Below are 57,671 nucleotides of genomic sequence, written 5' to 3' on the forward strand. Positions count from 1 at the left end.
TGGTCTCGGCCTCGGTGGACGAGGCGTTGCCGACAGCGCTCATCGAGGCCGGTGCCTGCGGACTACCGGTAGTCGCGGCCGACGCCGGCGGGACACGCGAGATCGTCAAAGACCGCGTCAACGGCAGGTTGGTACCGCTGCGAGACGTCGACGCCCTTGTCGAGGCGTTGGTGAGCACGATCGGAGACACCGAATTCGCCCGAGATTGTGGTGTGCGGGCTCGGGCGATGGCCGAGGAGAACTACTCACTGCCGGCGTGGGTTGCCCGATTGGGTGGTCTCTACAGCGAGGTGATCGACGAATCCCGTTGAGGTAGCCGACTTTCCGGCGCGAGTTCCCGATCCCCTGTCAGGGGGCCGCGGGGGCCGCGGGGGCTGCGGGGGGTGCCGCGCCGTCCCCGGGGGTGCTGGGACGCGATAGGTATTCGGCGCAGTCATCAGCGGAGCGGCCTGTCTGGGCGATGCACAGGGCGACTGACGGGTTGGTGCCGGCTGCCGCCTGATTGGTCACCACTCCCTGATCTGGAACCAGCGACCACAAGTAGGTGTTGGTAGCCCAGAGGTTGACGCAGTACGTGATCGAACCGTCGACGGCGACCGAGTTGCTGCTTTCGGGATGGCAGGGCGTGCCGACCACCGCCACCGGCCACGGGTTGTCCGGTGGTGGGGGCGCGGCGTTGATGTCCGGCGCGGGTGGCTCGACGGCGGCACTGCTGATCGCCGGGGCGGGCGGCTCGACGGCGACACTGCTCATTGCCTGGGCGGCTGTCTGGTCCTGCGCGGTGTCTGGCGCGTAGCGAGTCAGGATCGCGCTGATGGCGCCGACCAACAACACAACCGTCACGACGCCCGCGATCGCACCGATCCATCGGTCGGAGCGGGACATGGTGCGAATAGGTGGTGGATCGACTCCCAGGCTTCCGACGTCGCCGACGTGTGCCGTCCACTTCGAGCCGTCCCAGTACCGATACTGGTGACGGTCGTAGGGGTCCGTGGTCCAACGGCCTGAGGACGACTGTGTCGACCCGGCCAGTGGAGAGGCGGCGGGGGCCCCGCACTGTCCGCAGAACTTCTGTCGCAACGGCACTGTGTGGCCGTTCGGGCAGATTGCCACGGATGTCTGCGTCGACGAGCCGCACTCCCCGCAGAACGGCTGGTTCTCGGGGTTTTGATGCCCGTTGGCGCAAGTCTGCATCGCTCGCTCCCTTTCCGGTGGCACATGCCAGTGCCCGGAGGAGTAGTTGTCACGGCCATCTGGTGGTGGTCGATGGCAAATGAGGGGTCGTCGGTCTGGATCCGCGTAAACGCAAGGTATATCACGTGGTCAGGCACTATATCGTACAGTCGAAGGGTGATCGCTGATTGTCGAGGTGCCAAGGTATCGCGCAGTCAGGAACCTGCGTTCGATCCGTGACGTGGCCGCACGGCGCGCGTAGATTCCTTTGCGCGAGAGCCGATTTCAGCTCAAGGCGGCTCGAGCTGGTTTTCTGCCGACAAACGTCAAGTACGCGGCAAAGCGCGGCCTCTTTAACGCGTAGAACAGAGAGTCAAGCGCCAAGCCCACGATAAATAGTGGCACAAAAAACTGGAAATAATACCAGCTGGAGAAATAGCTTACGTACTCTTCTTCGATGTCGAATCCCGCGTCAATCAGTCCCTGCTTGAACTCGCGATAACTTGCCCGATCGTAAAAGGCCTCGAATCCAAGAGTTCCGGATGAGCCGGGCACTAGGTGGGTGAGGAGCCACTTTGCCGCGCGTCGAGGCAGTATTCGGTTCAAGACCGCAAACGGTGCGTGCTTGTTCGGAAAGGTGATGATGAGGTGGCCGTTCTCGCGAAGAGCGGCATTTGCACCTATCAGGAACGATTCGGTGTCGTGTAGGTGCTCAATGACAGCGCGCCCCATTATCAGGTCCACAGATTGATCGGGAACGCCTAGGCCCTGGCAGGCATCACCCGACACCTTCCGATCAAGGAGGGCGTTGTCCGACATTTCTGCGATGTCGATATCGAACCCGATGAGGTTCATGCCGGGCTTCTTCAATGACGGCGGAAAATGCCACTGCCGACCGGCCCCGACGTCCAGGACGGTCGCGGGCCCGCGCTCGAGCAGTGCAGTTCCGGCGTTCGTGTAGCGCGTGTACGCGTGCGACGTGTGGATGACCTTCGGGGCGAGGCGGTCGCTCAGGGCCACGTTCGCACGTACGAACCGTCGCAAAGTATCTCTCAAGAACTCACTCCCGCGTTGTCAACCTGTGAACCATTTGGCCCCGACTGTATGTTGCCATGCGTCATGGCCGCAACGTTAGCTAGATCTCGATCGGAGCCGGCGAACTGGTTATTGTGACGAGTAGCGGCCACAGGGCAGCTCGACACCCGCATGCGAGGCCGATTCAGCTGCACTTATTCGGCGGTGTGGAGTGCTCGGGCGGCTGTTTCGGGCGGCAGTAGCAAACGCGCAGTCGGTTGTTGCTTAGCCGCAGTTTGTGTCGAATCCTGCGGGCATGAGGTCTGAAAAGTGAAACTGAATGGTCGTATCTTGCCTCCTGGCTAGCGCTAATCGCGGTGAACTCGTCAACATTTGTCATCTTTGGTGAATTATTCGCACTTTGCGAGAACTCCATCTTTAGGTGAAATTGAGCGCCAGTGCGCGCGTGGGGCGCGCTGATGTCTGATCGCCATACCGCGATCAGGTGTCGTTTGTTGTTACCGAAGTGATGTCCAGGGGCTGTTGTTAACGAAGTGGCTTAAGTGAAAGCTGAGTCTCGACTAGAAGGACGCCGCTACTTCGCTGGGGAGTGCCTGTGTTGATTGCCCGATTTCTCGCGCTGCTTTCGCTGACTGTCGCTGTCGTGGTTGCCGTTCAGTACCCCGGCACGGCCACTGCGGCAACCCCTTTGGAGGCCGATACCTTTACGGTGCTACCGGTGAGTAGCGGTTCCGTCGTCACCGATTCGACAGCCACCGGCGGAAGCGCGTTGCGACTAACTCGCAACGGCACCGCCTCGATCGGGCTGGAACCGGACTCCGTGTCGAAGGTGGTGATTCGCGCCAGAGGCACCCAGTGTCTGGGGGCACCGCGAATGACTGTGTACGTCGCAGGGAAGAGCGTCGCCGGCTTCAATGTCACTGCCACCAAGTGGACGGACTACACCGCGAACATCGCCATTCCGAGTGGCCCACAGCAGCTGGGTATCGGATTCGGCAACGATCTTGCGGTGAGCGGCGTGTGCGACCGAAACCTGATGGTGGACACCGTCGAGGCTGTCTCCAGCGTCGTTACCACCACGCCGACGACCACCACGCCGACGACGACCACGCCGACGACGACCACGCCGACGACGACCACGCCGACGACGACCACGCCGACGACCACCACGCCACCCGATGGGTCCGGCGCGACGGCAAGCATTCCTTTCAGCGCTACCAGCCCGTTCCGGACTCCGATTTCCCAGAGTGCTCAAATTGACCCGAAAAGCGCGGCGATGGTCGCCCGGATGTCTCGGGACAACGCCTTGTACGCCAACCTCGTTGCGTTTGGTGTTCCGGTCTACACCGCCAACTCAACGACGCCGAGGTACACCGTGACTTGCACCGTCACCAACTGGGGACCGTGCCCGTTGAAGGGCTTCCAGGTGCCGATCCCGACCGGCGCAAAGCCCAGCCCGGGTTCAGACGGCGCCATGGTTGTGGTCGACGAGGCCGCCCAGCGGACCTACGAGTTCTGGCAGGGTCGGCTCGTCGGTGGGACGTGGACGGCCGGTTGGGGGGCCGTCCACAACCTCGCGGGTTCCGGGTGGGGAGGCACCGGTGCCGGAACCGCATCGGGCGCATCGCGGCTCGGCGGGGTGATCAGAATTGCCGAGATCGCGGCTGGCGAGATCCCGCATGCACTGGCGCTGCAGACCGACAATGCATGTCGGACGGACTTCCGTCCGCCGGCCATCAAGACAGATGGAGACTCCGATCGTGCGGACTGCATACCGGAAGGCGCCCGTGTCCGACTCGATCCTGCTGTCGATCTCGAAGCGCTGAACCTGACACCCGCGGTGCGGGCCGTCGGGCGTGCGCTGCAGACCTACGGTGCTTTCATCGTTGATAAGGGCGGTGCGCCGCTGAGCATCAGCTTCGAAATGAACCCCGGCGCCACGGCAGCGTCGATCGGCAGCACCTACCAACAAGCTGGGTTGCGCTGGGACTACGACAGCCTGCCGGGGCTGCCCTATAACCGGTTGCAGGTCCTCGAATGACCCAGCCGTCAGCCGAGCGGATGGCCGGACACCAAGAGTTTGAATGCCGGCCACGAAAGGTCACTGCCGATCGGTACGCGCGGGAGCGCCAGCGGATCGTCGCCTGCATCGGCGAATCCGTATGACGTAGACAACGCCCATCGCACACCGCAGCGGAGTAGCGCCGACTTGGCTCTGTCGTCGAAGTCCTGCGCGCGACCGTTGGGATAGGCGAAGATTCGAGGTGGACTGCCGACTGCCTGACCGACAGCGGCACAGGACTCGGTGATCTCGACGTCGACCTTGTCGTCGTGGCAGCGTGACAGAATCGGATGGGTCGCAGTGTGCGGGTGCAGACTGATCAACCCATCGTCAGCGAGTGCGTCGGCCTCGTCCCAGGAGAGAAGTTGAAACGGGCCGGGATCGGTGCACTCCGATTGACCCAGTGCCGTGACGAGATCATCGAGCCTTTCCGAACGTTGCGCGTCGGGCAGCTCCTTGAATCGGTGCACCGCCGATGCGTAGCTCGTCTCTCGATCGGCATCAGAACTCAGGGGCATGACTTCCAGCCCGATCGGGCCGAGGTCGACCTGCGTCGCGGTCGTGCGGGCGAAGGCCAACCAGAGCCGATCCGGCCACAGGGTGGTCGGCGTGCCCATCGGCCCGGTGGCCAGGAAAACTGCGGCGGGTAGCGCAAGGTCGCGCAATATCGGTGCGGCGTGCGTCAGCAGATTTCGGGTGCCGTCATCGAACGTCAATGCCGCCGCATTGTCGGGCAGCCGACCGGACTGCATCTGATCCAGGGCCTCGGCGAGGGGCAGTACCGTGAAATGCCCACGAACGTATTCGAGCTGGCGCCGCAAGGTATCGCTGTCCGTCACATGCCAGCAGGCCGGTGTCAGCGGCTTCGGTTCGACGCCGTGGAACATGAGGATGGTCAGCCGCCCGCGGTTGCGGCGCCGAGCCAACGCCGGTGCCCCCGCCGCACACCGCAGTCGATCGAGGGCTTGCCTGGCGAGAGGACGCCAGCGTGTCAGCGCAGCGTTAGATGCCATAACTTGACCCTAGTAGGTGGCTGCGGCCACTCCAATCACACGGAGATTCGGCGATTCTCGCGAGAGTCCACGTGCGCCCACATCTCTGTCATCATTAGCCGGTGATCGGTCGGCAACCCGCATTGGACGATGTCGAGGGCACGCCCTCAGAAGATTCGAGCAAACCCGCGAGAGCTGAGATCAAGCGTGACCTGATTCGGGCACTGTTGCTCGCGTTCGGGGTCACGTGCGCGTACGTGTTGTCCATCTTCACGATCGGGCGGTACTACACCCCGATCTCACAGTTCGACGAATTGGCGCAGGCATTCCTACAGGGACACCTCAACATCGAGAATCCATCGACGACGCATGATCTGACTGGCAGCGGCGGAAAGTGGTACGTCCCCTTCCCTCCGCTGCCCGCGCTGATGCTGCTTCCGGCGGTCGCACTTCTCGGTGTCGAGCACATCTACACCACGGCCTTCGAATGTGCGATCGGTGGCGCCAATGTGGCACTGGCGTACTTGATCGTCCGGGCACTGAGCCGTCGCGGACTGTCGCAGGCGACACAGCTGCACGCGGTGCTGCTCGCCCTTATGGTCGGGTTCGGCACCGTGCACTGGTACATGTCGATCCAGGGCTCGGTCTGGTTCCTCGGCCAGGTCTGCGCCCTGATGTTCGCGTTGCTGGCCGTGTGGCTTGCGGTTGAATTCCGTGCCACCACATGGGCCGGTGTAGCGCTCGCGATCGCAATGCTCGGCAGACCGACGATGGTGCTGATGGCGCCGCTGCTCATCGCATTGTGCGTGATCGCGAGCCGCGGGACCGGCACAACAGACCGCTCGGTAGTGCTGCGCCGTGTCGCTGCCGCGCTGGCTCCGGCGGCCGTCAGTGTCGGGCTGCTGGCGGCCTACAATTACGCCAGGTTCGGAGACCCCACCGACTTCGGATACTTCGACCAGAACGTCGATTTCGTGTTGCGTACTGTCCTCGACAAATACGGACAGTTTGACCTGCACTACGTTCCGCACAATCTGTGGTCGATGTTTCTCGCCGGACCAGTCTGGGAGCCGGCGACGGGAACGATGCATCCGCACGTCGACGGAATGAGTATCCTGCTCACGACCCCCGCGCTGGTATTCCTGGTGTTCGCGTTCAGGAAGACGACCCTGAATGTGGGCGCGTGGATTTCGGTTGCGCTGCTGATGGTTCCGTTGCTGCTCTACTACAACACCGGTTGGGTGCAGTTCGGATACCGTTTCATGCTGGATGCCATGCCGTGCCTGCTGGTCCTGCTTGCGACCTATGTGAACAAGGACACCAGCAAATGGTTCTGGGCACTGGTCGGATGCGGGGTGCTGATGAATGCGTGGGGCGTGGCGTGGTACTTCCCGCCCGACCTGAACTAGAGCACTAGATCAGTGAATTGATGCCTGGGTACGAGGAATCCAAGATCAGAAATCGACCGGGCATCTTGGCGTCGTATCGCCACAAGTACTTTTCGAACGGTTCTGTGCGGAATTTGACGTATTGCTGGGGGATCGCGGCGATATCTTGCTCGGCGACGAACTGAACGACATAGTTGATGTTGTACTTGGCGATGATGTCGGTCCAGTTCCCGTCCAGAACGAGTGCCGTTACCTCCGGTGTGCTGGCCAAGCCGTTGAGCGCCATCGTCTTGAAGCCGGACACGAAGCGAAATACACCGGGGTCATACATCCCAAATCGCACATCCGCTGAATCCAGGTGCTCTTTCGCCCACGAAGCGGTCTCGTAGGAACGCACATTGGCGATATCGGGCAATGCCTTGGGTGCGAACGCCAGCACGGATGTCAACACACCGGCGACGACCACGCCAAAGGGCAACCATTGCACGGATTCTGGCAGCCGCCGTGCCTGCAGCCATGAGGTGACGCTTGCTACCGCCACCGAGATCGCGAGGAACAGTGTCAGATACTCCGAGTACTGGTACCAGGAGACGTTGGCTTCCACCATGAAAGTGGCGATGTAGAGGAAGTGCAGCACTGCCCCGACGGGAACCGTCCACAACAGGTTCAACCGGCGGGCTTGTTCGCCAATCTCGCTTCGGCTCAACCACATTGCGGTGACGAAGAGGATGGCCACCAGCGCGACGAGCATCAGCGCGGCAGGGTTCAGGACTGTCGTGAGTTTCGTGAGCTTCCCGGAGGCAAATCCGGTCAGTATCTTGAGCTGTGCTTCGAGGTCTAGCGTGGAAACGGACTTTCTGATGCCACTGACCGGCACGAAATTGCCGAATACAGTGTAATTCCACCATAGGTACGGCAGCGGCAGGGAAACCATCGGGATCAGCCACGCGGCGAGTACTTTGATGTTCTTGCGCAGTCGGAGCAAGACCACGCAGCCAAGTACACCAAGGAAGAAGACCGAATCCAGCCGGGCGAGAAGCGTTGCCGCCATGGCCACACCTAGCGCAACTGCAGTACGCGTCGAGTGGTTCTCAAGCAGGCGGTGCGCGAGTAGCAGTGCGACCCCCATCATCAGCACGACGAGCGGGGTTTCCATCCCGCTGTACAGCGTATGGACGCTCCACCAGTAAGCGCCGAGAAGAAGTACGAAAGTGGCTGCCATCCAAGATGACCCGGTCACCCGACGGATCAGCTGCCCCCACACGATTACGGCGAGCGCTGCCACGATCACAACGAGAAGCTTCACGAACCAGAGATACGTGATGTCTCCGAGTGGACTGGTCAATGCGGCAATCGGAATCTGTAACCAGCACCACAGAGGGTGATAGCCATTCGTCTGGGTAAAACCGTCGTATGTAGACCCCAAGCCGGACGCGATACTCCTGGCGACGGTCGGGTAGTACAGCGCATCGTCGGTTGCCAAGTTCTTGATCCAGGCGGTCGCCGAAATGGCGGCGATGGTCAGACCCAAGAGCGCTGGCACAACGTAGGCGGCGCGCACCGGGGCGTTCGAATCCATGCTCCAGGTTTTCCAGCGGCTCATCGCCGACCTTCCAGGGTTGAGTGTCCGACGTTTGCTAAATATTAACGGACCGACACATTATCCACGAATCCTGGAAGGTTCTCCGTGCAGGATCTTTGCCTGACGGGGCAAATTGCTAGCTGTGGCAGTCACACTCGACCAGCGGAGCGGAACGGTGGACGGCCGCTGCGTGCCTGGCAGGCTGCGTTAGTCCAGGCCGGTAGACAACACACGCCCCGCCCCCGCCGCGTTTCGCGTCATACATGGCGGCATCGGCATGCCGCAGGACATCGTCGAGGCTGAAATGCGGGTCGCTAGTGCTGTGTGTCGCGATGCCGACGCTGGCCGTCAGGGGAACGTCGGCGTCGGCGCGGGTGAGCGGATCAAGCCTGTTGAGCAGTTCCCCGACCGCGACGTCGGTCTCGGTGTCGGCCGTGAAGGCGACCAGGACCAGCTCATCACCACCGATACGGGCGGTGAGTTCGGCACGAGCCGCCAGTAGTCTCAGCTGCTCGGCTTTCGCAACCAGCGCGGCGTCACCGGCCGCGTGCCCGTCGCGGTCGTTGAGTTGCTTGAACCTGTCGATATCGCACACCGCGGCCACGATGGTGATCGGGTCACCGGTCCGGCTCAGTGCGCTTTTGACCGCGGCGTACATGCCGCGTCGGTTGCGCAGACCGGTCAGTGGGTCGTAGTGGGCTGAGCGCGCAGTCTCGCGGACCGCCTTGCGCCCGTACTCGACCAGCCAGGAGCCGCATAGCGATACCACCAGCACCCAGGTGAGGGTGGGGGCGAGCAGGAGGGCCACCGTCGCGAGGTCCTCGCCCGCGCCGAAGGCCGCGTCCGTGACGATCACCGCGATGACCGCGCAACAGAACGCGAGATGCACCATCTGGGTCCGCCAGCCCATGAGGAAGGCGACGAACACCCCGTTGAGCCCCATGAACAACACGACGCAGAGCCCAGCCACCGGGGTCGACATCGTGACCGCGAGGACAGCAATCGACACGTCCAGCCACACAGCGACGATCACCGCTTGCCAATAGGACGGCCATAACCCCCACCGCCAGCGAGCCCCCACCGCAACGGCCGACAGCAGTACGGCGGCCTGTGCGCCCCGCGCAGCCATGCCGCTGGGTCCGGCCGGGTGGACCTGCACCATGGCGACCAGGATGGCGAGGGCAAAGCAACTCGCCGCAGCGATACGGGTGAACAACCACATGAACCGACCCTCGCGTAGCGCGGCGGTGGCAAATCTGTAGTTCCGTTTGCCAGACGACCACGCCGCGGCGCCGATCACCGCAAGCACTCCTTCGCAACGCTTGACACCGCCGACATGGCAAACAGACTAGTCAGGCTGTTTCGAGCCTGCTCGCTCGGTTGGCGCCACAGCCACGTCGCCTCAGTGCCGTCCAACAGGGACTTCCGGGGAGCACTACATCAGCCGCTGGAAACGTGTGCGCGATCCCGTCCTGCGCGTTTGGCGGCATAGAGTGCGGCGTCGGCTCGTTGGTGAAGTTCGTGTGCCCGCGTCGCGGGATCGCCGTGTGCGGGTGCGACGATGATTCCCGCTGAGACTGTCACCGCCGAACTCCCTGGCGCTGGCGGTATCCCCAGTTGCGGGATACCGCGTTGTATCTGTTCGGCTCGATCGACACCGTGGCCATCGGTGTCGATCCAGACGATCGCGAACTCCTCACCCCCGAGACGCGCTGCGAGCCCGTTCAGTGGGGCCATCACCTCGGCGAGGTAGCGGCCCACTGTGCGCAGGCACTCGTCGCCGGCGAGATGGCCCAAACTGTCGTTGTAGCCCTTGAAATGGTCGATATCAAGAATCATGAACACGACGTGCCGATCGTCCTGCGTCGCCGAGCCGAGCAGATCGCATACCGACTCATCGAACTGTCGGCGGTTGGCCAGTTCGGTCAAGGGGTCTTCTCGGGCGAGTTCGTCCAATCGCTGTTCGGCGAGCCAGCTGATCCGTCGGGAGCGCTCGGATTTGTAGGAGAAGCGCAGTGTCACCGACACCATCACGATGCATGCGCTGACGGCGAGCAGTCGATTACCTGTGATGGGGAAGGCAATGAGTTCGACGGCCACGATCCCAGTCAGTCCCACCAGCGCAGCGGGAGCCAGCATGGTGAAGGGGATTTGGACCACGGTCAGGCTCAGCAGCACCGATAGCGGCATGATCAGCGGCACCACGTCGTAGCCCAGCGGCAGCTGCATCACCCGTTCGGTCATCTGGGCGCACAGGATGACCGCCACCCCGGCGATGTACAGGTGTGGCGCCCAACGATTAAGGCGGGTCCACGTGTTGCCCACCAATGCCAGCAGCGCGCCCGGTGTCAGCCCGAAGATGAGCGTCAGTCGGCCAAGGCGGTCGGCTTCCGGCGGAATCTTCAACAGCGGAGTCTGAAACGTCAGCAGCAGCGCAATCACAGCGAGCAGGCCGATCATGATGAGCCGGCGCGCGCTACGTCCTTCGGCCGCGAACACTCTCTGGAACTCCGATTCGGCGCCCTCCTCAAAGCGCAGTGACCGCGGTAGCGTGACGTCGCTGTCAGGTGGCGGCTTGTCGGCTGGGGCACCGTGTCGATCACGGGAGCCGCGAAGTCGCTGTCCGGCGAACACGGCCAACGAGTCACGTCCGCCAGCCTTGGCCTGATACAGCGCGGTGTCTGCGCGCGCGAACAGGTCACTCACGACGCCGTCGACAGCACTATTGCCGGGCCTGACACTCGCGAGTCCAGCTGACGCGGTGACCGTGACCATGACGCCGGGCAGCGGCTCCAGCGTGATATCGGACAGGCCAAGGCGCAGTTGCTCGCCGCGTGCGGCAACCGAGGTGTCATCGAACCAGAGGACGGCGAACTCCTCGCCGCCGAGGCGGGCGGCGAACCCGGCGGTTCCTGTCGCCGTCGTCAGATACTCGCCGACGGCGGCCAGGCACCGATCCCCTGCGGGGTGCCCGTACTGGTCGTTGTAGGTCTTGAAGTGGTCGAGATCCAGGATCATCAGCGCGATCTCGCCGTCGCGCTGGCCTGCGGACTCGATCGTCGACCGCAGTACTTCACCGAAATGCCGCCGATTCGCTAGGCCGGTGAGCGGATCGGTTTTGGTCAAGACATCCAACTCGCGTTGACGCAGCCAGCCGATGCGGGTCCAGCGTTCGAGGTTGTAGGCCGCGGTGAGAGCGACTGTCACCATTGCAGTAGCGGCCGCGACATCGAAGAGGCCGTTGCTGTCGGCTTCGAACGCCCACAGCTCGATACCAATCAAGGCGGCCAGTCCCAGGAGGATCGCCGGAGCCAGGACCACGAAACGGATCTGCACGACGATCAGGCTCATGAGGATCGCGATGGGCATCACCAACGGAACGACGTCGATACCGTTGTCCAGGCAGGCAATCCGTAGCGCCATCATGGCGCCGATATCGATGTACACCGACGTGATGAACAAGATCGACGACCACTTGCGTAGCGGACTGCGATCGCCACTGAGCCAGCGCAACACCATCGGAACCAGGACACCGATGACCAGGAAACGGCCCAGCGGCAGCACGTCGTGCGGCACGTCTAGAAGCACTCGATTGCCGATCAGCACGACCGTGATGACCACCAGCAGGATCAGCCACAACTCTGACCTCGAATTGCGCCCCACACGGTTGAAATACATCCGGAACTGGGCCTCGAGTGGACCGTCGAAACGAATCGGGCTCTCCACCCTGGACCAGGCCCGCCGCAGGTAGCTCAGCATCGTTTCCGTTCGACTCTCCGCGAGCAAGCGCTGCGGGCCCAACCCGCCTCGCGCGCCCACAGGTTACCCGAATCGGTACCCAATGGCTGAGTTTCGGCGAGGTGCCACGCTGCCGATCAACCGGGTAGGCTGTGTGTTTCTGGAGGTAACGGAGCTGGCCCCCTTTTGCGGGACTTAGCTTCCTGCAGGTCGGAGCTCATGAGATGCCACGTGTGAGAAGTGGCGATTCTCCTCGGCACACCACGTGCGCATCCCATACCCTCGTGCTGCGAGACGGCCGACGAATTCACTACCGCAGACAGGGCGCCGGCGGCCCGACCGTGGTCTTGGAGTCGGGCATCGGTATCTCGGGTGCCATCTGGGGCCTTGTTGCACCCCGCGTCTCGGAGCGGGCGACCACAGTGGTCTATGACCGCGCCGGCATGGGACGCAGCGATGAGGATCACGCGCCCCGCACACTCGACCGCATCACCGATGACCTCACCCAAGTGTTGAGCGCACTGGACGGTCCTTTCGTCCTGGTCGGCGCGAGCTGGGGCGGCCCGATCATTCGGAACCTCAGTGCCCGTGACGAATTCGACATCTGCGGACTGGTTCTCGTCGACCAGACCGACGAGAATGCCGCGGCCCTCCTCACACCCCAAGCCGAACGACAATTCGCCATGAGTAGCCGGTTGACCATGGCTCTCGCGCGGACGGGACTCTACCGATTGTTCGCGCGGATCGGCCGCGACCTCCCCGCCGACGTCTACGCCGACCTCCGCAACGACTTCACCGTGCGTGGGGCCCGAGTCGTGACATCCGAGAACCGCGAGGTGATTCCGGGCCTACGCCGACTTCTACAGCACCCCTGCACGTTCGAGGGCATCCCTGTCTCGGTGATCACCGGGACGAAACCGCGCTGGGGGGAGCGATCGATGCGATCCAAGCTCAACAACGCTCATCGCGTCACGGCCAAGAACCTGGCCGATGCCCGGCTCGTGGAGTCGACTCGTTCGGGCCATTACGTGATGTTCACCGAGCCAGACGTGATCGTTGCGGAGATCCTGCGCCTACTCGAACCGCTGCGCAGGTGTGGCCGCTGAGCACGGAGACGGCCAGCACGGAGCCTCAACGACGGCGACAATGTGCGAAAGTGGCAACTTTGCCGTTGCACCTCGGTACCGTTTGAGTTCCTCGGCGATGTCGCTGAGCACCATCGTCGCAGGGGGGGCGAATGTCGGTTCGTCGAGTCAAGTCGGTTTGTGCCACGGTGCTCGTCGTCGTCATGACGGTGTCGCTTGCGGGCTGCTCATCCGAACAGAGGGTGTCGACCAACCCGCAGCCGGGTGTCTTCGCGGGAGCCGACGGCAAACCGGCGCCATTCCGCGAACCGGTGCGTCTGTCGAGCCGCGACGGTGTGCTGGAGGTACGACTCTCGGCACATCAGGGCACGGTCAACCTGGACACCGTCAAGGAACCGGTGACGAACTTCCTGGTCTACGGATTTGATCTCATCAAGGGGACAAGCTCGGACGGCTTAACCAAGGGTGACAACCTGTACCCCGCGCCCACCCTGCGCGTCGAGCCCGGCGAGCGATTGATCATCCACTACGACAACGATCTTCGGGACCTGGCCATCCAGGACTTCTACGATCCGGCGTTCACGCCCGTGGGTGGTCAGGTGCCGATCTACCCGCCGACGCTCACCGAATCACCGCTGAACCTGCACACCCACGGGTTGCACGTCAGCCCGGACGGCAACGCCGACAACGTGCTGCTGTCGATTCCCGCCGGGATGGGCAACACCTATACCTACGACGTGCCGAAGAACATGCCCAACGGGCTGTACTGGTACCACAGTCACCGCCACACCATGACGGCGCAGCAAACCTACAGGGGACTGGCCGGTCTGCTCGAGATCGGTAGACCCGACGGCAACCTGCCCTTGGTGACGGAGAACGACATTCCGGTGCGCACCATGGCGATTCAGTACAACTACGTCTTCGACCGCAACGGCACCGGCCATCAGCTGAATGACCTGACGTGGCCGCAGTGGGTGAGCACGCTGAAACCACCCGAGGGATCGCAACTCGCCGACGGCACATACCGGCCGAGCCTGGCGCCGTTGAACCTCGCCGAGACGACCGAAGGCGCCCAATACATCACGCCCTGGTGGTCCGGGTCGCTGTCACCGCACAACAACCGCGGACAGACCCAGTTCATCCCGTCGAACCTGATCAGCTTCGACAGCCCGTCGAAGAAGGTCGCCGAGAATCCCACCCTGCCGGAGAACGAGCGCGATCTGCAGTTCACCGTCAACGGCCAGTTTCAACCGGAGTTGAAGATCAAGCCGGGCCAAACGGAGATCTGGGTTGTGGCCAACGTCAGCGATATCGCCTATATGACAGTCCGATTGACTGAGACCGCGACGGGTAACCATCCGAAGTTCACGATCGTCGGACAGGACGGCAACCCGTACACGCAGGTCGGCAGGCCGGTGTACGGCGACGGCACAACGCTCAACGTTCCGCCGGGGTCGCGGTACGCGATCGCTGTCACGATGCCCAAGGAAGGCGACCTGGTCCTGGACTTCCCCCCTGACCCGCATGCGAAGCCATTGGTGAACCCCGGTGTTCTGTACACCAACAACGGCACGGAGAACTCGCCTGCGGTGCTCGGCACCCTGACCGTGGATCCGAAGTACCTCAGCTTCGCCGATGGTTTCTTCGTGTTCCCCACTCAGACCCTGATCCACGCGACACCCGATACCAGCGGCCAAGGGCAGAAAACTGTCTTCGAGCCGGGCCAGAACCTGGACGCGTACACGTCATTCGTCGACACATCGGTGATGACACCCACGGTCAATCGGGCGCTGACGATCACGGACGCAATCGGAGCCGAGGGGTTCAGCAAGAATGATCCCAAGGCCGTCACCTACATGTTCGAGGGGAACTCGTTTCCTAACGTCCCACTGATTCAGCCGCGACTGAACTCCGTGGAGGAGTGGCAGATCACCAACTTGAACAACGATGCGCATCCGATGCACATCCACGTCAACGACTTTCAGGTGATGTCGATCGATGACCCGAATCGCGGAGTGACGGGTGTGCAAGCGTGGGGGCTCGACAACGTGAACGTGCCCGCCCCGATCTTCAACGATATGCATGTCGTCAGCACCCCGGCGAAGTTGACCCTGCGTCAGGAGTTTCTAGAGTTCACCGGGACGTATGTGATCCACTGTCACCGGCTCAATCACGAGGACAACGGCCTCATGGCGCTCATCAGCGTCATCCCAGAGGTGTCGACGTATGCCGTTGCGGTACCAGGGACCAATGGCGGACCCGCGACCGTGCAGGTGCGAGATGGCAATGGCGACAAGGTGCTCCAGACCGTCGTGCCGTTCCCGGACTTCGAGGGCATGCCCAACGTCGCCATGGCCGATGTCAACGGCGACATGATCCTCGACCTGGTGGCGGGTACCGGTGAGGGCGCCTCACCCGAGGTCGCCGTCTACGACGGCAACGACACGAAGGACGGCGTGTTCAAGACCGAGATAGCCCGGTTCGCGCCGTTCGACGCGGGCTTCACCGGCGGGGTCCGGGTGGCGGGGGCCGACATCGACGGGAACTCGATGGCTGACAACATCATCGTGGCGACCGGGCCGGGAGTCGACTCGCAGGTCACGGTCTACTCGTCGGATCTCGGTGACCTGGGTACCGCGCCGAAGGTGTTCTCGGCGTTCACGCCATATCCGGGATCCAGCAGCGGTGTGACGCTGTCCACCGGCCTGGTCGATGCGGGATCGGGACGGCACAGCATCGTGACCGCGCCGGGCCCGGGTGAGCCGGCGCGGATCAAGACCTTCCGCTATGACCTGTTCACCCCGACCGCCCGCGCGCAGGCAGACGGGACCGCGGCAGCCGGGCATCATAGAAAGCCCAATGAGCCCGAGATCACCTCGGAGTTCCTGGCATTCGACGAGGCGTACACCGGCGGAGCCACGCTGGCCACCGGCTGGGTGGCCGGTGCTGAGGGTGGAGCACAGAGCATCGTGACCGGACAGGCCGGTGGCGACACCGTCCGGGTGTGGTCGACGGGATCACGGCTGGACGGTCAGCCCAAGATGTACGTGGACAGTCCCAATCACCACGACTCGACCGTCGCGTTCGCCCAGATCGCCTCCTTCGCCCCGATTCCCGGCGCCAAGGGTATGACGGTGGCGACCACCAGCACCACCACCGGTGCCGACCTCCTGGTCAGTGCCGCCGCCCCGACCGGCGCCGAGGTTCGCAAGATAGGTCTGGTTCGGGGCACGCCTGAGGCCAAGACGCTCGCGCCCAAACCACTTGTCACCGTGGGTGTGGTCGCGGGGCCTGCCGCGGTGGCCGCGCTCGGCGGGCGCTAGGGCAGGGTCCAGAAGACCCTGGTGACCAGATAGAAGACCACCGTCCAGACCGCCAGCGCGCCGATCACGATATAGGTGCCGCGCAGGTTCGTCTTGGCCAGCGGCACGTCCGGTGGCGGTCGCAGCCAGCGCTTCAGGAGCGGGTTGACGTAGTACGGCATGGTCACGAAACTCATCGCGAAGCTCGACATCAGATTGCCGATCAGCATGCCGAGCCATAGCGGCATGTGCAGTGGCGACAGCACCAGCGCGATCATCACCACCGTCGGATACAGGCCCACCCAGACCGCTATCGAGGTCTTGAGATCCGACGGGGGAGGCGCCTCCTGTCCGCGCTCGTCGAACGCGAACCAGCTGCCGAACGAGTTGTCGATGGTCCGCGAGTGGAAGTCGGAGAACTTCTCACCCTCGGCGAGCAGTGCCTGACGCTCCTTCGAGATCAGCCACTTGTCGAGATTGTCCGCGTTGTCGTAGCGGTACAGCGCGGTCCACTCGTCCTGGACACCCTCGACCGGGCGGAACAACTCGGTGCCGCGGAATCCATCAAACGTGCTCTCGGCCAGGCGAAGTCGCTCCTGCCAGGCCAGGAAGTCGTCGACGGACTCCGGGTCGACGCGATGGGTGACCACCACGGTCACCAGCGGGTCGGTCGGCCGGGTCCCTCCGCTGATCACCTGCTGGGTCCCAGGGCCGTCGAAGAACTGCTGGCCAACGGTCAGCCGTTCCTGTCGGGTTGCGCTGTTGATCCAGGCCTGGACGTGCGCGACCGAGTCGAAGCGGTACACCACCACCCAGTCGGGCTGCACATGGGTTGGCGGGTTGATCTCGGCGCCAAGGAATCCCGGGTATGTCGCGGCACGCGAGTTCATATCCAGCTGCCAGCTCTCGAAGGACTGCTCGCAGCCCTCCCGCACCCTCTGGCCAATGATGACGGTCGCCGCGGCGCCGGTGGTCTTCGTGGTGTCCATGGCTACGTCTTGGCCTCGGTCAGTTGGCTGGACAGCCCGGCGTAGATGCGCTCCGGTGTCAGCGGCAAGTCGCGGTAGCGCACTCCCGTCGCGTCCTGCAGTGCGTTGGCCAGCGCAGGCGCTACCGGGTTGATACAGGATTCGGCGATACCCTTCGACGCCATCGGTCCCAGCGAATCGTGTGACTGCACCAGCAGCACCTCGGTGCGGGGTGTGTCGGCGTAGGTGGGGATGCGGTAGTTGCGCAGGTTGGGGTTGGTCATCACGCCGTTCTCGTCGACGTGGAAGTTCTCGGTGAGGGCGAAGCCGATGCCCTGGGCGACACCGCCCTCAATCTGGCCGCGCACCTGCGCCGGGTTGATGACGACGCCGGCGTCGGTGGCCTGCACGCTGTAGAGGACGCGGATCTCGCCGGTCACCCGATGCACGGCGATCCGGAAGCCGTGCGCATTCGACGAGACGCTGCGCGGTGATCCGTATGCCTTGCGAGACTCGGTGAGTCGGATGCCCCGAGCCCTGGCGGCGGCGAGCAACTCCAGGAGGGTGAGGCGGCCGGCGCCACACCGCACGCCGTCGTCGTCCATCGCGCATGACGCGACGTCGACCCCGGTATGGCGCGCGGCGAAGCGCAGAATGGCCTCGCGCAGGGCGGTCGAGGCCCTGTGCACGGCGTTACCGGAGACGAACAGGCCCGCGCTCGCGAACGCGCCGGTGTCGAATCCGGTCCGGTCGGTGTCGGACTGCACCAGGTGCACACGGGACGGAGTGGTCCCGAGCACCGTTGCGGCGATCTGCACGTGCGCAGTGGACGTGCCCTCGCCGAATTCGACGGTACCAACCGCGATCTCGAAGACCCCGTCGTCGCGAAGCGTGGCCCACGCGTCGGATATGTGTTCCGTCGGGGGCGCCGTCTCGTGGATCGAACACGCGGTTCCCGTGCCGGTCAGCCAGTCCGGACCGAGGTCCTCAACATCGGCGGCGGTGCGTGCCAGCGCGGCGTCCACCGTGTCGATGCACTCAGTCAGGGAGTCCTCGGTGAAGCAGACGTCATCGGGGTGGTGGCCGAGCGCCTCCAGTGCATCCCCGGGCTGGATGACGTTGCGGCGGCGTAACTCCAGCGGGTCGATGCGCAGTGCCCTGGCCAGCTCGGTCATCGCGGACTCGACGGCGAAGGTGGGCTGGGTCATGCCGTAGCCGCGCAGCGCCCCGCTGGGCACGGTGTTCGTGTACACCGAGTAACCGTCAAACCTCTTGTTGGCGCACCGGTACGCCATGATGGCGGCACCCCCGGCGAACAGCGTCTCACCGCCGTGATTGCCGTAGGCGCCGGTGTTGGAGATATTGCGGAAACCGATGGCGGTCAGCGTGCCGTCGGCCTTGGCCCCAAGCCGCACGGTGATCTTCATGGGGTGCCGCGGGGATGCCGTGGTGAACTCCTCCTCGCGGGTGTACTCCCAGCACACGGGCCTTCCGGTGTCGAGGGTGGCCAGCGCGACCAGATCCTCCGATATCACCTCCTGCTTGCCGCCGAAGCCACCGCCGACCCGCTTGCAGAACACCCGGAGCTGATCGGGCCGCAGGTCGAAGAGGTGCGCGAGCTTGCCCTTGCAGATCGACGGTGACTGCGAGCTGGTGCGCACGTGCAACCGGCCGTCCTCCATCCACGCTATCGAACCGTGTGTCTCGAGGTGCACGTGCTGCACTCGCGGCGAGAGGTAGGTGCCCTCGTGAACGACGTCGGCCTCGGCGAAACCCGCTTCCACATCGCCGATCTCACCGTGCAACTCGAGCAGGATGTTGTGCTCGGGATCGTGGACGAAGGGATCGTGGGAGCCGTGCAGCTGCGGTGCCCCGTCGAGCATTGCCTCCTCGGGGTCGAACACCGCGGGCAGCACGTCGTAGGTGACGACGACGTTGCGACAGCCCTCCTCGGCCGCCGCGACCGAGTCGGCCAGCACCGCCACGACGCGTTGGCCGACGAACCGCATGACATCGTCGAGGATGAAGGTGTCATCGGGGTCGACGAGGTGGTCGGTGTGGATCGCTGTGTTGAAGTGCTTACGCGGCACGTCCTCCCACGTGTAGACGCGGTGGACGCCGGGCACCGCCAGCGCCCTCGTCTTGTCGATCGAGGTGATGCGGGCATGCGCGTGTGGCGAGTGCAGCACCTTCAGGTGCAGCATGCCCTCGATCGCGACGTCCATCGTGTACTCGGCGCGGCCGGTGACGACGTCCAAGCCCGCGGGCGCGCCGACGCTGGTGCCCACGGCGTCACCCGGTGCTGCCTCCTCGATCTCGGCGACGCCGTTGATGGCGTCCTCGATCGCGCGGTAACCCGTGCAGCGGCAGAGGTTTCCCTTCAGCGCCCGCGGCAGATTCGCCCGCTGCGCATCGGTGAACGTCGCCGCGGTCATGATCATCCCGGCCGTGCAGAAGCCGCACTGGAATCCGGGGGCGTCGCGGAACTGGCTCTGTAACGGGTGCGGGTGCTCGGGTGAGCCGAGACCCTCGATCGTGGTCACCTCGCGGTGCTCGGCGCGGAAGGCCGGGGTGATGCAGCTGTGCACGGGGTCGCCGTCGAGCCACACGGTGCACGCACCGCAGTCGCCAGCATCGCAGCCCTTCTTCACGCCGTGCCACCCGAGTTGGCGGACGAACGTGCGCAGACACTGGCCGGGTCTGGGCTCGTCGTCGAACGTCCTCCCGTTCACCGTGTAGGTCATGAATCCCCAATGCTGAGTTCGGCGCGGATCTCCTCGGCGAAGTGCTTGGCCAGATGGCGTCGATGCGCCGGTGTTCCGTTCGGATCGGCGAACCACAGCGCATCGTCCAGCTCATCGATGCGTCGGGTCAGCGCCTCGGCGTCGGGCATCGTGTCGAATGCCAGCGTGACCGGACGCGTGGTGGCCGCGGTGATGGTCAGTGCGAGATCGGATCCGCTCGGCGACTGCGTGGCGACCATGAAGATCGTCGAGCGGCCGAGCGGGGTCAGGGTGAACCGGCGGTGGGCGTGCCGCCTGCGCAGCGCGTCGAGGCGAATGCTCACCCGCTGCAACAGTTCCCCTGGCCGCAGGATGTTCGTGTGGTTACCGGTCACGAAATCGGTTGCGTCCACGGTGCGTTGGGAACCATCGGTGTCCTGCAACGTGTAGGTCGCATCGAGCGCGACGGTCATGGTGATCATCGGCCCTGCGGGCAACGACATGCAGATGTTGCCGCCGACGGTCGCGGAGTTCCAGACCTTGAACGATGCGAGGAACGCCTCACAGCTGATGGGCAGTAGCGACGCGGCCGGCCACTGCGTGGGCGCGCTGAACTCGTAAAGGTCGCGGATGGTGCACATGGCGCCGATCTCCAGACCGGAGTCGGTCACCGAAAGGTCGTCCCAGCCCAGCGGCACCAGATCGATGAGGCGGCGGATATCGGGCTGCCGATCGGAGAACAGCCACGTCCCCCCGGCCAACCACGCGTCCCCCGATCGCCAGTCGGAGCCGGGGATCTCGGCCGGTCGCCGAACGACCTCCGTCACGGTGTTGATGTCCATGAGCCCCCCTCAGCAACATGCCTGACTCTAGACAAATCCGTACCTGCGCGGCGACCGATTGGCGCAGCGGGGACGAGGCGTGCGGAACCTGCGGCCCGTCAGTCGCGGCCCAGTACCGTGGCGAGATCCTGCCTGTTGCCGCGGAATTCCCCCGCGGAGATCGCCTGATCGACGGTCAGCATCCCCGTCGCCAGGCCGAGTACAACCATGGGTTCTGCGCACAGCACAGTCTCGGGTTGCGCACCGATGTCGAGCGCGGCGTGGGTGCCAGTCCTGTCGACGCGCACCGTGACGGTTGCGCCGTCGGCCTCGACGCCGACGGTCGTCGCGACCTTGTTTCGTCTGCCGGCCAATAGCGACTCGAGCGCCACCACCAACCAGTGAGTTCGAAAGCTATCGCCTTGCGGGCCGGAAACCATGAGCGGCGTACTCCAGCTCACCAGGGCGGCGATTGGGCCGCGCAGTTCAGCACCCCACGGCGTCAGCGCGTAGGCGACGCCATTGCTGTCGGTGTCGAGCTGGCGCTGGACCACACCAGCTTCTTCCAATTCGCGCAGGCGCTCGGCCAGCAGGTTGGTGGCGATCCCGGGCAACCCGGCCTGAAGTTGTCCGTAGCGGGCCGGGCCCCCGAGAAGCTCGCGCACGATGAGCAGGCTCCACCGGTTGCCCACAACGTCGAGTGCGCGCGCCAAACCGCAGTACTGGCGATAGGAGCGCGTGGTCATCGCTCGACCTCGATGTCGTCGAAGTCGAGCGCCAGCAGGGTTGGGCGGGGCAGGACTCGGCTGCCGGGGCCTCGCGGGAGTACGCGCCGTCGGGTGGGAAAGACGAGCCCGTCGAACTCGCGGTGCTGGCCGCAGTAGAGGGCGGCCCTGGCCCAGCTGCCGACTGGTTCGGCGACGAAGTCGTGGCGGCGGATCAGTCCGTCGGTATCGACGTAGAACGTCTGCTGCTGGCAATGAGTGGCCAGTGGCGCGTGGAACGTTGCCTGGAGTCGTCGCCAAAGCTGTCCGGACTCCAACCGGGGCTCGCCCTCGGCGACGGTGATATCGCCGCGGGTGAGCAGCAGTGGTGCGGTCAGGTAGTTCCAGAACGCGTATCCGGCGAAGTAGGCGGTATCGAGCGGGTCCCACGCGACATTGCGGTGAATTCCGCTGAGCCCGTGGAAGGCCGAACGTGGGTCGGTTCGGGTGCTGAGGTGTTCGCCGTCGCGGGTTTCGATCCGGACGTCGCCCCGGTCGAACACGGCGCGCTGACCGGCGCACGGGAAGTCGTGGAGGACCGTGTGTTGCTCGGCGACGTGGACCTCAACGGTGAAGTCCGCCAGCTTGTTGCCGGGGAAGCGTTTGGGCAACAGGCCACCCAGGCGTCCCCGCGCTCTGATCACGGAAACGGACTGCCAGCTTTGGGCGCCGCCGTGTGCGGCGAGGACCTCGCCGAGAATTCCGTTCATGTGGCCGCTCCGGTTCGCTATCGGCGAGGCTTGTTAATTTCATCTTCACTTGAGATTATCAAGCCGAGTCAAGGAAGGCGGGGACATGACAACGCAACCTGTGGGCGAGCGTCCGGCGTGGGTGGACGACGAGTTGTTCCCCTTCGAGAGCCGCTTCGTGGAGCTGGACGGCAACGTCGTGCACTACGTCGACGAGGGTTCGGGGCCGATCCTGCTGATGCTGCACAGCAATCCGGTCTGGTCCTTCGTGTACCGCGAAGTCATTGCGGCCCTGCGGGACCGGTTTCGGTGCATCGCCCTGGACTTTCCAGGGTTCGGTCTGTCCACCGGCGCTCCCGGCTATCGGTTTCTGGCGCAGGACCACGCTGATCTGCTGGTGTCCTTCCTCGATCGCCTTGACCTGTCAGAACTGACCCTGGTCGGCCACGGCTGGGGCGGGCCGCTGGGCCTGTACGCCGCCCAGCAGCGGCCCGAGGCGTTCGAACGCCTCATCTTGAGCAACACATGGGCATGGCCGTTGAACGGAGATCTGAGCAGCGAGGTGTTCTCCCGCAGTATGGGAGGGGCGATGGGACGCGCGCTGATGAGACGGTTCAACCCGCTGGTCAACATCTTCATCCCGTCATCACACAAGCGCCGCAAGCTCTCCGAAGTCGAGATGGCGCACTACCGCGAGGCGACGGCCACGCCCGAGCGTCGCCAGGCCTGCGCCGCACTTCCCAGTGAACTCGTCGGGGCGCGCGAGTTCTTCACCACTCTCGCCGGCCAACTCGGCGCACTCGCGCAGTTGCCCACCCTTATCGTGTGGGCCGACGCGGATCCGATCTTCACCGACAAGTATCGAGTGCGTTTGGAGGCGACCTTCCCCAATCACACCACGGCAGTTCTCCGGGGAGTTGGCCACTTTCCGCAATCCGATGCACCAGCAGAGTTCAGTGCGACCATCGAGACGTGGTGGGCCGGACTGGCCGGCCGGGGTGGCACTACCTCATAAAAGTACGCGGGCCCGACGAGCTTCGGGTCTCACAGGTGCTCACCAGCGCGTCGGGCCTCGAACTGGTTGTGGCCCAGGGTGTCGACGAATGTCGGTCCGAGCAGATCGAGTTCGCGTCGGTAGTCCTCGGCCCAGGCGCCGAACGGGTGGTGCGCCAGGAACTCGTTGCGAAACCGGTCGTCCTCGGACACCTCGGTCGCGCAGAACTCGGGTATCACCAGATCGGTCACGGGGCCGCCGCGCTCGACCTCGGAGAGCACCAGGGGAGCGTTGCCCGCCAGGAACCGGTCGATGATCCAGCCGTCCTCACCGAGCCAGACGGAGTAGCGCACCTTGGCGACGACATGCTCCGCGCGCGCGATGATCTGCCCGACGACCAGTGGATCGAGGCTTCGTTCGGCCTCATAGCGGGTGCCGCCGGTGGCAGGGCCCTTCGCCGTCATGGTGCCCATCGCGTCGTCGCCAAGCGATTCCACCAGCGCGCCGGCGGTGGTGTCCCATTCGCCGGGGGCGGGTCCCTGCAGGCGGACCCGTACCGCGTAGCCGTCGGACGCGAACAGATAGGCCTGCACGATCAGCATGGGACTGGGATCAGAGGTTGCGACGGCAGGAACTTCGTGGAGGAAGAACTTCCGTTCGAACTCGAAATCGCCGAAGCCGGACTCGGACATATGCAGACGGTAGCCCTGCCGCGTCGAATGACGCCGCGGGAAATGCGCGATGTCGCCAAAATTGGCTAGAGTTGAGCGGAACAGACTCAACCTTGACTGCGTTGAACAACCCGAGAAGCATTTCTCCCCAGCCGTATGAAACCAAGAAAGGTGAGGTGTTGTGGACTCCTTCAACCCGACCACCAAGACGCAGGCGGCGCTGACTTCAGCACTGCAGGCGGCAACCGCTGCAGGCAACCCCGAAATTCGCCCAGCCCATCTATTGATGGCGTTGCTGACCCAGAACGACGGTATCGCCGCCCCGCTGTTGGAAGCGGTCGGTGTCGATCCCGCCATCATCCGTGTCGAGGCCGAGCGCATGGTCGAACGGCTGCCGAGTGTCAGCGGCGCCAATTCGACACCGCAGCTGTCCCGTGAATCGCTCGCTGCGATCACCGCAGCGCAGCATCTCGCGACCGAGATGGACGACGAGTACGTCTCGACCGAACACCTGATGGTCGGACTGGCCACCGGGGACAGCGACGTGGCCAAGCTGCTCACCGGCGCAGGCGCATCCCCGCAGGCTCTGCGTGAGGCGTTCGTCAAGGTCCGTGGCAGCGCGCGGGTCACCAGTCCCGACCCGGAGGCCACCTACCAGGCGTTGGAGAAGTACTCCACCGACCTGACCGCACTCGCCCGGGAGGGCAAGCTGGACCCGGTCATCGGGCGCGACAACGAGATTCGTCGCGTCGTGCAGGTGCTGAGCCGGCGCACCAAGAACAACCCGGTGCTCATCGGCGAGCCCGGTGTTGGCAAGACCGCGATCGTCGAGGGTCTGGCCCAGCGCATCATCGCCGGCGACGTGCCGGAGAGCCTGCGCGACAAGACCGTCGTCTCGCTGGACATGGGGTCCATGGTTGCCGGCGCCAAGTATCGCGGTGAGTTCGAGGAGCGGCTCAAGGCCGTCCTGGACGACATCAAGAACTCGGCCGGTCAGGTCATCACGTTCATCGACGAACTGCACACCATCGTGGGTGCGGGTGCCAGCGGCGAGTCGGCGATGGACGCGGGCAACATGATCAAGCCGATGCTGGCCCGCGGTGAACTGCGGATGGTCGGTGCCACCACGCTCGAGGAGTACCGCAAGTACATCGAGAAGGACGCCGCCCTGGAGCGGCGCTTCCAGCAGGTGATGGTGGGCGAGCCGTCGGTGGAGGACACCATCGGCATCCTGCGCGGTCTCAAGGACCGCTACGAGGTGCACCACGGCGTGCGGATCACCGACTCCGCGCTGGTGGCGGCGGCCACACTGTCCGATCGCTACATCACCTCGCGCTTCCTCCCGGACAAGGCGATCGACCTGGTCGACGAGGCCGGTTCGCGGCTGCGCATGGAGATCGACTCCCGTCCCGTCGAGATCGACGAGGTCGAGCGGCTGGTCCGCCGGCTGGAGATCGAGGAGATGGCGCTGGCCAAGGAGGAGGACGACGCGTCCAAGGAACGGCTGGAGAAGCTCCGCGCCGAACTGGCCGACCACAAGGAGAAGCTCTCCCAGCTGACCACCCGGTGGCAGAACGAGAAGGGTGCCATCGACGTCGTCCGTGACCTCAAGGAACAGCTGGACAACCTCCGCGGTGAGTCCGAGCGAGCCGAGCGTGACGGCGACCTGGCCAAGGCGGCCGAGCTGCGGTACGGCCGGATCCCCGAGATCGAGAAGAAGCTCGACGCCGCGCTGCCCCAGGCGCAGGCGCAGGAGAACGTCATGCTCAAGGAGGAGGTCGGCCCCGACGACATCGCCGAGGTGGTGGCGGCCTGGACCGGCATCCCCGCCGGACGGATGCTCGAGGGCGAGACCGCCAAGCTGCTGCGCATGGAGGACGAACTCGGCAAGCGTGTCGTCGGGCAGCACAAGGCCGTGCAGGCCGTGTCCGATGCCGTGCGCCGGAGCCGGGCCGGGGTCGCCGACCCCAACCGCCCGACGGGCTCGTTCCTGTTTCTGGGCCCCACTGGCGTCGGCAAGACCGAGCTGGCCAAGGCGCTGGCGGACTTCCTGTTCGACGACGAGCGGGCGATGGTTCGCATCGACATGAGCGAGTACGGCGAGAAGCACTCCGTCGCGCGTCTGGTCGGTGCGCCTCCCGGCTACATCGGCTACGACCAGGGTGGCCAGCTCACCGAGGCGGTGCGCAGGCGTCCGTACACGGTCGTGCTGTTCGACGAGGTCGAGAAGGCTCACCCCGACGTGTTCGACGTGCTGTTGGCGGTCCTCGACGAGGGCAGGTTGACCGACGGGCAGGGTCGCACCGTCGACTTCCGCAACACCATCCTCATCTTGACGTCCAACCTCGGGTCGGGCGGCACCGAGGAGCAGGTGATGGCGGCGGTCCGCGCGGCGTTCAAGCCGGAGTTCATCAACCGGCTCGACGACGTGCTGATATTCGATGCGCTGCAGCCCGATGAGCTGGTCCGCATCGTCGACATCCAGCTGGATCAGCTGCAGAAGCGGCTGGCGCAGCGACGGCTGACCCTTGAGGTGTCGCTGCCTGCCAAGCAGTGGCTGGCAGAGCGCGGTTTCGACCCGCTCTACGGTGCTCGTCCGCTGCGCAGGTTGGTGCAGCAGGCCATCGGTGACCAGCTGGCCAAGATGCTGCTGGCGGGTGAGGTGTACGACGGCGACACCGTTCGGGTCGACGTCACAGCCGACGGCGATGGCCTCGTCTTGAGCTGAGTTATCCCCCGCCACCAGACGGAAAGTCCCCTCATTCAGCCCGGATGAGGGGACTTTGCGTCTGCTCGGCAAAACGAGTCGCCACGTGACCGGGTTGTGATCTGTTCGAGTTCGAACGAAACCGCTACCAACAAGTAGGCTGGGGGCAATGGTTCCTCTCTGGTTCACGTTGTCCGCACTCTGTTTCGTGGGTGCGGCCGTGTTGCTGTACGTCGACGTTGACCGTCGACGCGGGTTGGGCCGTCGCCGTAAGTCCTGGGCGAAGTCGCACGGATTCGACTACGAGCAGGAATCAGGTGACATCGTCAAGCGCTGGAAGCGCGGCGTGATGTCCACCGTCGGCGATGTGTCAGCCAAGAACGTGGTCCTCGGTCAGATCCGTGGCGAGGCCGTCTTCATCTTCGATCTCGAGGACGTCGCGACCGTTATCGCGCTGCACCGCAAGGTCGGCACCAACGTCGTCGTCGATGTCCGGCTCAAGGACATCAAGGAGCCCCGCGAGAGCGATGTATGGCTGCTCGGCGCCATCGGCCCACGGATGGTCTACTCGACCAACCTCGACGCCGCGCGCCGCGCGTGCGATCGCCGCATGGTGACGTTCGCCCACGCCGCCCCGGACTGCGCCGAGATCATGTGGAACGAGCAGAACTGGACGCTCGTGGCCATGCCGGTCACCAGCACCCGCGCGCAGTGGGATGAGGGTCTGCTCACCGTGCGGCAGTTCAACGATCTGCTCCGCGTGCTTCCGCCCGTCCCGCAGCCCAGCCCCAACGGCGTCACGGGTCCGTCCCTGGCCCGGCGCGGAGGCTCACCCGGCCGTCCGCTCGCGGCGGCACCGGCGCTGCCCGCAGGCCGTGGCGACCAGCCGCCGAGTCGGGCCGACGTGGGTCGTTACACCCAGCAGCGTCCGCCGGCTCGCAACATCCGCCAGTCACCGCACTATCAGCGCTAGCCCCGACGGCGTCACCGCCGCGGGGGCATGCGCTGGTCGTCGAGCATCCAGACGTTGAGTAGCCTGTCGGAATGCCACGTCCCGTCGCCATGATCACCGGGCCGACGTCCGGGCTGGGTGCGGGGTTCGCCCGCCGCTACGCCACCGACGGTTACGACCTGATCCTGGTCGCCCGCGACGTCGAACGACTTGAGCTGCTCGCCGCCGAACTGCACGACGAGGCTGGCGCGCACGTCGAGGTTCTGCCGGCCGACCTGGCCGTCGAGGCCGATCGTGCGAAGGTCGCCGAGCGGCTGTCCCGCGGTGTGCGAATCCTGGTGAACAATGCCGGATTCGGCACGTCGGGCGAGTTCTGGTCGGCTGACCTAGCGGTCCTGCAGTCGCAGCTCGACGTCAACGTCACGGCCGTCATGGCACTGACCCACGCGGCACTGCCGCCAATGCTCGCCGACGGCGCGGGCACGGTGATCAACGTCGCCAGCGTCGCCGGTCTGCTGCCGGGCCGGGGCTCGACCTACTCGGCATCCAAGGCCTGGGTCATCGCGTTCTCCGAGGGACTGGCCAACGGCCTCGGTGGCACCGGGGTCGGCGTGCACGCACTGTGCCCGGGTTTCGTACGCACCGAGTTTCACGAACGGGCCGGTATCGACATGGCTGGCACCCCGTCGATCCTGTGGCTCGAGGTCAACGACGTCGTCCGCGACACGCTGGCCGGCGTCGCCAAGGGGCAGGTGGTCATCGTGCCGGGTCTGCAGTACAAGTTGCTCACCACAGGCGGGCGGATGGTTCCGCGAAACCTGGTGCGCGCCATGACCAAGGTCGTGGGCCGCGGCCGTGGGCGAACCTGACGTGCGCGCAGTGCGGGCACTAGTCGCGACCGTGTTGGCCGTCGTCACGACAGCCGCTCTGGTGTCCTGTTCGGGTGACGCCGATGCGGCGGGCCCGTACGGGGCGCAGTCGGTCAAGATCGGTGAGTCCCAGGCGGTCTTGGGCTGGAACCTGTCGGTGGCCAATCTTCGGTTCGAGGGCGACTACGTACTCGTCGACGTCGACGCCGCCCCGACGGATCCCGCTGCACCCCATGCCAAACCGGAGAGCATCCGGTTCGGCCTCTACGGGGCGCTGGTCCACCCGATCGAGTCCAACGCCATCGGCGGGTGCGCCGACGTCACCAGCCTGAGCACGCAACCCGCCACCGCGGGTCCCGACACGCTCTCCGGCACGGTGTGCCTGGGCCCGATGCGGGACCAGGCGCAGGTGCGCGGCGTGTACGCGTACTCCCCGCAGGATCGGATCCCGGGCACGACGGTGGCCTATCCAGCGTCCTTCCCGGTCGGACTACCGCCCATCAACGAGAACGACACGGGCCTGCGGCTGCAGACCACTAGCGTCGACGCCTTCCGCGCGGACGGCGCAAAGCTGGAGCCCACGGCACTCGGCGATCCGACCGCATTCGAGGGCAATGGCTACATGCTGCTCGGTCTCGAGATCGGTGGCGTGGCAGCCAGATATCGCGATGAGGCGCTCGCACGCGGCGGTCCTCTGATGATCGTGGTGGCACCCACGCTGCCCGGACGCGGTCTGTCGCACGCGTGCTCGGCCTACGGTGCGTCACTGCTGGTCCTCCCCGACGCCGCGCTGGACGCCATCTCCGTGCGCGCGTCGCTCTGCACGCAGGGGGAGATCAACGCCGCGCTGCTCTATCCGACTGTGTCGGTGATCGGGACGCATGCCGCGGTGTGGACCACGCGTGACTGAGGTGGGTCCCACCGAATGGGGCGCTGCCCCGGGTGTTGGGCCGTGGGACATCGACGTGCGCGGGCCGCTACCCGATGATCCGCGGTACGACCCGGACCTGGTGCGTGATGGCGACACCCGCAACGTCGTCGACGCCTACAGGTACTGGACGCGAGAGGCGATCGTCGCCGATATCGACACCCGCAGGCACCCGCTGCACATCGCGATCGAGAACTTCGGCAGCGACGCCAACATCGGGACGGTGGTGCGCACCGCGAATGCGTTCGCCGTCGACACCGTGCACATCATCGGTAAACGCCGATGGAACCGACGCGGTGCGATGGTGACCGATCGCTACCAGCGTCTGGCGCACCATGACACGACGGCCGATCTGCTGGCGTTCGCCGCGGACGCGGGTCTGGTCGTGGTCGCGGTGGACAACGTGCCGGGCGCCGTGCGGATCGAGCACACGACGCTGCCGCGAAACTGCTTGATGGTGTTCGGCCAGGAGGGACCGGGTATCACCGACGACACCAGGGACGGCGCCGCCACAACGGTGTCGATCGCCCAGTTCGGTTCCACCCGCAGCGTCAACGCGGCCGTCGCGGCGGGCATTGCGATGCACGCCTGGATAGCGCAACATGCCGACCTCGGTAGCGCCTGGTAGGGCAGGATCAACGTCATGGATCAGCTCTGGGCCAACCGTGCGGCTAGCGCAGAAGCCGCGATCGAGAAGCGTCACCTTCGAAAACTGTGGCAGTTGCCGGGCACACAGCTCGGTGTCGTCGCCTGGCCGTGGGCGCGCAAGTACCTGTTGTACGGCACATGGCACTACTGGTGGCAGGCCCACCTGTTGGACTGCCTGGTCGACGCCCAGGTCCGCGACCCGCAGCCCGAACGACTCAAGCGCATCGAACGGCAGATCCGCGCCCACTGGCTGCGCAACACCGGATGGACCAACGACTACTACGACGATATGGCGTGGCTGGCGCTGGCCTTGGAGCGGGCGGACCGGCTGTGCGGCGTGCAGCGGCACAAGGCGCTGAACAAGCTGGCCGATCAATTCCTTAACTCGTGGGTGCCCGAGGACGGCGGTGGCATCCCGTGGCGCAAGCAGGACCAGTTCTTCAACGCCCCGGCCAACGGTCCGGCTGGCATCTTTCTGGCCCGCTATGACGACCGGCTGCGCCGCGCCCAGCAGATGGCCGACTGGATCGACGAGACGCTCATCGATCCCGAGACCCACCTGGTGTTCGACGGCATCAAGGCGGGCTCATTGGTCCGCGCGCAGTACACCTACTGCCAGGGTGTGGTGCTGGGCCTCGAGACCGAACTCGCCGCGCGCACCCAGGACACCCGGCACGCGCTGCGCGTGCACCGGCTGGTCGCGGCGATCCGGGACAACATGGCCCCCGAAGGCGTCATCCAGGGCGCAGGCGGCGGTGACGGCGGGCTGTTCAACGGCATCACCGCGCGCTATCTGGCGCTGACCGCGACGACGCTGCCCGACATCACCCCCGAGGACGCCGAGGCGCGGGCCACGGCCAGTGACCTGGTGCTCAAGTCGGCCGAGGCGGCGTGGGACAACCGGCAGACGGTCGACGGGCTACCGCTGTTCGGCGCGTTCTGGGACCAAACCGCCGAGCTGCCAACGGCGGGCGGCCAGGAGGCACAGTTCGTTGCGGGCGCGGTGAACGCCTCCGCGATCCCGGAAAAGGATCTGTCGGTTCAGCTGTCCGGGTGGATGCTGATGGAGGCCGCCCACACGCTGAGCGCCGGTGACGCCACCGAAGTCGAGGTCACCGAAGCCCCCGAAGGCGAAGCCGCAGAAGACGATGCGGCCAAGGACGACGCCACCAAAGACGACACCGTCGACTGAACCGTCACTCAGTCCAGGTCGACGGTCAGCTCGGCACCGGTCGCGGAGACGACGTCGTCCACGCTGACTCCCGGCGCCAGTTCGCGCAGGATGAGCCGTCCGTCACCGGGCACGTCGATGACGCACAGATTGGTGATGATGCGGTCGACGACACCCTGACCGGTCAGCGGCAGCGTGCAGGTGGGAACGATCTTCGGGTGGCCAGCGCGGTCGGTGTGCTCCATCACGACGATGACGCGGGCCGCGCCGTGCACGAGGTCCATGGCGCCGCCCATGCCCTTGACCATCTTGCCGGGCACCATCCAGTTGGCCAGGTCGCCGTTCTTGGAGACCTCCATGCCACCCAGTACCGCGGTGTCGATGTGCCCGCCGCGGATCATGCCGAACGACAGTGACGAATCGAAGTACGCCGCACCGGCATTGACCGTCACGGTCTCCTTGCCAGCGTTGATCAGGTCGGGATCGACGGCGTCATCCTCTGGATAGGGACCCGTCCCGAGGATGCCGTTCTCCGAGTGCAGCGTGACGTGCACGTCGCCGCTGAGGTAGCCGGGGATCAGCGTCGGAAGCCCGATACCAAGGTTGACGTACTCGCCGTCGATCATCTCCGCGGCGGCGCGGGCGGCCATCTGGTTGCGGTTCCAGCCTGCGGTCGCGACGGTGTTCTCGGCGCTGCTCACTGGGCGGTTCCCTTCGATTCGCTGACGGTGCGTTTCTCGATCTTCTTGTCCTGCGGTCCGGTGTGCACGATGCGCTGCACGAAGACACCCGCGAGATGCACTGCGGCCGGGTCGATCTCGCCCGGCTCGACCAACTCCTCGACCTGGGCGATGGTGATGCGGCCCGCCATCGCGGCGAGCGGGTTGAAGTTCATGGCCGTCTTGTTGAAGACGAGATTGCCGCTGGTGTCCCCGAGTTTGGCGTGCACGAGCGCGAAGTCGGCGTTGATCGACTCCTCGAGTACGTAGCGCTTGCCCTTGAACACCCGGATCTCCTTGGGCGGTGACGCGACGGCGATCGATCCGTCGGGCGCGTACCGCCACGGGAGGCCGCCGTCGGACACCGGGCTGCCGACACCTGCGGGGGTGAAGAACGCGGGGATGCCGGCACCGCCCGCGCGCATGCGCTCGGCGAGCGTGCCCTGCGGGGTGAGTTCGACCTCCAGCTCGCCTGCGAGGTACTGGCGTGCGAACTCCTTGTTCTCGCCGACGTAGGACGCGGTGACGCGTCGTACCCGGCCGAGCCCCAGCAGCACACCGAGACCGACACCGTCGACGCCGCAGTTGTTCGAGAACACCTCGAGATCGGTTGCCGACGATGCTGCGATGGCCTCGATCAGCTGGTCCGGAATGCCGCACAACCCGAAGCCGCCGACCGCGAGGGTTGCGCCGTCGGTGATGTCGGAGACGGCATCGGCGGCCGATGAGTAGACCTTCGAGGACATGGCTCTCCTTCGTGCGCGATTCCACGTTCATTCTGCAAACGCCCGAATTCTCATGGCGCGGGCATCGCGTCGCCAATCGATTCGCTTGATAGCTACTGAACAACGAACGTTTGAGTGGAATCAAGCCCAGCGCGGCGGGGAGCTGCAAAGTGCTCGCAGAGTGAGCGTCCACCGCCTTGGTGTTCACTGAATGAACGCCTAGGATCGGGGCGTGGTCGCACAATCGCCGGGGGCGAACGTCGTCGCGCGGGTCGGCGCCATGCTGCGGGCGGTCGCCGCCGCCGAACCGGCAGGGGCGTCCACGACCGAGTTGGGCAAGGAGGCGGGCCTCGCTCGCCCGACGGCCCACCGACTGCTGGTGTCGCTTGCCGAGGAACACCTCGTGGCGCGGGACCCCAAGTCGGGACGCTGGTCGCTGGGGCCCGAGCTCTACCTCCTCGGGGTGGGTGCCGCCTATCGGTACGACGTGACAGACCAGGCCCGTGCGGTGATCACGCGGTTGGCCCGCGAGACCGGTGAGAGCGCGTTCTTCTCGGCCCGGCGTGGCGATGAGACGGTCTGCGTGCTCAGTGAGGAGGGCAGCTTCCCGCTGCGTTCGCACGTGCTGCACGTCGGGATCAGGTTCCCGCTCGGCGTCGCCAGTGCCGGTCTGACGATTCTCTCCCATCTGCCGGACCGCGACGTCGACGGGTACTTCAGCCGCGTCCAGCCGGAATCGGGTTGGGGGCCCGCGCATTCCGAGGCGGCGATCCGTGCCCGCATCGCCGCCGCACGGCACACCGGTTACGCGGTGAACCCGGCGTTGATCGTCGAGGGCAGCTGGGGCATCGGCGCGGCGGTGTTCGACCGAGGCGGCAGACCCGCATGGGCACTCAGCCTCACCGGCGTCGAGACGCGGTTCAAGCCGGAGCGTCACCACGAGTTGGGCACGCTGCTGCTCGAGCAGGCTCACGTGCTGTCGGGCCGGCTTCAGGTCTGAGGTGCTTGGGGCCGGGAGTCCCGTAGGTAGTTGACGATCGCACTGGTCAGCCCGCGGCGGGCCAGTTCCAGGTCGTAGTAGGAGCCGAGCTGACGCTCCGAGGCAAGGCCGCGCATCGCGCCGGGAATGAACGAGGCGACCTCGCGAACGCGCTCGGGGTCGACGTCGACGCCGGCGAACGCCGTCTGGCAGGCCTCGATCCAGCTGCGACCCCACGACTGCAGCTCGGCGCTGGTCTGCGGGAACAGTCGCTCCAGTTCGTCACCGTCACGCGGCAACGCCGCCCGCAGTGTCTCGATGGCCCGTGAGTCGGGCGCGCTGAGCCCGTCGAACAGCAGGTCAATGATCGCCGCTACGCGTTCGGCAAGGGGCGCAGCGGGATTGGCGTGGGAGTGGGTGCCGATGAGCGCTTGCGCGAAGAGCGAGTCGACCTGGCCACGGCGCTCGGCGGTGCGGCGCAGCACGGCGGCCCACAACCCGTCGATATCGCCGAACTGGTACTTCACCGCGCCCCAGGTGACGCCGGCATCCTTGGCGATGCGGTTGGCCGACGCGGCGGACGCGTCACCGGTGGCCAGTGCCCGCAGCGCAGCCTCGAGCATGGCGTCGCGGGTCGCCTCGCCGCGACGGTTTGTCCGTCGGGACTCAACCGGCTCCACGATCTTCCCAGACACTTGACGAATCGTAGAGCCCTCTGTGATTCTTGTCGAATGGCCAAACCGCCACTCTCGATGAAGCCGACCGGATGGTTTCAGGTCGCGTGGTCAGACCAGGTCGGTGTCGGCGAAGTGCACGCCATGAAGTACTTCGACACCGAGATGGTCGCGTGGCGCTCGGCGTCCGGCCAGGTGACCGTCATGAACGCCTACTGCGAGCATCTCGGCGCCCATCTCGGTTTCGGCGGCCATGTCGAGGGCGAGGTGATCGAATGCCCGTTCCACGGCTGGCAGTGGAACAGCGAGGGCCGCAACGTCTGTATCCCGTATGAGCCGCGCCCCAACCGGGGCCGCCGTATGCGGACCTACCCGGTGGCAGAGCGCAATGAGTCGATCTACATCTGGCACGACGTCGAGGGGCGCGAGCCGTTCTTCGAAGCCCCGGACGTTTTCGCGAGCTTCGCCGACGGCAGCAGCGCCGCCGACTACTACCCGCAACAGCGCCTGTACCGCGAGACCCTCGAGATGCACCCGCAGTACGTGCTCGAGAACGGTGTCGACTTCGCGCACTTCAAGTTCGTGCACAAGACGCCGATCGTGCCGGTGTTCACCCGCCACGACTTCGCCGACGCGGTGTCCTACGTGGACTTCACCATCACGTTCGAAGGCGATGACGGCCAGCGGATCGAGGACGTCAACAGTGGCGTCGAGGCCATCAACGGCGGTCTGGGCATCGCGGTGACCAAGAGCTGGGGGATGATCGACAACCGCACGATCTCAGCAGTCACGCCGGTCGACGATGCTACCTCGGATGTGCGCTTCATGGTCTACATCGGGCGCACGCCCGGCAAGTCCGACGATCCCGCACGCCAGGAGCGGGCGCGAGCGAAAGCAGCGGAGTTCGGCGACGAGGTCATCCGCCAGTTCGCCCAGGACATATACATCTGGAGTCACCAGCGCTACTCGGATCCGCCGGCCCTGTCGACATCGGAGTACGAGGGCTTCACCGCGATCCGCAAGTGGGCCATGCAGTTCTATCCCGATGGTCGCGGCGGCAGCGCCGCCGACCTCGCGTCAACCAACGAGAAGGTTTGAGGTAGTGATGAATTCACCCATACGTGTCTTTCAGGTGGCGACGGGCAACGTCGGCTCCGAGATGATCAAGCGGATCGGCAACCGCACCGACCTCGAACTGGTTGGGCTGCACTGCTACTCGCCCGACAAGGTCGGTCGTGACGCCGGCGAGATCGTGGGCCTACCACCGATCGGGGTTATCGCCACGGGTTCGGTGGATGAGATCATCGCCGCCAAACCCGATGTGCTGACGTTCCACGGTGTCTTTCCGGATGAGGACCTCTACGTCAAGGTGCTCGAGGCCGGTATCAACATCGTCACCACCGCCGACTGGATCACCGGCTGGCACCGCGACACCAACCACCCGCATCCCTCGGGCATGCCGGTGACACAGCTGCTGGCGCAGGCGTGTGAGCGCGGCGGGTCCACCTTCTACGGCACCGGAATGAACCCGGGGGTCAACCAGATCCTCGGTGTGGTGTGCTCGGCCGATGTCGCCGAGATCGAGAACGTCACCACCATCGAGTCGGTCGACGTCTCGTGTCACCACAGCAAGGACACCTGGATCGAGGTCGGCTACGGACTGCCTGTTGACGATCCGTCGATCCCGGGCAAGTTGGAGAAGTACACCCGCGTCTTCGCCGACAGCGTGCTGATGATGGCCGATTGCTTCGGCCTGGAACTCGACGAGGTCAAGTTCAGCTACGAACTCGGCGCCTGCACCAAGGACGTCGACCTGGGCTGGTACACCCTGCCCAAGGGGTCGCTCGGCGGCAACTACATCCGCTACCAGGGCATGGTGAACGGTGTGCCGAGGGTCGAGACCCACCTGGAGTGGCAGATGACCCCGCACACGGACCCGAGCTGGGATATCAAGGGCTGCTACATCACTCAGATCAAGGGTGACCCGTGCATCTACAACAAGCACATGATCTTCCCCAAGCCCGGCGTTGACCTGTCCAACCCCGAGAACTTCGCCTCGATCGGCATGACCGTCACCGGCCTGCCCGCGCTCAACGCCATAGCCTCGGTGGTGGCCGCGCCTCCGGGACTGCTCACCAGCGCCGACGTGCCACTGCGGGGATTCGCCGGAAGGTTCAAGGCATAACATCGGGGGATGACCTCCCCCCAGCGCCCTGACATCGACTTCCCCAGCCGCGTCGGTGTCTGGTGGGCCAGCGAGACGTGGGCCATGCCTGATGCACTCGAGGTGGCCCGTGAGATCGAATCACTGGGCTTTGGTTCGCTTTTCATCCCCGAGGTGACGGGCAAGGAGTGCCTGACACAGTCGATGGCGTTCCTGAACGCCACCGAGCGGCTGGTCGTCGGCACCGGCATCGCCAACATTCACGTCCGCATCCCCTCGGCCGCCGAGACGGGTGCCCGCACCATCAGTGCGCTGTTCCCGCGGCGGTTCATTCTCGGACTCGGCGTCAGCCATGCCCCGCTGGTGGAACACGGCATGGGTGGCACGTATGCCAAGCCGTTGGCGACCATGCGCGGCTATCTGGAGAAGATGGCGGCCGTCCCCGAGGCGATCGAACCCGGCGCGGGCAGGCCTGTCCGGCTTCTCGCCGCGCTCGGTCCCAAGATGATCGAACTGTCCGGCACGGACGCCGACGGAGCGCATCCCTACCTGGTGCTGCCCTCCCAGACCCGCGTCACGCGCGACATCTTGGGCCCCGACAAGTGGATCGTCTCCGAGCAGGCCGTGGCAGTCGGTGGCACAGCCGAGGAACAGCTGGCATGGGCGCACGGGCATCTGAACGTCTACAGCACCCTGCCGAACTACCGGAACTCGTGGCTGCGCCAGGGCTTCGACGAGTCCGACCTGGTTCCGGGTGGCTCCGACCGGCTGGCACGCGCGCTCGTCGGCATGGGCGCGGTCGAGGAGGCGGCCGCCTCAGTCCAGGCGCACCTCGACGCGGGGGCCGATCACGTCGTGCTGCAGGTGCTGGGGGACAGCCCGGTGATCGACCCGCGGCCTGCGCTGCGCGAACTGGCCGCTGCCCTCGAACTCTAGGACTGCTCGGGTGCCGGCTCGCCGGCGATGCCCGCGCGCTTGGCCGCGCGGCGGCGCTTGAACCACTCGAGGAAGATCGGCAGCACCGACAGCAGCACGATCAGAATGAAGATGGGTTCCAGCAGCTTCTGGATGATCTGGAAGCTGCCCAGCCAGAAGCCCAGCAGGGTCAGGCCAACGCCCCAGACGACGGCGCCGATGATGTTGAAGAGCGCGAACTTGGGGTAGCTCATCTTGGCGGCACCCGCTGTGATGGGTGCCAGCGTCCGCACGATGGGGACGAAGCGCGCCAGCACAATGGCGAAGGGGCCACGCTCCTCGAAGAAGACGTGTGCCTCGTCGAGGTACTTCTGCTTGAGGACGCGCGCGTCCGGCTTGAACATCGAGGTGCCGACGCTTCGACCGATCCAATAGCCGACCTGGCCGCCGAGGATGGCGGCGATGGGGATGAACACCAGCAGCTGCCACAGCTGGAAATTCGCCTGCGCCGCCACGTCCTGGGCGGCGTTGCCCGCGGCCAGCATGCCGGCCACGAAGAGCAGCGAGTCGCCGGGCAGGATCGGGAACAGCACACCCGACTCCACGAACACGACCACGAGGATGCCGACCAGCGCCCACGCACCGAAGTATCCGATGAGGTTCAGCGGATCCATGTAATCCGGCAGCAGCGCGAGGTTCGTGGTGGTCACGGAGCCCAAGGATACCGGCGGCAGGCATGTGCTCTGCCGTAGTGCAAACTGCGGTCCGCGACGGGGCCGACCGGAATAGCATCGACGGATGCCCACACACAAGGCTGTACACGTGGCCTCAGCTGGTGCTTCGCTGACGCTCACCGACGTCGAGACCAGTTCGCCACCACGGGGTCATGTCCGAATCGCCGTGGCCGCATGTGGCGTGTGCGGCACCGACCGCGAGTTCCATGCGGGGCACTTCCCTGGCCTGCAGTGGCCGCTGACACTGGGGCACGAGATCGCGGGCACGGTCGTCGAGGTCGGTGACGGGGTCGAGGACTTCGCGACAGGCGACCGGGTCGCCGTCGGCTGGTTCGGCGGCAACTGCAACCGATGCATCCCCTGTCGGCAGGGCCACTTCATGCAGTGCGAGCGCATGCAGGTGCCCAGCTGGCACTACCCCGGCGGCTACGCGGAGTCCGTCGTCGCGCCCGCGACGGCGCTGGCCCGTATCCCCGACGGCCTGTCGTTCGTCGAGGCCGCCCCGATGGGATGCGCAGGCGTGACGACGTTCAACGGGCTCCGGAGCACCCGGGCAAAGGCCGGCGACCTGGTCGCCGTGCTCGGCGTCGGTGGGCTGGGCCACCTCGGGGTGCAGTTCTCCCGGGCCATGGGCTTCGAGACGGTCGCGATCGGCCGGGGTACTGCCAAGGCCGACGAGGCCAAGAAGCTGGGCGCCCACCACTACATCGACTCCACGGCATCGGACGTCGCCGCCGAACTGAGGAAGCTCGGTGGCGCAACCGTGGTGCTGGCCACCGCCAACAATGCCGAGGCCATGGCCGCGACCATCGGAGGGCTGGGCCCTGAGGGCGAGCTGGTCGCCATCGGCGTCACACCCGAGAACATCCCAGTCAGCCCGCTCGACCTGATCAACTCCGGATTGTCGGTGTCGGGGCACCCGTCGGGTACGTCGCGCGATGTCGAGGAGACCATGGCCTTCGCCGTGCTGTCGGGTGTCCGGGCTGTCATCGAGGAACGACCGCTGTCTCAAGCCGCCGAGGCCTATGAGGCGATGGACACCGGCAGGGCCCGCTACCGGATGGTGCTGACGGTCTCACCCTGAGGTGTCGCCCACTTGCGGGTGTTGAGATACTGCCCTTGTCACACGGTCGACGCTGGAACTCCAGGAGGAATCCCCATGCCCATCGCCACGCCCGAGGTCTACGCCGAGATGCTGGGCCGTGCCAAGGAGCACTCCTTCGCGTTCCCGGCCATCAACTGTGTCGGATCCGAGAGCATCAACGCCGCGATCAAGGGTTTCGCCGACGCGGGCAGCGACGGCATCATCCAGTTCTCGACCGGTGGCGCCGAATTCGGCTCCGGACTCGGGGTGAAGGACATGGTCACGGGTGCCACGGCGCTGGCCGAGTTCGCGCATGTGGTGGCCGCCAAGTACCCGATCACCGTCGCGCTGCACACCGATCACTGCCCCAAGGACAAGCTCGACGGTTTCGTCCGTCCGCTGCTGGCCATCTCGGCCGAGCGCGTCGCCAAGGGCCAGAACCCGCTTTTCCAGTCGCACATGTGGGACGGCTCGGCGGTGCCGATCGATGAGAACCTCGAGATCGCCAAGGAGCTGCTGAAGCTGTCGGCCGAGGCCAAGATCATCCTCGAGATCGAGATCGGCGTGGTCGGTGGCGAAGAGGACGGCGTCGAGGCCGAGATCAACGACAAGCTCTACACCACACCCGAGGACTTCGAGAAGACCATCGACGCGCTCGGCGTCGGCGAGCACGGCAAGTACCTGCTGGCCGCGACGTTCGGCAACGTCCACGGCGTCTACAAGCCCGGCAACGTGCAGCTGCGCCCCGACATCCTGCAGCAGGGCCAGCAGGTGGCCGCCTCCAAGCTCGGACTTGCCGAGGGCTCCAAGCCGTTCGACTTCGTCTTCCACGGAGGTTCGGGCTCGCTGAAGTCCGAGATCGAGGACTCGCTGAAGTACGGCGTCGTGAAGATGAACGTCGACACCGACACGCAGTACGCCTTCACCCGGCCCATCGCCGCGCACATGTTCGCCAACTACGACGGCGTCCTGAAGGTTGACGGCGAGGTCGGCAACAAGAAGGTCTACGACCCGCGCAGCTACCTGAAGAAGGCTGAGGCCTCGATGACCGAGCGCGTCATCGAAGCCTGCAACGACCTGCACAGCAGCGGTCGCAGCGTCTCCGCCGGCTAGAAATCGTAGGCGAAGCCATAGGCAAATCGCCCTGGCGATATAGCGAAAAGGCGCTTGTGAACCACCTCGTGGAGGAGACAGTCTGGTGTCAGCACTTTCACCGAAGGTCGGTCGACGAATGTCGGCTCTGACATCGATTTTGGAGGGCCTGTGAAAGACGAGTTCGAAACTGGCATACGCGTTCCCGTAGAGACCGTCCGCGCCGGGGTGCTTGACGTCGCCTATGAACGGCACGGCGATCGACGAGGATGGCCGGTGGTGCTGCTACACGGGTTCCCCTATGCGCCGAGGTGTTATGACAAGGTGGTGGGGCCGCTCGTCGAATCCGGCGCCGACGTCGTGGTGCCCTATCTGCGCGGCTACGGCCCAACGCGATTCGTCGACGAGACGACCGTGCGCTCCGGCCAACAGGCTGCATTGGCTCACGATCTACGCGAGTTCATCGACGCGTTGGCTCTGGATGGTCCGATCGTGGGCGGCTTCGATTGGGGCGGTCGCGCTGCGTGTCTCGTGTCGGCGCTGTGGCCGGACACGGTGGCAGGACTGGTGACGGTGGACGGCTACAACGTCCAGAACATCGCCGCAGCGGCCAGACCGGCGGTGCCTGAGCGGGAAGCGATCTACTGGTATCAGTACTACCTGCACGGCGAGCGCGGGCGACGGGGCTTGGAGCAGTACCGTGCCGAGTACGCGAAGTTGTTGTGGCAGCAGTGGTCTCCGCGGTGGTCGTTCACCGATGAAACCTTGATGGCCACCGCGGAGTCGTTCGACAACCCAGACTTCGTCGACGTCGTGGTCCACAGCTATCGCCACCGTTACGGGCTGGTCGACGGTGATCCGTGCTATCAGCAGACCGAAGAAGTCATCGCCACGGAACCTGTCGTACCCGTTCCGACGGTGGTCCTCGACACCAAGCACGACGGCCTTGGGCCGCGGCCGGTATCTGGGTCCCACGAAGATCACTTCACCCGGCTCGTTGCCCACCGCCTGGTGGACGGCGGCCACGGCCTTCCTCAGGAAAACCCCGACGCCTTCACCGAAGCGATTCTGCTTCTTCACCCACATGAGCGGCCACTGCATGAACTCAGGTGAAACACTCACATACATTGAGGGACAATGCGTTTCGGAGGATGCGGAAACTATTGCTCTGCTCAGGTACCGGAGACGGACAGGGGCACGCGCATCGGCCCCGCGCGGTTCGACAGCAGTGCGCTTGGCCACGCGTTGAGGTTTCGAAGGTCGCCGAGAAACGCGTTCTCGCTCGGGGCGAGTACCCGCTCCCGGCGATAGGCGGCCACGATGGGGCGTCCAGAAGGCGGCGGATGCACCTCGACGGCGGCAAGAATTCCTTGCTCGAGTTCCTGTCGCACAGTGTGCTCGGACAACAGTGAAATGCCTAGGCCTGCACGCACCGCCTGTTTAACGGTCTCGGTACCCCACATCTCGGTCGAAGCGACGTCGTGCAGTTGCCAATCGTCGAGCGCCTCGGACTGCAGCGAGCGCGTTCCCGAGCCTTGCTCCCGCAAGATGAACCGCTGTTCCGACAGCTCCTTCGCGGCGACTCGTTTGTCCGCGAGTGGGTGATCGGGGGCGACCACCATGACGGCGAGGTCCAGCATTATCTGTTCGGTGTGCAGAGAGGTGCTCTGCGGCTCACCGACGAAGACGCCAAGCCCAACCTCGCCGGCCACCAGTCGGGCCGTGAGTTGTTCGACGTTACCGACGTATAGACCGCACTCGATGTCGGGATGCAGATGCTGAAACCGGCCGAGAAGGTGGGGGAGCAGGTAAGTGCCGACCGTCGTGGTGCCGCCCAGCCGCAGGTATCCACGGCTCAAGCCCTGGACCTGCCGCACGGCAGAGATGGCCTCCTCCCCGAGCAGAAGCAATCGCTTCGCATACTCGGCGAGCACCTCTCCCTCTGCGGTCGCCGTGGCTCGCCCGCCGGAACGGTCGATGAGGGTCGCGTCGACGGTCGCCTCCAGTTGACGGACGTGCTGCGATACCGACGGTTGGCTCATGAACAACTTGCTGGCGGCCGCGGAGAATCCTCCGCACTCGACGACCTGCAAGAAGACCCACAGCCGGTGGGAGTTGAGTTCCATGGCGACCTCGTCACGTCGGTGTGTGCTTCACCTGTAATGACAGCTTGTCCGATTTTGCCGAGATTGGCAATGGAATCGGCGATCTCCTGGCTCTGCATAGGCGTGAAATATGGCTACTATCAACATTTTCAATGGTCACAACCGTTGATTGCCAGTTAGTCGACTTGTATGGTCAGGTCTGTGACAGAGGCAATGCACGTCAAGATCGCGCACGACATTCGAGAGCGCGTGCGCATCGGCGAACTAGCCGTCGGAGCGCCCTTGCCGTCGGAGTCGCAACTGTGTGGTCAGTGGAAGTCATCGCGTGGTCCGGTGCGTCAGGCTCTTGCCACATTGCGGGCAGAGGGGGTTATCACCGGTGGGGCAGGTAAGCCGCCGGTGGTCTGCTCGACGGCGGTTGGCCAGTCCTTCGACACCCTGCTCTCGTACTCGGCGTGGGCGGGCTCGATCGGACGCGTGCCTGGTCAGCGCACTCTCGAGCTGTCGTTGCGCCCAGCCGACGAGGCGGACGCTGCAAACCTCAACATCGACAAAGGCCGACCCGTGGTACGGGTGTTGAGGCTGCGCTACCTCGACGGTGAGCCCGCCATGCTCGAACGCGGAACGTTCGTCGAACACGTCGGCCGTTTGTTGTTCGACTTCGACTGCGACTCGGGGTCGATGTGGGCATACCTGCAATCGCGTGGCGTCAGGTTGGCGACAGCCTCCCATGTCATCGACGCGGTGGGTGCCGACCCGGTCGATGCAACGCATCTCGGAGTCGCGCAGGGCTCTCCACTTCTTCGCCAACAGCGCTCGACGCGCGCCGCTGACGGCGAGCTCGTCGAGTTTCACGACGACCGGTATCTGCCGGACATCGTCAGCTTCACCCTGGACAACAACCTCGACGTGCGTTCCACCCTGGTCCGCAACGCGAAACCCTAGAAAGGAAGACCGCATGAGTAGCAAGACAGTGCAGCCCGAGCTCGTCGTATTGGATATGGCAGGCACGACCATCGACGAGGGTCTGGCCGTGTACCGCGTGCTGGAGGAGACGGTTGTCGCTCACGGCGGATCGCCGACCCAGGCCGATATCAACAAGTGGCACGGAGCCGCCAAGCGCGAGGCACTGCGGGTCATGCTGACCCCGGAGGGCGAGGAGCCCCTCAGTGAAGACGTCCTGAATCCGATCGTCGACGACTTCCGGTCCCGACTGAAGGCCGCTTACGCCGAACGTCCGCCAGTCGCGCTTCCGGGAGTGGAGCAGGCTCTCGCCGATCTCCGCGCCGCCGGTATTCGGGTCGCCCTGAGCACCGGATTCGACCGTGACGTCGTCAACTCGTTGCTGTCCGCCCTCGGCTGGGAGGGTGACGCCGTGGCCGACGCCGTCTTCTGCGGTAGCGACGTCCCAGCGGGCCGCCCCGCGCCGTACATGATCTTTCGGGCGATGGAACGGCTGAACGTGCAGGACGTCGCCAAGGTGCTGGTGGCGGGCGACACCCCGCGCGACCTGGAGTCGGGCACGAACGCTGGAGCCGGCTTCGTCGTCGGGGTCCTCTCGGGCGCCAGCGACAAGGAGGAGCTCAGCGCGCACCCGCACACCCACCTGCTGCCCTCGGTCGCCGATATCCCCGGCCTCATCGGTGTGCGTCAGGCCTGGGCGAAGACGTCATGACCGATCAGCTACAGGAAACCAGTACCTCGGGCCGGGTGGAGCACACCCTCGCAGCGATCTGGCGCGGCGGCGACGACGTCTCTCTCGAATCGGTCCCGGTGCCCCCGCTCGAGCCAGGGGAGGTGCTGGTGCGGGTAACTCTCGCCACCGTGTGCGGTAGCGATCGCCACACGGTGAGCGGGCGACGGGCCCAACCGTGCCCCTCCATCCTCGGGCACGAGACCGTCGGGCACATCGTGGCGTTCGGAGGCGACGACGAATTGCAGTCGGTGGATGGGCAGCAACTCCACGTCGGCCAGCGCGTGATCTGGTCGGAGACGCTGCCGTGCGGAACCTGTGACCGTTGTGTCGCGGGCGTGACGGCCAAGTGCCGCACCGTCCGCAAGGCGGGCCACGAGGCGTACGACTCCAGCTGGGCACTGTCCGGCGGGTACGCCGAGCACGTGCTTCTGCCCCGTGGCATGCCGGTCGCCGTGGTCGACGACGACGTGAGCGACGCCCTCGCCGCGCCGGCGGCCTGTGCCACGGCAACCGTGATGGCCGTGATCGAACGCGCCATGCCCATCGCGGGGAAGCGCCTCGTCGTCATCGGAGCGGGCATGCTAGGGCTCACGGCACTGGCGGCCGCGGCGGACGCTGATGCCTCGTCGGTGACCGCCGTCGACCCTGCCGCCGAACGCCGGGAAATGGCAAAGCAATTCGGTGCCACCACCGTCGTGGCGTCCATCGGCGAAGTCGAGCAATGCGACGTCCTGATCGAACTATCGGGCAAGGCCGCAGCGCTGCAGGAGGGCATCGGCAAGCTCGATGTCGGCGGGGTCGCGATCTTCGCGGGCTCCGTTGCTCCTGATGGTGATATCGCGGTGGATCCGGAATCTGTTGTGCGACGACACCTGTCGTTCCGCGGCGTGCACAACTACGAGCCGCGGCACCTGATCCAGGCGCTGGACTTCCTCCAGCGGTCCAATGGGCGTTTTCCGTGGACAGATCTGGTCGCGGAACCGGTTCCACTCGATCGCATTGGCGATCTTCTGACCGGAGCACCGGGAAGCAAACCGCGGTACTCGATCGCACCGTAATGGGCCGGGCGCTGCCGCGATCTGGTGCTGCGCACCAGGCGAGGTCGGCGCGATCGGGTGATCGTGCGGTGCAGACGCTTGCACCGCACGATCATCCGGCGACCACGGACTAGGCATCGCTTACCCTGGGTCAAAGTGTCGATGCCAGTTCAGAATGATTTGCTCCCAGTGTATTTCGTCTTAGCGGGTGGCCCACGGCTTCGTCGGTGATTGGAGCGCAACAGGTGAAGACCCTGGTTCAACGACATGACTGTCTGCTACTAGATCTCGATGGCACGCTATATCGAGGCCACGCGGCCATCGACGGCGCCGTAGATACGTTGAGCAGTATTGACACCTGCGCGCTGTTCGTCACCAACAACGCATCGAGTACACCCTCCGAGGTCGCAGCCCACCTTTGCGAACTGGGCATCTCTGCCAACAGCGGGGATGTCGTTACCAGCGCCCAGAGTGCTGCCCGACTTCTGGCGGAGCAACTGAATGCCGGAGCAAAGGTTCTGGTGTTGGGGACCGAGGCGCTCGCGGCCGAGGTCAGGGCAGTCGGCTTGACGCCCGTCCGGAAATTCAGAGACTCGCCCGCCGCGGTCGTCCAAGGACACTCACCGTTGACCGGGTGGGGACAGCTGTGCGAGGCCGCACTCGCGATCCGTGGAGGCGTCCCGTGGATCGTTACGAACCTGGACGCCACGCTTCCGTCGGAACGCGGTCTGGTTCCAGGAAATGGTTCGATGGTCGCTGCGCTGGTGAGTGCTGTGGAACGTGCGCCGCAAGTCGCCGGCAAGCCCATGTCGGCCATCATCGCAAATGCCCTCTCGCGCGGGAACTTCACGTCTCCGCTAGTCATTGGCGACCGCCTCGACACCGACATCGCTGGCGCCGATGCCGCAGGGCTGCCGAGCATGCTGGTGCTGACCGGCGCCAGCAGTGCCAGCGACGCCGTGCATGCCAGGCACGGTCAACGCCCAACCCACATCGCCCGCGATCTCCGTGGACTTCACGAACCGCCCGAGGAAGTCGCGGTGGCCGAGCACCCAGCCTGGCACGTTTCGGTCGGACGCACGGCCGTCACCATCACCTCTACGGGTGTCGACCCCGGCGCGGATGGCCTCTCGGTCGTCCGCGTGGTGGCACACACACTGTGGAACAACAGGTTTCAGAACGGAACGGCAGTCATTCGCCCCGGTGACGATGCCGCTTGGGTAGCCCTTCACCGTTGGTCACTCCTGCCCGAGGCGGCATCAGAGAGTGGACGAGTGCGGTCGGCATCGGCATCGGCATCGACGCAGCCCCCGCTGGTGCGCACGGTGCAATGACGAGCACCGGTGCTGGGCTGCCGTTCTGGTGGGCGAAGTTCGGCATGCAGCGCGCCCGTTCCGTACGCGGGAGCCACGTGGTCCGCGCGATCTACTGCCCCGAGAGGATGTGCCATGCGGCATCTCGACGACGAATCAGCGCCGATGCAGCATTCGGTTCAGCGCGATGCCGATTCAATGTTGCCTGACCGGCTGGGGTGGCTGCTGGTCGACACGCTGAAAGATCAGCTACCGGAACGAGCCCTGTCCGGCGCCTACGTACATCTGGGCTGCCGTCATTACCGCCGAGCCATCGGAGAAGCACTCCAGGCAACTGCGGCAACGGGGACTGCGATACCCGACGTCCTGGCAGCCGAGATCGCCTGCTGGCTGGACGCATACGACGGCCATCCCGACCAGGAGCGGATCACGCAATTGCTCGCGAGAACCAAGCGCCGGGCAGCCGATGCAAACCTATCGGTACCGCGGCGCAGGGGAAGGTGACCAATCAGCCACAGCTGAGTCGTCTCGCCTGAGCTTGTCGGCGGAATTGCCTAGGATCTGGCCTGTGGAGTGCGAGGTGCTCGACGCCCTGCGTCGAGCGGCGGGCGCCTGGTCCTAACCGCGCCGGGGACAACCCACTCCCGCTGTAGTTGGGGTGACTCAACTCTAGTGGGGGCGGCGGTGCGACATGGAATTGAACCGTCCGCTCGCGACCGTCACGCCGACGCTCGATGGTGACGTCCTTGCTGTCCTGGCAACACACGACGCCACGTTCACCACTGGGCAGATTCACCGCGTCCTGAACTCCTTCTCGGAGGAGGGTATCCGGAAGGTGCTCGCCAGATTGGTGCTACAAGGCGTCGTGTTGAGGGAACGCATCGGTCCTGCGTACGCGTACCGGTTGAACACCCTGCATTTGGCAGCAGGACCGATTGTGGCGCTGGCAAAGCTCTTCAGTACGTTCCTGTCTCTACTTGAGGAACACCTCAGCGGGTGGGAGTACCCGCCGGTGTACGCCGCGGTGTTCGGTTCGGCGGTTCGCGGCATGATGACCGCGGAGAGCGACCTGGATCTGTTCTTGGTGAGAGACATCGACACGCCAGACGCCGAGTGGGCGAGCCAGGTGAGCGAGGTGATCGGTGACAGAAGTGTCGCTGCTGGTGAACGCAGGCATCGCGGCGGCTGACGTGATTTGCGGTGCGCGACTTGGTATGTACGCCGCGGGAGAGAACCAAAATGAGGCAGAAGCATCTCCGTACTCTGTTGAACCTGAAGTCGAAGGTGGCGTACACGCATCAGTCGGCCACGTCGGCGGAACTCAAGAAGTCGGGGCGCGCGGCGGACGCACTGGTAGAGGCCGCGCGCCGTATCGCCGTGTCCTAACACTAGTCGAGGTAACCGCGACGTCCCGTCGCCGTTAAACTGCGGGACGAAAATCGAGCGCCGACGCCGTGCAGGCGGTCGGTAACCCCACAATCCTGGATAGCGACCTTGCAGACCGAGCAACTGACATCTGCCGCCACGCGGCTCACGCCTCCTTCGGTGCGCGGAGACCTCAACGGACTGGGCGGGCTCGCGGTTGCCCTGGTTGTCGTGTTCGGGGTCTGGTCTGGCCAGGTGTCCGCCGGCGTCGACGTGCTCCTGGTGCTCTTCGGGTTCTTCGTGGGTGCGCGACTGCTGCGGATCGCAACGCAGGACAACCCCGGCGTGCTGCTTCGGAGCGCGTTCACGAGGCTCGCGCGTCGCCTGCTGCCCGCACTCGTCGTGGTGGTGGCTGTCAGCGGCGCGCTGACGGTGTGGCTTCAGCCACGAACGCGGTGGGAGACCTTCGCCGACCACAGCCTCTCGACGTTCGGTTTCATCCAGAACTGGCAGCTGGCGCACTCAGCGGGGACATACGCCCGCGCCAGCGAGGTCGTGAGTCCGCTACAGCACCTGTGGGCGGTATCGGTGCTGGGTCAGTTCCTCGCCGCGATACTTGTCGTCACGTGGCTGATAACTCTCGCGGTACCGACCCACCGCAGACGCGCCACCCTTGTCGCGGTGGTTGTCGTCGCGGCAGTCGCATCGTTCGGGTACGCCGCCGTCAGTCACCAAGCCGATCAGACGTTGGCGTACTACGACAGCTTCGCGCGCGTGTGGGAGCCGTTGGCCGGGGTCATCGCGGCTGCGGTCGTCGCGCACGTGCGCTGGCCCGGATGGCTTCGCGTCGGTGTGGCAGCGGCCGGTCTCACGGCGATCGTGACGGTGAGTCTCCTCGTCGACGGTGCCGAGCAGTATCCGGGCCCGCTGGCATTGATCCCCGTCGCGGCGGCCGTCCTGATCATCTGCAGCGCAGCAAACCTCGGCGACACCGTTCGGTTCCCCTGGCCGAACCGCGTGCTGCACGCGACGCCCCTGGTCGGTCTCGGCGCAATGGCCTATGCGCTCTACCTCTGGCACTGGCCGTTGTTGATCCTCTGGCTCGTCTACGCCGAGAAGGACAGCGCCGACCTGACCGACGGGACAGCGGTCATCCTCCTGTCGACGGCGCTGGCCTATCTGACGCATCAGCTTGTCGAGCGGCCGCTGCGCGTGGCACCGCCCTCAGCGCAGCGCTCGCGAGTACCGGCGATCGCAACGGCATGGGTGGTCGTGCTTCTCGCGGTTGTCGTCGCCGTCGGCTCGGTGGGCTGGCGCCAAGTCACGAACACGGTCCGCGCCAATGGCGCAGAGCTGCTCAACCTCTCGGCAGTCGACTACCCCGGTGGGCGCGCTCTGGTCGAGGGCCTGAGAGTGCCGAAGCTGCCGATGCGACCGACTGTGCTGGAGGCCGCCGACGATCTGCCGGCGACCATAGTCGACGGCTGTATCAGCGATTTCGGCAATACGGCGGTCATCAAGTGTGCGTACGGGAACTCGCGAGCGACGCGGACCATCGCCCTGGTCGGCGGCTCGCACTCCGAGCATTGGCTCACCGCACTGAACCGGCTCGGCCAGCAGCACGGTTTCAAGATCGTGACCTACCTGAAGATGGGCTGTCCGCTGACCACCGACGAGCTCCCGCGGGTGAGCGTGTCCAATGACCCCTACCCGGGTTGTCGTGACTGGGTGGACTCGGTGATGTCCAGCCTGGTGGCCGATCGACCGGACTTCGTGTTCACCACCACGACGCGTCCGCTGCCTGACGCACCGGGGGACTTCGTGCCCGATAGCTACCTCGGCATCTGGGACACGCTGGCAGCGAACGACATTGCCATCCTGGGGATTCGGGACACGCCGTGGATGTACCAGGATGGCGTGGTGTTCTCGCCGGTTGACTGCCTCGCCAATGGCGGCGACCCGGAGAGCTGCGGTCTCCCACGCTCGGAGGTCCTGGCAAGCTACAACCCCACGTTGGACTACCTCGGCCGGTATCCGGGCATCCTGCCGCTCGATCTCAGCGATGCGGTGTGCGGACCCGACTTCTGCCGGGCGGCCGAAGGCAACGTGCTGGTGTATCACGATGCGCACCACCTGACGTCGACCTACGTGCAGACGTTGACCGACGAGCTGGCACGCCAGCTCTCGGAAGCCACCAACTGGTGGTGAACGCCGCCGCTACGGCCGGATCAGGACCTTGAGACTCCTGCGGTCGTCCATGTCCTTGTATCCGGCGGGGACGCCGTCGAGATCAGTGGTGGCGTCGAAGACCCTGCCGGGTTCGATGGTGCCGTCGAGGATGTCGGGCATCAGCTCCTCGATGTAGGCACGCACGGGGGCCGGGCCGCCGGCGAGGCGGATGTTGTGACGGAACAGGCTGCCGAACCCGATCGGAGCGTCCTCGTACTGCGGTACGCCGACGCGGCTGATCGCGCCGCCACGGCGCACGACGCCGAGGGCCTGCTCGTAGGCCGGCATGTAGCCGACGGCCTCAAGGACGGCATGGCAACCGTCACCACCGGTCAGTTCTCGGACCTTCGCGACACCCTCCTCACCGCGCTCGGCGACGACATCGGTGGCGCCGAACGCACGACCGAGGTCGGTGCGCTCGGTGTGACGGCCCATGAGGATGATCTGTTCGGCGCCGAGGCGTTTGGCCGACAACACCGCGAGGAGGCCCACGGCGCCGTCACCGATCACCGCCACCCGCCGTCCCGGCGCGACCCCGCCCATCCTGGCGGCGTGGTGACCGGTGCCGAGGACGTCTGCGAGGGTCAGCAGTGAGGGCATCAGCGCCGAGTCGGGCGCGACGGGCAGCTTCACCAGAGTGCCGTCGGCCAGCGGCACCCGCACAGCCTCGGCCTGACCACCCTCATCGGGGATGCCGTCCCAGAAGTTGGCCTCGGGGTGCGAGCAGGAGGTCTGCAGGCTCTCACGGCAGAACTCGCACACGTTGTCCGAGATCGCGAACGGTGACACGACCAGGTCCCCTCGCTGCAGGGTGCTGACATCCGAGCCGACGTCCTCGACGATGCCGATGAACTCGTGGCCCATCTGGACAGGCCCGTCCGCGGCGGACATCGAGTGGTAGGTGTGCAGATCGCTGCCGCAGATGCAGGACGTGGTGATCCGCACCAGTGCATCGGTTGCGTGCTTGATGGTTGGGTCGGGCACGTTCTCGACGCGAACGTCGCCGGCTTCGTACATGAGTGTTGCGCGCATGGTGTCTCCTCTTCGGTGGCGCTTGTCTGTGGGCTGTGCGTTTCGTCCTCGTTGCGCGGTGACGCAACAGGGTTACCCCGGATCGGTGTGTAGGAACGTGGTCGAGCCGTGAGCGCGCCACCGGGCCACTGGCACCGGAATGGTGTACAGATCTGGTGATGATCAAGTCCGCGATTGGCGCCGTACTGGCTGCGTCGCTCATCCTGACGGGGTGCCAGCAGTCCGGGCCCGCCTCCGTCGCAGAGAACTATCCCGCAGGACCGGTGACGATGACGGCGGGAGCCACCCCCGGGAGTGGATTCGACATCACTATTCGCTCGGTCGTCGACGCCCTGCAGAAGGAGAAGATCGTCAATGTGCCGCTCCCGGTGGAGAATAAGCCGGGCAACAGCGGTGGGGATTTCCTGGCCACCATGGTGGAGCAGTACAAGGGTGACGACGACCAGGTCTCGGTCACATCGCTGGCCATGATGATGAACGAGCTTCGCGGCAAGTCCAAGTACGGATATCACGACGTCACCATGATCGCCCGGCTGATCACGGAGTACTTCGTTGTCGTCGCTGGTCCCGACTCGCCGTTCAAGAGCCTCGATGACCTCATGGCCGCGATCAAGTCGGACCCCGACCGGGTCGCGGTCGGCGCCGCACACGACGATGAGGCCCCGTTCGACCTGCTGGTGTTGGCGGCGGGCGGTGACCCGTCATCGGTCAACTACGTCAGCTTCGAGGGTGGCGGTGATCAGAGCGTCGCGCTTCTCAACGGCGATATCAGCGTTGCCGTCGGCGGAGTCAGTGAGTTCATCGACCAGTTGAAGCCGGGAAGCCTTACCGCACTTGGTGTCCTGAGCGAGGACCGGGTGCCTGGCCTGAACGCTCCGACCGCTCGGGAGCAGGGACTCGACGTCACACTCTCGAACTGGCGCGGCCTCTACGGCCCGCCGGACATGGCAGAGGACGCCGTTCGGTACTGGCAGAAGGCACTCGGTGAGATGGTGGAGTCACCCACCTGGAAGCAGATTGCGGAACGCAATCACTTCACCACCACCGTCATGACCGGTGACGAGTTGGCCACCTTCCTGGCGGTGACTCAAGCGGATGTCAAGGCTGCCCTGGATGAGGCGGGTCGGTAAGCAGGCTGACCCTCTGCCAGGTCGAGCACCCGCCGTCCCTCTGGCGCGCGACCTTGCCGTTCAGCTGAATTCGAGGTGTCCCGATGCTGACAGGTCGGCACAGCCCCGAACATGGGCGGGGCTGGGGCAGGGCGTGACCCTGGTCCGCTTCTCCTCGTACATCAGCGCGTCGGCGCGCGCGAGCAGTTCGTCCACGGTGCTGGTGTCGGTCGCAGGCACCCGCATCAGACCAATGCTGGTGGACAGGCGGTAGGGACGAGTCTCCATCGCGTTGAATCCGCTAAGGGCGTCCAGAAGTTGCCTTCTCAGCACGCCGGGATCCGCCTCGGGATCGGTTACCAGCACACAGAATTCATCACCGCCCATGCGGGCCAGGATGTCGGACTGACGTACCGTGGCGTGCAGTACCTGGGCGACATCGGTGAGCAGGGCATCGCCGACGGAGTGCCCCTTCTCGTCGTTGACCCGCTTGAGTCCGTCGACGTCGATGAAGGCGAGTATGCAGTTTCGGCCATCGCGGCGCGCCGCGTGCAGTGCAGGCCCAGCCAGTAGGTAGAAGCCGCGGCGATTGTTGACCCCGGTCAAGAGGTCGGTCACGAGCAGCTGCTGAATCTCCTCGTTGGCCGCTTCTAGCTCGGCGGTGCGATCGCGGACCCGCTGCTCGAGTTCGGCGTGGACCTGAATGTTCTCCATCGCGATCGACGTCGAGTCGGCGAGCGCCTGCAGCAACGAGACGTCCTGCTCGGACGGCTGACGCTCGTGCGCCCAGTAGGTGCCGATGGCTCCGACCGGATCGAGCTTGCGGATCGGGACCATCACGAGGCTCTTGACGAACGTCGGGCGGTAGGCGGCGTGCGGGATGCGCGCGTCGCGGTAGATGTCCGGGATCACTGCCGCGTCGCGGTTGAGCATCGCCCAACCGCTGATGCAGATGTCCATGGGGAAGCGGTTGCCCTTCCACAGCGGGGCGATCGCGTCCTCGTCGGCGTAGAAGCACATGTCGTCGTCTCGCAGAACGAACGTGGCGCCGTCGCAGCCGGTGAGTTCACGCGCTGCGGTGCGGACGATGCGCTGGACGTCGGGCAGGCTGCGCGCCAGCGACAGCTCCTGGACGGCGCGCAGCAGACGCTCCATGCCGCGTATGTAGTCGACACTGCCGTGGGGTGAGGGCGGGGGAGGCGCGGCTGGCGACGGCTGGCCCTCGGCGTGCATGCGGACCTCCGTCACCTAGCGAGCGACGGCGCCTATGCGCTCTGTCGAACCTCGATACGATATCCGATGTCGACGCACGGCTCGGCAATCGGCTGATCTAGCATTCGCGCCAGCAGGAGATCGGCAGCGCGAGAACCGATCTGCAGGCTGTCGACGGCCACCGTGGTCAGCGCGGGACGCAGGTGACGGGCCATCTCGAAGTCGCCGAATCCGGTGATCGCGAGACGTCCGGGCACATCCACGCCCAGGTCTGGTGCGGCCAGCACCGCTGCCGATGCGAATACGTCGGTGGGGAACACCAGGGCGGTGATCTCCGGGTGTTTCTCCAGTGCCAGTTTCAGCAGCCGCACCCCGGTGTCCATCGCGATCGGCTCGCCGGGCAGGTCCACCACGCGAATCGGCTCGTCGGGCAACAGCTCTGCGACTGCGTCTTGGAAACCCTCCAGGCGGCGCTGTGCCCGTTCGTCACCGCCGGTGATCACCCCGGCGAAGGCCATGCGTCGGTGTCCCTGGTTGACGAGGTGTCGCACCATGTCCGCGAGGGCATTTCGATTCGAGAATCCGACCAATGTGTCGGTCGGCGAGTCGTTCCAATCCCAGGTCTCGACGACGGGGTGGCCGTAACTCTTCAGCAGGCGGGTGGTGCCAGGCGTGTGCCGCGTGCCGACGATGAAGAAACCGTCGGGCCGGCGCTGAATGAAGCTGCGGACCAGCTCTTCTTCACGCTCGGGGTGATAGTCGGTGTATCCGACGACGAGCTGGTATCCGTGCGGCGCCAAGCGCGTGGTCGCGGATCGCAACGTATCCGAGAAGACGGACGTCGAGATGACCGGCAGGATCGCCGCGACGGTACGACTGCGGTTCGATGCCAGGTGGCTTGCGGCGAGGTTGGGGACGTAGCCGGTGTCTGCCACGGCCTTGGTTATCCGCTCGAGGGTCTCTTCGGTGACGGAATCTGGTCGGCTCAGTGCCCGCGAGACGGTCTGCATCGATACTCCGGCGGCCAGGCTCACATCGGCCATCGTCACGCTCTTGAAAGACCCGCGAGACCGCCGCCGCCGGACAGGGCCGTTCGGCTCGTTCACTGTCGACACCCGTCTGCCTAGCCCGTCTTCGCTGACGTCAGGTTACCGCGCCGGCCCTGACACCGAGGGCGACGCGCGGCGAGTGGGTGAGCGCTAACCCCAATTCGGCAGAATCTGTTGTGTTAGCGCTAACGTTAGCGCTAACGTAACCGGCACCACACAACCCGGCCATCGCGGCCAGCAGCATTGAGGAGTACAAACGTGAAGGTCTTGGAAGGTGTCCGCGTGATCGACGTGTCTATCGCGATGGCCGGACCGTTCGCCGCCCAGAAGCTGGCTGACCTGGGCGCGGACGTTATCAAGGTGGAACCGGTCACGGGCGAGTGGCAGCGTCACGTGTCCGCCGGTGGAGCCCGGGGCAACACCGTCAACGCCTCGTTCCTGTCCTTGAACCGCAACAAGCGATCGCTGTCACTGAACCTCAAGGACCCGGCCGGTCGGCGAGTCCTCACCAAGCTGGTCGAGACTGCCGACATCTTCTTGCAGAACTACCGGCCAGGTGTCGCTGACCGATTGGGCGTTGACTATGAGACCTTGAGTGCGATCAACCCGAAGCTGATCTATGTGAGCATGTCCGGCTACGGCCAGACCGGCCCGTACGCGAACCGTCCGGGCCAGGACGTCCTCCTGCAGGCCATGAGTGGTGGCCTGGCGAGTGCGCGTCGTGGCGACGAGCCCCCGCGCCCGGGGCCCTTCTTCCTCGCTGATGCGTTCACCGCCTACTCGGCGTTTGAGGGTGCCTTGGCCGCGTTGTTTCATCGCCAACGCACCGGTGAGGGCCAACTGGTCGAGGTCAACATGCTCGACGCCATCATCGCGGCGCAGATGCAGGAACTCAGCGTCGCCACAGTCGGTGGCGTCGCTCAGACGCCCGGCGACGAGATCCATGCGCACAGCTACATTCGCGCCCCATACGGGGTCTTCGCCACCTCCGATGACTTCATCGCACTCTCCTTCGCCGAGATGGACGTGCTGGCAAGCGTTTTCGATGATCCGAGGTTCGACGCGTTCGACGCCGAGCGTGACGGCTTCACCCATCGAGATGCCATCTCCGCGTTGGTGACTGAGAACCTGTTGAAGAACACAACCGAACACTGGCTCGAAGTCCTCGGTGCTGCTGGCGTGTGGGTCGGACCGGTGTACGACTACACCCAGGTCGTCGACGACCCACAGGTGCGGCACAACGGATCGTTCGTCGAATACGACCACCCCACGGAAGGCCATGTGAAAACACCCGGATTCGCCTTCCGGCTCGCCAAACAGCCGCAGGAGATCTACCGACCTGCTCCGCTGAACGGTCAGCACACTCATGAGGTGCTGAACGAACTCGGCTACAGCGGCAACGACATTGATGAGTTCGAGCGCGACGGTGTAATCCACCGCGACGCCGTGCTCACCGCGCCCGAGCTGACGCCCTCAACCACTCCCAACGCCGGCTAGGACTGTCATGAGCACACAAACTCCCTCACACGCGGATGCACGCCGTGCCGCGTCCGCCTCCGCGGTGGGCAGCCTCATCGAGTGGTACGACTTCGCTCTCTACGGTGCGGCCGCTGCGCTGATCTTCAAGTCCTACTTCTTCTCCGCGGAGAACCCCACCGCCGGCCTTCTCGCAGCCTTCGCCACTTTCGCTGTCGGATACTTCGCGCGACCGTTCGGTGGCATCATCTTCGGCCACCTCGGCGACAAGGTCGGCCGCAAACCGGTCATGATCTTCACGCTCGCACTCATGGGTGTATCCACTGCGTTGATCGGTCTGCTGCCCAGCTATGCGAGCATCGGGCTGGCCGCTCCCGTGCTCCTGGTCGTCCTGCGGGTGCTGCAGGGCCTGGGTGCCGGAGCCGAGTACGCGGGCGCGATCGTGCTGTCCTCCGAGTCCTCACCGCCCACGCACCGAGGGTTCTACGCATCCTGGTCCGGCGGTGGCGTCTGGCTGGGCTCCGCGCTCGGTCTCGGCGCCATGCAGCTCTCGCTGTGGCTCACGGGCGACAACTTCGAGACGTGGGGTTGGCGCATCCCCTTCCTGGCCAGTATCGCGATGCTGGCTGTGAGCCTCTACATCCGTCGCAGTGTCGAGGAGACGCAGAGTTTCGAGGAGACCTCGAAATCCGACCAGATCGAATCCCTACCGCTGGTGTCCCTCCTGCGAACAGAGAAGGGGCGTCTGGCCGTAGCGCTGGGGTCGAACTTCATGTTGTCGGGCTTCTCCTATGTGCCGCAGGTGTGGGCGTTGAGCTATCTGACGAACGATCTCGCGATCGCGGCGTCCTTGGCACTCGGAATCAACGCGGCGATGCTCACAGCCGGCGCGATATTCATGCCGATCTTCGGCCGTGTCGGCGACAGGATCGGTCGCCGACGGCTGTTCCTGTTCGGCTGCTCATTCGGTGCAGTCTGGGCATTTCCGATGTTCCTGCTCATCGACACCGGCCAGACCGTGCTCATCGTGCTGGCACTGTCGATCTGCTTCGTCGGCGCCGTCGCGACCTGCTATGCCGCACAGGCGGCGTTCCTCGCCGAGTTGTTCCCCCCGGCAAAGCGGTACTCCGGAGTGGCTTTCGCGCGCGAGGTCAGTGGGGCGGCGTTGGGCGGCACCACTCCATTGGTCGCCACCGCGGTGGTCGCCGCCACGGACAGCTGGTGGCCGGTCGCCGTGTGGATGGTCTTCATGGCGGTGGTCGCGTTTATCTCGGTGTATCTGTCCAAGAACTACCGCTCCGATGCCAACCAGAATGACGTGGACCGCTTCAACCACGTCGCTGATGGTGCGAGCAGCAGACGGCTGCAGGCGCAGTCATGACCGGCACCGCGACGCGGGATTCGTTTCAGGAACGCTGGTTCGAGGACTACGCAGTCGGACAGGTCGAGGAGGGGGGATCGGCGGTTATCACGGCGAGTGACATCGCCGACTTCGCGCGCCTCTCTCACGACGACCACCCCGCGCACACCGACGCGGAGTTCGCGACGGACCGCTTCGGTGGTCTGCTGGCGCACGGTGTGCTCAGCTTCGCCGTCGTCGTCGGCCTGACCATGGAACGCAATCCGCGATTGGTTGCGTACGGCTACGACCGCGTTCGCTTCCCCGCTCCTGTGCTGGCGGGTGACACCGTCGTTGCCAC

The 57,671-nt window shown here is 65.3% G+C and carries 50 protein-coding genes (2 of these 50 running past the window's edge); 30 read left to right on the forward strand and 20 right to left on the reverse strand.

The window, feature by feature from the left end; translation table 11 throughout:
- Positions 1-311: the 3' portion of a glycosyltransferase gene (locus tag ABIA65_RS17120; protein ID WP_241401314.1), read on the forward strand. Its footprint begins 835 nt before the window's first position; the window shows 311 of its 1,146 coding nt (coding positions 836-1,146); its start codon lies beyond the left edge, outside the window; it ends in the stop codon at positions 309-311.
- Positions 312-348: 37 nt separating this feature from the next.
- Here the strand turns inward: ABIA65_RS17120 and ABIA65_RS17125 are convergent, their stop codons facing one another.
- On the reverse strand, positions 349-1,194 hold the full coding sequence (locus ABIA65_RS17125; protein ID WP_354524296.1) for a DUF2510 domain-containing protein: 846 nt from the start codon (positions 1,192-1,194) through the stop codon (positions 349-351).
- 264 nt (positions 1,195-1,458) lie between these two features.
- Positions 1,459-2,193, reverse strand: a complete 735-nt coding sequence (locus ABIA65_RS17130; protein WP_241401312.1) for a class I SAM-dependent methyltransferase — start codon at positions 2,191-2,193, stop codon at positions 1,459-1,461.
- 733 nt (positions 2,194-2,926) lie between these two features.
- Here ABIA65_RS17130 and ABIA65_RS17135 point away from each other — a divergent pair.
- Positions 2,927-4,249: a carbohydrate-binding domain-containing protein gene (locus ABIA65_RS17135; RefSeq protein ID WP_354524297.1), complete on the forward strand. Its 1,323-nt coding sequence runs from the start codon at positions 2,927-2,929 to the stop codon at positions 4,247-4,249.
- 8 nt (positions 4,250-4,257) lie between these two features.
- Here the strand turns inward: ABIA65_RS17135 and ABIA65_RS17140 are convergent, their stop codons facing one another.
- Positions 4,258-5,283 carry a polysaccharide deacetylase family protein gene (locus tag ABIA65_RS17140; RefSeq protein WP_354524298.1) on the reverse strand — a complete coding sequence of 342 codons (1,026 nt, stop codon included), beginning with the start codon at positions 5,281-5,283 and terminating at the stop codon, positions 4,258-4,260.
- A gap of 101 nt (positions 5,284-5,384) precedes the next feature.
- Between ABIA65_RS17140 and ABIA65_RS17145 the strand changes: the two genes are divergently transcribed.
- Positions 5,385-6,671, forward strand: coding sequence for a hypothetical protein (locus tag ABIA65_RS17145; protein ID WP_354524299.1), 1,287 nt, complete (start codon positions 5,385-5,387; stop codon positions 6,669-6,671).
- Between the two features lie 4 nt (positions 6,672-6,675).
- Here ABIA65_RS17145 and ABIA65_RS17150 read toward each other — a convergent pair whose 3' ends face one another.
- The 3 genes from ABIA65_RS17150 to ABIA65_RS17160 form a co-directional block, all read right to left on the reverse strand.
- A complete protein-coding gene (locus ABIA65_RS17150; protein WP_241401308.1) occupies positions 6,676-8,253 on the reverse strand; it encodes a hypothetical protein in 1,578 nt (525 codons plus the stop codon).
- Positions 8,254-8,368: 115 nt separating this feature from the next.
- Entirely contained in the window at positions 8,369-9,532 is a 1,164-nt protein-coding gene (locus ABIA65_RS17155) for a GGDEF domain-containing protein (protein WP_354524300.1), read from the reverse strand.
- 140 nt (positions 9,533-9,672) lie between these two features.
- Positions 9,673-11,991, reverse strand: a complete 2,319-nt coding sequence (locus ABIA65_RS17160) for a GGDEF domain-containing protein (protein ID WP_354524301.1) — start codon at positions 11,989-11,991, stop codon at positions 9,673-9,675.
- A 263-nt stretch (positions 11,992-12,254) separates the two neighbouring features.
- On the opposite strand from ABIA65_RS17160, the gene ABIA65_RS17165 reads away from it, so the two are divergent.
- Both ABIA65_RS17165 and ABIA65_RS17170 read left to right on the forward strand, forming a co-directional pair.
- Positions 12,255-13,076: an alpha/beta fold hydrolase gene (locus ABIA65_RS17165; protein WP_241401305.1), complete on the forward strand. Its 822-nt coding sequence runs from the start codon at positions 12,255-12,257 to the stop codon at positions 13,074-13,076.
- Between the two features lie 131 nt (positions 13,077-13,207).
- Positions 13,208-16,378, forward strand: coding sequence for a multicopper oxidase family protein (locus ABIA65_RS17170; protein ID WP_354524302.1), 3,171 nt, complete (start codon positions 13,208-13,210; stop codon positions 16,376-16,378).
- Here the strand turns inward: ABIA65_RS17170 and ABIA65_RS17175 are convergent.
- From ABIA65_RS17175 to ABIA65_RS17195, 5 genes are all read right to left on the reverse strand, one after another.
- Positions 16,375-17,346 (reverse strand): antibiotic biosynthesis monooxygenase, encoded by a 972-nt coding sequence (locus ABIA65_RS17175; RefSeq protein ID WP_241401303.1) that lies wholly within the window; start codon positions 17,344-17,346, stop codon positions 16,375-16,377. The genes ABIA65_RS17170 and ABIA65_RS17175 overlap by 4 nt on opposite strands.
- Before the next feature lie 2 nt (positions 17,347-17,348).
- Complete coding sequence (locus tag ABIA65_RS17180; protein ID WP_354524303.1) at positions 17,349-20,069, reverse strand: molybdopterin-dependent oxidoreductase; 2,721 nt, start codon at positions 20,067-20,069, stop codon at positions 17,349-17,351.
- Entirely contained in the window at positions 20,066-20,890 is an 825-nt protein-coding gene (locus ABIA65_RS17185) for an FAD binding domain-containing protein (RefSeq protein ID WP_354524304.1), read from the reverse strand. The genes ABIA65_RS17180 and ABIA65_RS17185 overlap by 4 nt, the downstream gene beginning before the upstream one ends.
- 98 nt (positions 20,891-20,988) lie before the next feature.
- Positions 20,989-21,615: a winged helix-turn-helix transcriptional regulator gene (locus ABIA65_RS17190; RefSeq protein ID WP_354524305.1), complete on the reverse strand. Its 627-nt coding sequence runs from the start codon at positions 21,613-21,615 to the stop codon at positions 20,989-20,991.
- Positions 21,612-22,343 carry a hypothetical protein gene (locus ABIA65_RS17195; protein WP_354524306.1) on the reverse strand — a complete coding sequence of 244 codons (732 nt, stop codon included), beginning with the start codon at positions 22,341-22,343 and terminating at the stop codon, positions 21,612-21,614. The genes ABIA65_RS17190 and ABIA65_RS17195 overlap by 4 nt, the downstream gene beginning before the upstream one ends.
- An 85-nt stretch (positions 22,344-22,428) precedes the next feature.
- Between ABIA65_RS17195 and ABIA65_RS17200 the strand changes: the two genes are divergently transcribed.
- Complete coding sequence (locus tag ABIA65_RS17200; protein ID WP_354524307.1) at positions 22,429-23,337, forward strand: alpha/beta fold hydrolase; 909 nt, start codon at positions 22,429-22,431, stop codon at positions 23,335-23,337.
- A gap of 29 nt (positions 23,338-23,366) precedes the next feature.
- Here the strand turns inward: ABIA65_RS17200 and ABIA65_RS17205 are convergent, their stop codons facing one another.
- Positions 23,367-24,008, reverse strand: coding sequence for a CYTH domain-containing protein (locus ABIA65_RS17205; protein WP_354524308.1), 642 nt, complete (start codon positions 24,006-24,008; stop codon positions 23,367-23,369).
- A gap of 160 nt (positions 24,009-24,168) precedes the next feature.
- Between ABIA65_RS17205 and clpB the strand changes: the two genes are divergently transcribed.
- The 6 genes from clpB to ABIA65_RS17235 all read left to right on the forward strand — a co-directional run bounded on the left by clpB (position 24,169) and on the right by ABIA65_RS17235 (position 31,283).
- Positions 24,169-26,715 (forward strand): ATP-dependent chaperone ClpB, encoded by a 2,547-nt coding sequence (gene clpB, locus ABIA65_RS17210; protein ID WP_354524309.1) that lies wholly within the window; start codon positions 24,169-24,171, stop codon positions 26,713-26,715.
- 148 nt (positions 26,716-26,863) lie between these two features.
- Positions 26,864-27,667, forward strand: coding sequence for a trehalose monomycolate transport factor TtfA (ttfA, locus tag ABIA65_RS17215; protein WP_241401295.1), 804 nt, complete (start codon positions 26,864-26,866; stop codon positions 27,665-27,667).
- 71 nt (positions 27,668-27,738) lie between these two features.
- Complete coding sequence (locus ABIA65_RS17220; protein ID WP_354524310.1) at positions 27,739-28,515, forward strand: SDR family NAD(P)-dependent oxidoreductase; 777 nt, start codon at positions 27,739-27,741, stop codon at positions 28,513-28,515.
- Positions 28,516-28,525: 10 nt separating this feature from the next.
- Entirely contained in the window at positions 28,526-29,425 is a 900-nt protein-coding gene (locus tag ABIA65_RS17225; protein ID WP_354524633.1) for a hypothetical protein, read from the forward strand.
- Complete coding sequence (locus ABIA65_RS17230; protein WP_354524311.1) at positions 29,418-30,071, forward strand: TrmH family RNA methyltransferase; 654 nt, start codon at positions 29,418-29,420, stop codon at positions 30,069-30,071. The genes ABIA65_RS17225 and ABIA65_RS17230 overlap by 8 nt, the downstream gene beginning before the upstream one ends.
- A gap of 15 nt (positions 30,072-30,086) precedes the next feature.
- Positions 30,087-31,283: a glycoside hydrolase family 76 protein gene (locus ABIA65_RS17235; protein WP_354524312.1), complete on the forward strand. Its 1,197-nt coding sequence runs from the start codon at positions 30,087-30,089 to the stop codon at positions 31,281-31,283.
- An 8-nt stretch (positions 31,284-31,291) separates the two neighbouring features.
- Here ABIA65_RS17235 and ABIA65_RS17240 read toward each other — a convergent pair whose 3' ends face one another.
- Positions 31,292-31,912: a 3-oxoacid CoA-transferase subunit B gene (locus tag ABIA65_RS17240; RefSeq protein ID WP_241405870.1), complete on the reverse strand. Its 621-nt coding sequence runs from the start codon at positions 31,910-31,912 to the stop codon at positions 31,292-31,294.
- 47 nt (positions 31,913-31,959) lie between these two features.
- Positions 31,960-32,727: a CoA transferase subunit A gene (locus ABIA65_RS17245; protein WP_241401291.1), complete on the reverse strand. Its 768-nt coding sequence runs from the start codon at positions 32,725-32,727 to the stop codon at positions 31,960-31,962.
- 211 nt (positions 32,728-32,938) lie between these two features.
- Between ABIA65_RS17245 and ABIA65_RS17250 the strand changes: the two genes are divergently transcribed.
- Positions 32,939-33,706, forward strand: coding sequence for an IclR family transcriptional regulator (locus ABIA65_RS17250; protein WP_354524313.1), 768 nt, complete (start codon positions 32,939-32,941; stop codon positions 33,704-33,706).
- Here the strand turns inward: ABIA65_RS17250 and ABIA65_RS17255 are convergent.
- Positions 33,697-34,308 (reverse strand): TetR/AcrR family transcriptional regulator, encoded by a 612-nt coding sequence (locus ABIA65_RS17255; RefSeq protein ID WP_241405868.1) that lies wholly within the window; start codon positions 34,306-34,308, stop codon positions 33,697-33,699. The two genes, ABIA65_RS17250 and ABIA65_RS17255, sit on opposite strands and share 10 nt — an antisense overlap.
- A 108-nt stretch (positions 34,309-34,416) precedes the next feature.
- On the opposite strand from ABIA65_RS17255, the gene ABIA65_RS17260 reads away from it, so the two are divergent.
- Genes ABIA65_RS17260 through ABIA65_RS17270 form a run of 3 tightly spaced genes read left to right on the forward strand, consistent with a single transcriptional unit; the run spans position 34,417 to position 37,459 of the window.
- Complete coding sequence (locus tag ABIA65_RS17260; RefSeq protein WP_354524314.1) at positions 34,417-35,457, forward strand: Rieske 2Fe-2S domain-containing protein; 1,041 nt, start codon at positions 34,417-34,419, stop codon at positions 35,455-35,457.
- Positions 35,458-35,464: 7 nt separating this feature from the next.
- Positions 35,465-36,544 (forward strand): NAD(P)H-dependent amine dehydrogenase family protein, encoded by a 1,080-nt coding sequence (locus ABIA65_RS17265; RefSeq protein WP_241401289.1) that lies wholly within the window; start codon positions 35,465-35,467, stop codon positions 36,542-36,544.
- Positions 36,545-36,553: 9 nt separating this feature from the next.
- Positions 36,554-37,459 (forward strand): LLM class F420-dependent oxidoreductase, encoded by a 906-nt coding sequence (locus ABIA65_RS17270; RefSeq protein WP_354524315.1) that lies wholly within the window; start codon positions 36,554-36,556, stop codon positions 37,457-37,459.
- Here the strand turns inward: ABIA65_RS17270 and ABIA65_RS17275 are convergent.
- Positions 37,456-38,112, reverse strand: a complete 657-nt coding sequence (locus tag ABIA65_RS17275; RefSeq protein WP_241405867.1) for a VTT domain-containing protein — start codon at positions 38,110-38,112, stop codon at positions 37,456-37,458. The two genes, ABIA65_RS17270 and ABIA65_RS17275, sit on opposite strands and share 4 nt — an antisense overlap.
- 124 nt (positions 38,113-38,236) lie before the next feature.
- On the opposite strand from ABIA65_RS17275, the gene ABIA65_RS17280 reads away from it, so the two are divergent.
- The 3 genes from ABIA65_RS17280 (at position 38,237) to ABIA65_RS17290 (ending at position 41,461) form a co-directional block, all read left to right on the forward strand.
- A complete protein-coding gene (locus ABIA65_RS17280) occupies positions 38,237-39,256 on the forward strand; it encodes an alcohol dehydrogenase catalytic domain-containing protein (protein ID WP_241401287.1) in 1,020 nt (339 codons plus the stop codon).
- Positions 39,257-39,331: 75 nt separating this feature from the next.
- The gene (fbaA, locus tag ABIA65_RS17285) at positions 39,332-40,369 is read left to right on the forward strand and encodes a class II fructose-bisphosphate aldolase (RefSeq protein WP_241401286.1); all 1,038 of its coding nucleotides are present in this window, start codon (positions 39,332-39,334) and stop codon (positions 40,367-40,369) included.
- Positions 40,370-40,519: 150 nt separating this feature from the next.
- Entirely contained in the window at positions 40,520-41,461 is a 942-nt protein-coding gene (locus tag ABIA65_RS17290; RefSeq protein ID WP_354524316.1) for an alpha/beta fold hydrolase, read from the forward strand.
- A gap of 59 nt (positions 41,462-41,520) precedes the next feature.
- Here ABIA65_RS17290 and ABIA65_RS17295 read toward each other — a convergent pair whose 3' ends face one another.
- Complete coding sequence (locus tag ABIA65_RS17295) at positions 41,521-42,474, reverse strand: LysR substrate-binding domain-containing protein (RefSeq protein ID WP_354524317.1); 954 nt, start codon at positions 42,472-42,474, stop codon at positions 41,521-41,523.
- A gap of 180 nt (positions 42,475-42,654) precedes the next feature.
- On the opposite strand from ABIA65_RS17295, the gene ABIA65_RS17300 reads away from it, so the two are divergent.
- From ABIA65_RS17300 to ABIA65_RS17330, 7 genes are all read left to right on the forward strand, one after another.
- Positions 42,655-43,398 carry a GntR family transcriptional regulator gene (locus ABIA65_RS17300; protein ID WP_354524318.1) on the forward strand — a complete coding sequence of 248 codons (744 nt, stop codon included), beginning with the start codon at positions 42,655-42,657 and terminating at the stop codon, positions 43,396-43,398.
- A gap of 13 nt (positions 43,399-43,411) precedes the next feature.
- A complete protein-coding gene (locus tag ABIA65_RS17305) occupies positions 43,412-44,128 on the forward strand; it encodes a phosphonatase-like hydrolase (protein WP_354524319.1) in 717 nt (238 codons plus the stop codon).
- Positions 44,125-45,207, forward strand: a complete 1,083-nt coding sequence (locus ABIA65_RS17310) for a zinc-binding dehydrogenase (RefSeq protein WP_354524320.1) — start codon at positions 44,125-44,127, stop codon at positions 45,205-45,207. Before ABIA65_RS17305 ends, ABIA65_RS17310 begins: the two co-directional genes overlap by 4 nt.
- 224 nt (positions 45,208-45,431) lie before the next feature.
- Complete coding sequence (locus tag ABIA65_RS17315; protein WP_354524321.1) at positions 45,432-46,520, forward strand: HAD-IIA family hydrolase; 1,089 nt, start codon at positions 45,432-45,434, stop codon at positions 46,518-46,520.
- A gap of 114 nt (positions 46,521-46,634) precedes the next feature.
- Complete coding sequence (locus ABIA65_RS17320; RefSeq protein ID WP_354524322.1) at positions 46,635-47,003, forward strand: hypothetical protein; 369 nt, start codon at positions 46,635-46,637, stop codon at positions 47,001-47,003.
- Positions 47,004-47,190: 187 nt separating this feature from the next.
- Positions 47,191-47,688 (forward strand): nucleotidyltransferase domain-containing protein, encoded by a 498-nt coding sequence (locus tag ABIA65_RS17325; protein WP_354524323.1) that lies wholly within the window; start codon positions 47,191-47,193, stop codon positions 47,686-47,688.
- Between the two features lie 305 nt (positions 47,689-47,993).
- Positions 47,994-50,072 (forward strand): acyltransferase family protein, encoded by a 2,079-nt coding sequence (locus tag ABIA65_RS17330; protein ID WP_354524324.1) that lies wholly within the window; start codon positions 47,994-47,996, stop codon positions 50,070-50,072.
- Positions 50,073-50,081: 9 nt separating this feature from the next.
- On the opposite strand, the gene ABIA65_RS17335 is transcribed toward ABIA65_RS17330, so the two are convergent.
- Positions 50,082-51,125, reverse strand: a complete 1,044-nt coding sequence (locus ABIA65_RS17335) for a zinc-binding dehydrogenase (protein WP_354524325.1) — start codon at positions 51,123-51,125, stop codon at positions 50,082-50,084.
- Positions 51,126-51,283: 158 nt separating this feature from the next.
- On the opposite strand from ABIA65_RS17335, the gene ABIA65_RS17340 reads away from it, so the two are divergent.
- Entirely contained in the window at positions 51,284-52,255 is a 972-nt protein-coding gene (locus ABIA65_RS17340; RefSeq protein ID WP_354524326.1) for a Bug family tripartite tricarboxylate transporter substrate binding protein, read from the forward strand.
- Between the two features lie 60 nt (positions 52,256-52,315).
- On the opposite strand, the gene ABIA65_RS17345 is transcribed toward ABIA65_RS17340, so the two are convergent.
- On the reverse strand, positions 52,316-53,467 hold the full coding sequence (locus tag ABIA65_RS17345) for a GGDEF domain-containing protein (RefSeq protein ID WP_354524327.1): 1,152 nt from the start codon (positions 53,465-53,467) through the stop codon (positions 52,316-52,318).
- Positions 53,468-53,499: 32 nt separating this feature from the next.
- Positions 53,500-54,489: a LacI family DNA-binding transcriptional regulator gene (locus ABIA65_RS17350; RefSeq protein WP_354524328.1), complete on the reverse strand. Its 990-nt coding sequence runs from the start codon at positions 54,487-54,489 to the stop codon at positions 53,500-53,502.
- 264 nt (positions 54,490-54,753) lie between these two features.
- Between ABIA65_RS17350 and ABIA65_RS17355 the strand changes: the two genes are divergently transcribed.
- The 3 genes in view from ABIA65_RS17355 to ABIA65_RS17365 are tightly spaced (at most 7 nt apart) and all read left to right on the forward strand, a layout consistent with a single transcriptional unit that may run on beyond the window.
- Positions 54,754-55,992 (forward strand): CaiB/BaiF CoA transferase family protein, encoded by a 1,239-nt coding sequence (locus ABIA65_RS17355; RefSeq protein ID WP_354524329.1) that lies wholly within the window; start codon positions 54,754-54,756, stop codon positions 55,990-55,992.
- A 7-nt stretch (positions 55,993-55,999) separates the two neighbouring features.
- Complete coding sequence (locus tag ABIA65_RS17360) at positions 56,000-57,352, forward strand: MFS transporter (protein ID WP_354524330.1); 1,353 nt, start codon at positions 56,000-56,002, stop codon at positions 57,350-57,352.
- Positions 57,349-57,671 carry the 5' portion of a MaoC family dehydratase gene (locus tag ABIA65_RS17365; protein WP_241400346.1) on the forward strand. It continues 154 nt past the right edge of the window, so 323 of the gene's 477 nt are visible here — the first part of the coding sequence; its start codon is at positions 57,349-57,351; its stop codon lies off the right edge, out of view. The genes ABIA65_RS17360 and ABIA65_RS17365 overlap by 4 nt, the downstream gene beginning before the upstream one ends.

This window comes from Mycolicibacterium sp. 624, from assembly GCF_040548615.1.
GTDB lineage: Bacteria > Actinomycetota > Actinomycetes > Mycobacteriales > Mycobacteriaceae > Mycobacterium.

Coding starts and splice junctions, on each gene's coding strand:
- ttfA (WP_241401295.1), top strand. CDS start 26,864: ATGGTTCCTCTCTGGTTCACGTTGTCCGCACTCTGTTTCGTGGGTGCG.
- ABIA65_RS17320 (WP_354524322.1), top strand. CDS start 46,635: ATGCGGCATCTCGACGACGAATCAGCGCCGATGCAGCATTCGGTTCAG.
- ABIA65_RS17200 (WP_354524307.1), top strand. CDS start 22,429: ATGACAACGCAACCTGTGGGCGAGCGTCCGGCGTGGGTGGACGACGAG.
- ABIA65_RS17350 (WP_354524328.1), bottom strand. CDS start 54,489: ATGGCCGATGTGAGCCTGGCCGCCGGAGTATCGATGCAGACCGTCTCG.
- ABIA65_RS17160 (WP_354524301.1), bottom strand. CDS start 11,991: ATGCTGAGCTACCTGCGGCGGGCCTGGTCCAGGGTGGAGAGCCCGATT.
- ABIA65_RS17270 (WP_354524315.1), top strand. CDS start 36,554: ATGACCTCCCCCCAGCGCCCTGACATCGACTTCCCCAGCCGCGTCGGT.
- ABIA65_RS17140 (WP_354524298.1), bottom strand. CDS start 5,283: ATGGCATCTAACGCTGCGCTGACACGCTGGCGTCCTCTCGCCAGGCAA.
- ABIA65_RS17150 (WP_241401308.1), bottom strand. CDS start 8,253: ATGAGCCGCTGGAAAACCTGGAGCATGGATTCGAACGCCCCGGTGCGC.
- ABIA65_RS17125 (WP_354524296.1), bottom strand. CDS start 1,194: ATGCAGACTTGCGCCAACGGGCATCAAAACCCCGAGAACCAGCCGTTC.
- ABIA65_RS17335 (WP_354524325.1), bottom strand. CDS start 51,125: ATGCGCGCAACACTCATGTACGAAGCCGGCGACGTTCGCGTCGAGAAC.
- ABIA65_RS17185 (WP_354524304.1), bottom strand. CDS start 20,890: ATGGACATCAACACCGTGACGGAGGTCGTTCGGCGACCGGCCGAGATC.
- ABIA65_RS17170 (WP_354524302.1), top strand. CDS start 13,208: ATGTCGGTTCGTCGAGTCAAGTCGGTTTGTGCCACGGTGCTCGTCGTC.
- ABIA65_RS17275 (WP_241405867.1), bottom strand. CDS start 38,112: ATGGATCCGCTGAACCTCATCGGATACTTCGGTGCGTGGGCGCTGGTC.
- ABIA65_RS17175 (WP_241401303.1), bottom strand. CDS start 17,346: ATGGACACCACGAAGACCACCGGCGCCGCGGCGACCGTCATCATTGGC.
- ABIA65_RS17340 (WP_354524326.1), top strand. CDS start 51,284: ATGATCAAGTCCGCGATTGGCGCCGTACTGGCTGCGTCGCTCATCCTG.
- ABIA65_RS17325 (WP_354524323.1), top strand. CDS start 47,191: ATGGAATTGAACCGTCCGCTCGCGACCGTCACGCCGACGCTCGATGGT.
- ABIA65_RS17205 (WP_354524308.1), bottom strand. CDS start 24,008: ATGTCCGAGTCCGGCTTCGGCGATTTCGAGTTCGAACGGAAGTTCTTC.
- ABIA65_RS17260 (WP_354524314.1), top strand. CDS start 34,417: ATGGCCAAACCGCCACTCTCGATGAAGCCGACCGGATGGTTTCAGGTC.
- ABIA65_RS17345 (WP_354524327.1), bottom strand. CDS start 53,467: ATGCACGCCGAGGGCCAGCCGTCGCCAGCCGCGCCTCCCCCGCCCTCA.
- ABIA65_RS17265 (WP_241401289.1), top strand. CDS start 35,465: ATGAATTCACCCATACGTGTCTTTCAGGTGGCGACGGGCAACGTCGGC.
- ABIA65_RS17220 (WP_354524310.1), top strand. CDS start 27,739: ATGCCACGTCCCGTCGCCATGATCACCGGGCCGACGTCCGGGCTGGGT.
- ABIA65_RS17240 (WP_241405870.1), bottom strand. CDS start 31,912: ATGGCCGCCCGCGCCGCCGCGGAGATGATCGACGGCGAGTACGTCAAC.
- ABIA65_RS17305 (WP_354524319.1), top strand. CDS start 43,412: ATGAGTAGCAAGACAGTGCAGCCCGAGCTCGTCGTATTGGATATGGCA.
- fbaA (WP_241401286.1), top strand. CDS start 39,332: ATGCCCATCGCCACGCCCGAGGTCTACGCCGAGATGCTGGGCCGTGCC.
- ABIA65_RS17280 (WP_241401287.1), top strand. CDS start 38,237: ATGCCCACACACAAGGCTGTACACGTGGCCTCAGCTGGTGCTTCGCTG.
- ABIA65_RS17245 (WP_241401291.1), bottom strand. CDS start 32,727: ATGTCCTCGAAGGTCTACTCATCGGCCGCCGATGCCGTCTCCGACATC.
- ABIA65_RS17295 (WP_354524317.1), bottom strand. CDS start 42,474: ATGGAACTCAACTCCCACCGGCTGTGGGTCTTCTTGCAGGTCGTCGAG.
- ABIA65_RS17310 (WP_354524320.1), top strand. CDS start 44,125: ATGACCGATCAGCTACAGGAAACCAGTACCTCGGGCCGGGTGGAGCAC.
- ABIA65_RS17360 (WP_354524330.1), top strand. CDS start 56,000: ATGAGCACACAAACTCCCTCACACGCGGATGCACGCCGTGCCGCGTCC.
- ABIA65_RS17235 (WP_354524312.1), top strand. CDS start 30,087: ATGGATCAGCTCTGGGCCAACCGTGCGGCTAGCGCAGAAGCCGCGATC.
- ABIA65_RS17255 (WP_241405868.1), bottom strand. CDS start 34,308: ATGCTCGAGGCTGCGCTGCGGGCACTGGCCACCGGTGACGCGTCCGCC.
- ABIA65_RS17195 (WP_354524306.1), bottom strand. CDS start 22,343: ATGAACGGAATTCTCGGCGAGGTCCTCGCCGCACACGGCGGCGCCCAA.
- ABIA65_RS17190 (WP_354524305.1), bottom strand. CDS start 21,615: ATGACCACGCGCTCCTATCGCCAGTACTGCGGTTTGGCGCGCGCACTC.
- ABIA65_RS17180 (WP_354524303.1), bottom strand. CDS start 20,069: ATGACCTACACGGTGAACGGGAGGACGTTCGACGACGAGCCCAGACCC.